Source organism: Mycobacterium riyadhense, from assembly GCF_963853645.1.
In the GTDB taxonomy this organism is placed as follows: Bacteria; Actinomycetota; Actinomycetes; order Mycobacteriales; family Mycobacteriaceae; genus Mycobacterium; species Mycobacterium riyadhense.
On record NZ_OY970456.1, the window covers coordinates 5,746,842 to 5,804,512 of the forward strand.

35 protein-coding genes, 1 tRNA gene and 3 pseudogenes (2 of these 39 cut by a window edge) are annotated in these 57,671 nt (G+C 69.1%); 16 read left to right on the top strand and 23 right to left on the bottom strand.

The features are described from left to right. Both AADZ78_RS25280 and AADZ78_RS25285 read left to right on the top strand, forming a co-directional pair. Window positions 1–766 carry the end of a PPE family protein gene (locus AADZ78_RS25280; protein ID WP_085250812.1) on the top strand. The gene continues 9,107 nt to the left of window position 1, outside the view, so 766 of the gene's 9,873 nt are visible here — the last part of the coding sequence; the start codon falls outside the window, past its left edge; it ends in the stop codon at window positions 764–766. Between the two features lie 157 nt (window positions 767–923). Continuing rightward, window positions 924–5,795: a PE family protein gene (locus AADZ78_RS25285; protein WP_085250811.1), complete on the top strand. Its 4,872-nt coding sequence runs from the start codon at window positions 924–926 to the stop codon at window positions 5,793–5,795. 122 nt (window positions 5,796–5,917) lie between these two features. Here AADZ78_RS25285 and AADZ78_RS25290 read toward each other — a convergent pair whose 3' ends face one another. Beyond that, a complete protein-coding gene (locus tag AADZ78_RS25290; protein WP_085250810.1) occupies window positions 5,918–10,348 on the bottom strand; it encodes a protein kinase domain-containing protein in 4,431 nt (1,476 codons plus the stop codon). 387 nt (window positions 10,349–10,735) lie between these two features. On the opposite strand from AADZ78_RS25290, the gene AADZ78_RS25295 reads away from it, so the two are divergent. The 3 genes and pseudogenes from AADZ78_RS25295 to AADZ78_RS25305 all read left to right on the top strand — a co-directional run bounded on the left by AADZ78_RS25295 (window position 10,736) and on the right by AADZ78_RS25305 (window position 16,813). Next, window positions 10,736–13,981 carry an MFS transporter gene (locus tag AADZ78_RS25295; RefSeq protein WP_372510547.1) on the top strand — a complete coding sequence of 1,082 codons (3,246 nt, stop codon included), beginning with the start codon at window positions 10,736–10,738 and terminating at the stop codon, window positions 13,979–13,981. 13 nt (window positions 13,982–13,994) lie between these two features. After that, window positions 13,995–15,077, top strand: a pseudogene (locus tag AADZ78_RS25300) (fatty acid desaturase family protein); the annotation flags it as partial. An 860-nt stretch (window positions 15,078–15,937) separates the two neighbouring features. Continuing rightward, window positions 15,938–16,813 carry a phytanoyl-CoA dioxygenase family protein gene (locus AADZ78_RS25305; RefSeq protein ID WP_085252369.1) on the top strand — a complete coding sequence of 292 codons (876 nt, stop codon included), beginning with the start codon at window positions 15,938–15,940 and terminating at the stop codon, window positions 16,811–16,813. Window position 16,814: 1 nt separating this feature from the next. On the opposite strand, the gene AADZ78_RS25310 is transcribed toward AADZ78_RS25305, so the two are convergent. Further along, a complete protein-coding gene (locus AADZ78_RS25310) occupies window positions 16,815–17,759 on the bottom strand; it encodes an NAD-dependent epimerase/dehydratase family protein (protein ID WP_085252370.1) in 945 nt (314 codons plus the stop codon). On the opposite strand from AADZ78_RS25310, the gene AADZ78_RS25315 reads away from it, so the two are divergent. Both AADZ78_RS25315 and AADZ78_RS25320 read left to right on the top strand, forming a co-directional pair. Further along, window positions 17,725–19,533: a hypothetical protein gene (locus tag AADZ78_RS25315; protein WP_085252371.1), complete on the top strand. Its 1,809-nt coding sequence runs from the start codon at window positions 17,725–17,727 to the stop codon at window positions 19,531–19,533. The two genes, AADZ78_RS25310 and AADZ78_RS25315, sit on opposite strands and share 35 nt — an antisense overlap. 170 nt (window positions 19,534–19,703) lie before the next feature. Then, the gene (locus AADZ78_RS25320; RefSeq protein ID WP_204800543.1) at window positions 19,704–21,092 is read left to right on the top strand and encodes a PE family protein; all 1,389 of its coding nucleotides are present in this window, start codon (window positions 19,704–19,706) and stop codon (window positions 21,090–21,092) included. A gap of 11 nt (window positions 21,093–21,103) precedes the next feature. On the opposite strand, the gene AADZ78_RS25325 is transcribed toward AADZ78_RS25320, so the two are convergent. Both AADZ78_RS25325 and AADZ78_RS25330 read right to left on the bottom strand, forming a co-directional pair. Beyond that, window positions 21,104–21,176 (bottom strand) — tRNA-Thr (locus tag AADZ78_RS25325). Between the two features lie 67 nt (window positions 21,177–21,243). Continuing rightward, window positions 21,244–22,449 carry a DNA polymerase III subunit delta' gene (locus tag AADZ78_RS25330; protein WP_139828920.1) on the bottom strand — a complete coding sequence of 402 codons (1,206 nt, stop codon included), beginning with the start codon at window positions 22,447–22,449 and terminating at the stop codon, window positions 21,244–21,246. A gap of 156 nt (window positions 22,450–22,605) precedes the next feature. Here AADZ78_RS25330 and AADZ78_RS25335 point away from each other — a divergent pair, with 156 nt between their 5' ends. After that, complete coding sequence (locus tag AADZ78_RS25335) at window positions 22,606–24,216, top strand: adenylate/guanylate cyclase domain-containing protein (RefSeq protein ID WP_085252096.1); 1,611 nt, start codon at window positions 22,606–22,608, stop codon at window positions 24,214–24,216. A 15-nt stretch (window positions 24,217–24,231) separates the two neighbouring features. Here the strand turns inward: AADZ78_RS25335 and AADZ78_RS25340 are convergent, their stop codons facing one another. From AADZ78_RS25340 to cspA, 5 genes are all read right to left on the bottom strand, one after another. Then, complete coding sequence (locus tag AADZ78_RS25340) at window positions 24,232–24,897, bottom strand: nitroreductase (RefSeq protein ID WP_085252098.1); 666 nt, start codon at window positions 24,895–24,897, stop codon at window positions 24,232–24,234. Window positions 24,898–24,958: 61 nt separating this feature from the next. Next, entirely contained in the window at window positions 24,959–25,444 is a 486-nt protein-coding gene (locus AADZ78_RS25345; protein WP_085252095.1) for a MarR family winged helix-turn-helix transcriptional regulator, read from the bottom strand. Between the two features lie 16 nt (window positions 25,445–25,460). Beyond that, window positions 25,461–28,253 (bottom strand): type I DNA topoisomerase, encoded by a 2,793-nt coding sequence (gene topA, locus AADZ78_RS25350; RefSeq protein ID WP_085252094.1) that lies wholly within the window; start codon window positions 28,251–28,253, stop codon window positions 25,461–25,463. Between the two features lie 202 nt (window positions 28,254–28,455). Next, window positions 28,456–29,034, bottom strand: a complete 579-nt coding sequence (locus AADZ78_RS25355; protein ID WP_085252093.1) for a hypothetical protein — start codon at window positions 29,032–29,034, stop codon at window positions 28,456–28,458. 87 nt (window positions 29,035–29,121) lie between these two features. Further along, window positions 29,122–29,325: a cold shock protein CspA gene (gene cspA / locus AADZ78_RS25360; protein ID WP_036363014.1), complete on the bottom strand. Its 204-nt coding sequence runs from the start codon at window positions 29,323–29,325 to the stop codon at window positions 29,122–29,124. A 248-nt stretch (window positions 29,326–29,573) separates the two neighbouring features. Here cspA and AADZ78_RS25365 point away from each other — a divergent pair, with 248 nt between their 5' ends. The 6 genes from AADZ78_RS25365 (at window position 29,574) to AADZ78_RS25390 (ending at window position 42,033) form a co-directional block, all read left to right on the top strand. Continuing rightward, window positions 29,574–31,904 carry a DEAD/DEAH box helicase gene (locus tag AADZ78_RS25365; RefSeq protein WP_085252092.1) on the top strand — a complete coding sequence of 777 codons (2,331 nt, stop codon included), beginning with the start codon at window positions 29,574–29,576 and terminating at the stop codon, window positions 31,902–31,904. Between the two features lie 285 nt (window positions 31,905–32,189). Continuing rightward, window positions 32,190–34,784: a PE family protein gene (locus AADZ78_RS25370; RefSeq protein ID WP_204801436.1), complete on the top strand. Its 2,595-nt coding sequence runs from the start codon at window positions 32,190–32,192 to the stop codon at window positions 34,782–34,784. A gap of 288 nt (window positions 34,785–35,072) precedes the next feature. Further along, a complete protein-coding gene (locus AADZ78_RS25375) occupies window positions 35,073–37,631 on the top strand; it encodes a PE family protein (RefSeq protein ID WP_204903300.1) in 2,559 nt (852 codons plus the stop codon). Window positions 37,632–37,720: 89 nt separating this feature from the next. Next, a complete protein-coding gene (locus tag AADZ78_RS25380; protein WP_085250061.1) occupies window positions 37,721–38,761 on the top strand; it encodes a PAS domain-containing protein in 1,041 nt (346 codons plus the stop codon). 73 nt (window positions 38,762–38,834) lie between these two features. Next, window positions 38,835–40,190 (top strand): PE family protein, encoded by a 1,356-nt coding sequence (locus tag AADZ78_RS25385; RefSeq protein ID WP_139828642.1) that lies wholly within the window; start codon window positions 38,835–38,837, stop codon window positions 40,188–40,190. Between the two features lie 199 nt (window positions 40,191–40,389). After that, window positions 40,390–42,033, top strand: a complete 1,644-nt coding sequence (locus AADZ78_RS25390) for a PE family protein (RefSeq protein WP_204903299.1) — start codon at window positions 40,390–40,392, stop codon at window positions 42,031–42,033. Between the two features lie 320 nt (window positions 42,034–42,353). Here the strand turns inward: AADZ78_RS25390 and AADZ78_RS25395 are convergent, their stop codons facing one another. The 7 genes and pseudogenes from AADZ78_RS25395 to ssd form a co-directional block, all read right to left on the bottom strand. Beyond that, window positions 42,354–42,665 carry an Rv3654c family TadE-like protein gene (locus tag AADZ78_RS25395; RefSeq protein WP_239655018.1) on the bottom strand — a complete coding sequence of 104 codons (312 nt, stop codon included), beginning with the start codon at window positions 42,663–42,665 and terminating at the stop codon, window positions 42,354–42,356. After that, a pseudogene (locus AADZ78_RS25400) lies at window positions 42,620–42,927 on the bottom strand (TadE family type IV pilus minor pilin); the annotation flags it as partial. The pseudogene AADZ78_RS25400 and the gene AADZ78_RS25395, both read right to left, overlap by 46 nt. Before the next feature lie 74 nt (window positions 42,928–43,001). Beyond that, entirely contained in the window at window positions 43,002–43,193 is a 192-nt protein-coding gene (locus tag AADZ78_RS25405; protein WP_139828874.1) for a DUF4244 domain-containing protein, read from the bottom strand. Between the two features lie 33 nt (window positions 43,194–43,226). Beyond that, window positions 43,227–43,814: a type II secretion system F family protein gene (locus AADZ78_RS25410; RefSeq protein ID WP_204079026.1), complete on the bottom strand. Its 588-nt coding sequence runs from the start codon at window positions 43,812–43,814 to the stop codon at window positions 43,227–43,229. Beyond that, the gene (locus tag AADZ78_RS25415; RefSeq protein ID WP_085251812.1) at window positions 43,811–44,608 is read right to left on the bottom strand and encodes a type II secretion system F family protein; all 798 of its coding nucleotides are present in this window, start codon (window positions 44,606–44,608) and stop codon (window positions 43,811–43,813) included. Before AADZ78_RS25415 ends, AADZ78_RS25410 begins: the two co-directional genes overlap by 4 nt. After that, entirely contained in the window at window positions 44,605–45,771 is a 1,167-nt protein-coding gene (locus AADZ78_RS25420; RefSeq protein ID WP_085251811.1) for a TadA family conjugal transfer-associated ATPase, read from the bottom strand. Before AADZ78_RS25420 ends, AADZ78_RS25415 begins: the two co-directional genes overlap by 4 nt. Further along, entirely contained in the window at window positions 45,768–46,799 is a 1,032-nt protein-coding gene (gene ssd / locus AADZ78_RS25425; protein ID WP_085251810.1) for a septum site-determining protein Ssd, read from the bottom strand. The genes AADZ78_RS25420 and ssd overlap by 4 nt, the downstream gene beginning before the upstream one ends. 508 nt (window positions 46,800–47,307) lie before the next feature. Between ssd and AADZ78_RS25430 the strand changes: the two genes are divergently transcribed. After that, window positions 47,308–48,165 (top strand): HAD-IB family hydrolase, encoded by an 858-nt coding sequence (locus tag AADZ78_RS25430; RefSeq protein WP_085251809.1) that lies wholly within the window; start codon window positions 47,308–47,310, stop codon window positions 48,163–48,165. 473 nt (window positions 48,166–48,638) lie between these two features. Here the strand turns inward: AADZ78_RS25430 and AADZ78_RS25435 are convergent, their stop codons facing one another. The 7 genes and pseudogenes from AADZ78_RS25435 to AADZ78_RS25465 all read right to left on the bottom strand — a co-directional run bounded on the left by AADZ78_RS25435 (window position 48,639) and on the right by AADZ78_RS25465 (window position 56,370). Further along, window positions 48,639–49,406 (bottom strand): oxidoreductase, encoded by a 768-nt coding sequence (locus AADZ78_RS25435; RefSeq protein WP_085251808.1) that lies wholly within the window; start codon window positions 49,404–49,406, stop codon window positions 48,639–48,641. Window positions 49,407–49,443: 37 nt separating this feature from the next. Continuing rightward, window positions 49,444–50,823, bottom strand: coding sequence for an IS607 family element RNA-guided endonuclease TnpB (gene tnpB, locus AADZ78_RS25440; protein WP_085251807.1), 1,380 nt, complete (start codon window positions 50,821–50,823; stop codon window positions 49,444–49,446). Between the two features lies 1 nt (window position 50,824). Next, window positions 50,825–51,061, bottom strand: a pseudogene (locus AADZ78_RS25445) (IS607 family transposase); the annotation flags it as partial. 184 nt (window positions 51,062–51,245) lie between these two features. Continuing rightward, on the bottom strand, window positions 51,246–52,961 hold the full coding sequence (locus AADZ78_RS25450; RefSeq protein ID WP_085251805.1) for a dipeptide ABC transporter ATP-binding protein: 1,716 nt from the start codon (window positions 52,959–52,961) through the stop codon (window positions 51,246–51,248). Then, window positions 52,958–53,821 carry an ABC transporter permease gene (locus tag AADZ78_RS25455; protein ID WP_085251804.1) on the bottom strand — a complete coding sequence of 288 codons (864 nt, stop codon included), beginning with the start codon at window positions 53,819–53,821 and terminating at the stop codon, window positions 52,958–52,960. The genes AADZ78_RS25450 and AADZ78_RS25455 overlap by 4 nt, the downstream gene beginning before the upstream one ends. Beyond that, window positions 53,814–54,740 (bottom strand): ABC transporter permease, encoded by a 927-nt coding sequence (locus tag AADZ78_RS25460; RefSeq protein WP_085251803.1) that lies wholly within the window; start codon window positions 54,738–54,740, stop codon window positions 53,814–53,816. Before AADZ78_RS25460 ends, AADZ78_RS25455 begins: the two co-directional genes overlap by 8 nt. 1 nt (window position 54,741) lies before the next feature. After that, a complete protein-coding gene (locus AADZ78_RS25465) occupies window positions 54,742–56,370 on the bottom strand; it encodes a peptide ABC transporter substrate-binding protein (RefSeq protein WP_085251802.1) in 1,629 nt (542 codons plus the stop codon). A 51-nt stretch (window positions 56,371–56,421) separates the two neighbouring features. Between AADZ78_RS25465 and acs the strand changes: the two genes are divergently transcribed. Next, window positions 56,422–57,671, top strand: the 5' portion of a protein-coding gene (gene acs / locus AADZ78_RS25470) for an acetate--CoA ligase (protein ID WP_085251801.1). Its footprint extends 697 nt past the window's final position; the window shows 1,250 of its 1,947 coding nt (coding positions 1–1,250); its start codon is at window positions 56,422–56,424; its stop codon lies off the right edge, out of view.

Below are 57,671 nucleotides of genomic sequence, written 5' to 3' on the forward strand. Positions count from 1 at the left end.
CTTCTTCATTTCTGGCAATTACAGCAACGGCGCCTTCTGGCGAGGCGACTACCAGGGCCTAGGCGGTTTCTCTTACCAGACCACCATTCCGGAGATCCCGTGGAGCTACGCCGTCGATGGCAATATCGAAATACCGATTCGCGGCGCTATCAATGCCGTCACCCAGGAAATGTTCACCGTTGAAGAATTCGACATACCAATCAGTTTGGAAGTCTTCATCTGCACCTTGTTCGATCCCTTTACCGGAAACTGCCTAATGGGCTTCACAGAGACACAACTGATAACCACCCAACACATCGGCCCATTCACAGGCGATCTGAACGTCCTTAACCCCGAAACCCCGATAGACATGGTTTTCTCGAACCCCATCGACATGGTCGGCGCCGGCACAGTGGGCCCCTTCAGCTTCGGCTTCGGGTGGCAGCAAACCCCAGGGTTCTTCAATTCGACCAATTCCCCGTCGTCCGGCTTCTTCAACTCCGGAGCCGGCGGCGCATCAGGCTTCTTCCACGACGCCGCGGGCCCGGTATCGGGCTTAGGAAACGCGTTCGCCCAGAACTCGGGCTTCTTCAACGTCGCTGGCCTGGGGAATTCCGGATTCGAAAACTTCGGCAACCTGCAATCGGGCTTTGCGAACTTGGGCAACTCCCTCTCGGGCATTTACAACGCGAGCCTGCTGGACCTGTTGATGCAAGCCTACGTTTCCGGTTTCGGCAACATTGGCTCGCGGCTGTCCGGCTTCCTCAACAACGGGGTGGGCTCATGACCCGGGTGCCGAATTGCATGTCAGCTGCGACCAGCGCATTTCATGACTTCCGAAAGACCGCCGAAGACTGCCCCGGCAGTATCAACGCATTTGAGTCCGCGCGACGGTCGGTCGGAATAACCTACAAGAACCCTACGAGCAGGCAGTAGGAGTGCAAATGTCGTATGTCTACGCCGTACCCGAGATGATCAACGCGGCGACAGCGGATTTGGCGGGCATCGGCTCGGCGGTCAGCGCGGCTAATGCGGCAGCCGCATTCTCCACGACGGCGGTGGTGGCGGCAGGCAGCGACGAGGTGTCGGCCGCTATTGCGGCGGTGTTCGGGTCACACGCTCAGGAGTATCAGGCGCTCAGCGCGCAACTGGGCCGGTTTCATGACCAGTTTGTGCGCAACCTGCGGGTCGGTGTGAGCGCGTATGGGGCCGCCGAGGCGACCAACGCGGCCGCCGCGGCGGAGCAGCAGCTTCTCGATTTGGTCAACGCGCCGTCGCTCGCCCTGACCGGGCGCATCCTGATCGGCGACGGCGCCAACGGGACCTCGCCGGGTCAGGCCGGTGGCAACGGCGGATGGCTTTGGGGTAATGGCGGCAACGGCGCGCCGGGGGCAGCGGGCCAGGCGGGCGGTCGCGGTGGTGACGCCGGGCTGCTGTGGGGCAGCGGCGGAGCGGGTGGGGCCGGTGGGCGCGGCATTTTGGCTGGCCAGGCCGGTGGGGCCGGCGGCGCCGGTGGCAACGCCTGGCTGTTCGGCAACGGCGGTGCCGGCGGGTCCGGCGGGATCGGCCAGAACGGCCAGGCAGCGTTCATGCAGGGTGCCGGTGGTGCCGGTGGTGCGGGTGGTTCCGGCGGCATGGGCGGGCTCTTGGGCGGGGTCGGTGGGCACGGCGGTCATGGCGCGGCCGGAGGTGCCGGCGCCCACGGCGTCGGCAGTGCCGGTGGTGCCGGTGGTGCCGGAGGGGCCGGTGGTGCCGGCGGCGACAACTGGCTGGTCGGCCCGGGGGGTGCCGGCCGGATCGGCGACGGCGGCAATGGCGGCGCCGGCGGCGACGGCGGCGACGGCGGCGACAACGCACTTACCGGCGGCGACGGTTTCGCGGGCGGAGCCGGCGGCGCCGGCGGTGCGGGCGGCAACAGCGCCGGCGGAACCAATGGCAGCGGCGGCGACGGCGGCGACGGCGGCCGCGGCGGCGGCGGCGGTACCGGCACCAACACCATCGCCGGCGGCACCGGCGGTGCCGGCGGCAACGGCGGGACAGCCGGTCTAGCCGGCGCCGGCGGCACCGGCGGCAGTGCCGGCGACGGCGGCAATGGCGGTGATGGCGGCACTGGCGGGAACGGCTTCTTCGGCGTCGCCGGCGACGGCGGTGTCGGCGGCACGGGCGGCAGTGGCACACATGGCGGCAGCGGCGGCAACGGCGGCAACGGCGGCGGTAGCAGCGCCGCCGATATCGGCGGCGACGGCGGCCGCGGGGGCGGCGGTGGCACCGGCAGCATCGCCGGCGGCAACGGCGGCAACGGCGGTGACGGCGGCGTTGGCGACGACATCAGCGGCGAGGGCGGCACCGGCGGCAACGGCGGCGCTGGTACCGGCGCCTCTGGCATAGGCGGCCGCGGCGGTGACGGCGGCACCGGCGGCGACGGCGATTCAGGCACCGGCAGCATCCCCGGCGGCACCGGGGGTACGGGTGGCACCGGCGGTGAGGGCGGTTCAGGCACGATTGCCGGCGGTGCCGGCGGTACCGGCGGCACCGGCGGCACCGGCGGCACCGGCGTTGCCGTCGACGGCGGTGGCCACGGCGGCAATGGCGGCACCGGCGGCAAAGGAGGCACCGGTGGCAGCAGCACCTCCGGCACCGGCGGTGCTGGCGGTGCCGGCGGCACCGGCGGAATCAACGGCGAGGGCCCTGCCACCAGCGGCAGGAGCGGTGACGGCGGCACCGGGGGCACCGGAGGCGACGGCGCCACCGCCGGCGGCACCGGTGGCACCGGCGGCAAGGGCGGTGCGGCCACTGGCACTGGTACAGCCGGCACCGGCGGCACCGGCGGCACCGGGGGTGCCAGCGCCGGCGGCGCGGGCGGCACCGGCGGGGGCGGCGGTGACGGCGGCACCGGCGGGACCGGCCACAGTGGCGGCGCCGGCGGCGACGGCGGCACCGGAGGCACCGGCGCCATCGGCGGCAAAGGCGGCACCGGCGGCACCGGCGGCAACGGCGGAGGCAACGGCGGAACCGGCGGCACCGGCGGCAAAGGCGGAGTCGGCGGCATCGGCACCGCCGGCATCGGCGGCGACGGCGGAACCGGCGGCAGCGGCGGTACCGGCGGCAACGGCGGCACGGCCAACGCCGGCGGCACCGGCGGTGTCGGCGGCGCCGGCGGTGCCGGCGGCGCCGGTCTCATCGGCAACGGCGCCGATGGTCGCGGCGGCAACGGCGGCGATGGCGGCAACGGCGGCAGCAGCAAAAGCGGCGGCCGAGGCGGCGACGGCGGCATCAGCGTCGGCGGCATCGGCGGCGACGGCGGAGCCGGCGGCCGAGGCGGCGACGGCGCGGCCGGTGGCACCGCCGGCGGGGCGGGCGGCCGAGGCGGCAGTGGCGGGGCCGGCGGCACCCAGGGCGGCACCGGAGGCCACGGCGGCCGAGGCGGCAACGGCTTCAGCTTCGGAGGCTCCGGCAACGGCGGCCGAGGCGGCGACGGCGGGGCCGGCGGCGACGGTGGCATCAGCACCGCCGGCATCGGCGGGGCCGGCGGTGACGCCGGTAACGGCGGCAACGGCGGCAACGGTGGGGCCGGCGGCGGTTTCGGCGGCGACGCCGGCAACGGCGGCAACGGCGGCAACGGCGGGGCCGGCCCCGCCGCGGGCGGAGTCGGAGGCAACGGCGGCAACGGCGGCAACACCGGCCTTAGCCCCGTCGGCAGCATCGGCGCTAAGGCCGGCAATGGCGGGAACGGCGGCACCGGCGGCATCAGCACAGCCGGCATCGGCGGCGCAGGCGGCACTGGCGGCACCGGCGGCCTCGGCGGCACTGGCGGCACTGGCGGCCTAGGCGGCAACGGCGGCGACGGCGGCAACGGCACCACCGGCGGCGCTGGCGGCAACGGTGGCCTCGGTGGCCAAGGACGCAGCCAGCACCTATTCAACATCATTCCCGGCCACGGCGGCGCCGGCGGCAACGGCGGCAACGGCGGCAACGGCATCAGCGGTGCCGGCGGTGCCGGCGGTAACGGGGGTGATGGCGGCAACAGCGGAACCAACATCCTTGGCGATCCAGACGGCCGCAGTGGCAACGGCGGCAACGGCGGCACCGGCGGCACCGGCGCCAGCGCCGGTGGCGCCGGCGGCGACGGCGGCGACGGCGGCACCGGCAGAGGCGGCCTTGGCAACGGCGCTGGCGGCGACGGCGGTGACGGTGGCAAAGGCACCGGCGCCGACAGCATCGGCGGCGCGGGCGGCAACGGCGGCAAAGGCGGCAACGCCGGCGGCGTTGTAGCCAGCCCCGCCGGCCACGGTGGTGCCGGCGGCAACGGCGGCGACGGCACCAGCAGGGGTGGCGCCGGTGGCGCTGGCGGCGACGGCGGCAGTGGCGGCAGCAACCGTTTCGGCCCCATCGGATTCGGCGACGGCGGCGACGGCGGCAATGGCGGCAACGGCGGGCATGGCGGCAACGGTGTTGTTGCCGGCGCCGGCGGCAACGGCGGCAATGCCGGCAACGGCGGCAACGCCGGCGGCACCGGTGGCAATGGCGGCAACGGCGGCAATGCCGGCAACGGCGGCAACGCGGGCAACGGCGATGCCGGCGGCGGTGGCCACGGCGGCCATGGCGGCCACGGCGGCAATGCCGGTGACGACGGTGGCCACGGCGGCCACGGCGGCAACGGCGGCAATGGCGGCACCGGCACCACCGGCGGCAGCGGCGGCAAGGCTGGCGACGGCGGCAACGGCGGCGACAACGACGCGGGCCACGGCGGCGACGGCGGCGACGGCGGCACCGGCGGCAACGGCGGCGCCGGCACCACCGCCGACGGCCACGGCGGCGCTGGCGGCAACGGCGGCAACGGCGGCGACGACAACGACCCCGCACTCGGCGGCCTCGGCGGTCGCGGCGGCCACGGCGGCGGCGGCGGCAACGGGGACGTCGGCGGCGACGGCGGCGACGGCGGCAACGGCGGCGGCGGCGGCAACGGTGCCGGCGGTGTCGGCGGCACCGGCGGCACTGGCGGTACCGGCATCACCGTCGGTGGGGCTGGCGGCGACGGCGGAGTCGGCGGCGACGGCGGCCACGGCGGTGCCTCGGGCGACGGCGGTGACGGTGGCGCCGGCATCGGCGTGGCCGGCGTCGGCGGCCGCGGCGGCCACGGTGGCGCCGGCAACGGCGGCCCCGGCAACGACGGCACCGGTGGTGCCGCCGGCGACGGCGGCGACGGCGGCGACGGCACCATTACCGGCGGCGACGGTGGCAATGGGGGCGCTGGCGCCAACGGCATCGGAGGCGGCTTCGACAACGGGTTCGGCAGGGCCGGTGGGAACGGCGGGAATGGCGGCAGCGGCGGTAAGTTCGGCGGCGCCGGCGGCAACGGCGGCGACGGCGGTCACGCCGCAGACGGCACCGTGGCCGGCAGCGTCTTCACCGGCTTCACCGGTGATGCCGGCGGAGCCGGCGGCCGCGGCGGCAATGGTGGCGCTGGTACCGGCGTTGATGGTGTCGGCGGCGCTGGCGGTGCCGGCGGCAACGGCGGCGACGGCGGTGACCCACCCGCTGGCTTCCTCGGCGGCGGCGGCTTCCCGGGCGGAGTCGGCGGCGCTGGCGGCCGCGGCGGCGACGGCGGCGACGGCACCAGCGTCGGCGGTAGTGGCGGCACCGGCGGCACCGGCGGCACTGGCGGCACCGGCGGCCCTGCGACCGGCGGCGGCCCCGGCGGCCCGGGCGTCAGCGGCGACGTCGGCACCACCGGCAATCCTCCCGCTGGCACCAACGGGGGTAAGGGTGGCGCTGGCGGCGCCGGTGGTGCCGGCGGTCCCGGCGGTACCCTGTGACCACGCCAATGATGGTGTACAAACACATCGCCACCCGACTTGGACCTGGAGGTCGCGCGCCGGGTCAGCCAGATGGCGGGAGTGGCGAGCGTGTTCGTGCGTCCGCCGTGCATCCGACTGGGCTATGCCCAGCGCACCTCATGGACTCGCTGCGGCTCCCGCAGCCCCTTGAGCTGCTCCTCCCACGCGTTGCCGAACTGGAACTCATGGCTGCCGGCGACTAGCTCGCGCAACAGCGCCGAAACGAGGATCTGGTTGCCGCCCGCTTTCGCCGCGATCCGCGCCGCCAGAGTCACGTTGCGCCCGATGAAGTCCTCCCGCTCGCGGATCACTTCTCCGGTGTGCATTCCGATCCGGACCCGCAACAGCTGGCAATCGGAGCGATCGCGGTATGCCGCAAAGTCGCGCTGGATCTCGATGGCGCAGCGGATCGCGCTGCGCGCGCTGGAGAATGCGACCATGAATCCGTCACCCTGCGACTTGACCTCGAAGCCGCGGTGCTTCGCCACCTGACGGCGTATGACCGCGTTGTGGCGGTGCAGGACCCTTAGCCAGCACTCGTCGCCGAGTTCCTCGATCAGCGCCGTGGATCCTTCGATGTCGGAGAACATGATCGTGACCGTTCCGTCAGGCGCCGCCATCGTGCGAAGGTCGGGACGGTCCAGCTGGACCGACTGGGCGATACTTTCCAGAGCCGTCCAGCCCATTGTGAACCCCTGCTCCGGATCCTCTGGGCTCAGCCGCACCAATCGTTCGGCCTCGACGGACATACCGAATTGCCGTGCGAGCGCAAGCCCCTGGTCGATCAGGCCCGTCACCTTCTCCTGATCGTGCGGCATAGAGCTGCCGAGCAGCGTGCGAGCGTATTCGTAGCAAATCCGCGGGGTCAGGTAGATGTAGCCGATCTCGGAGTTACGGGCCAGCGCCAGCTCAAAGTGGCGCGCGGCGTCGGCGGGCCGAGCGGCAGCCGCGGCCGCGAAGCCGAGAAACGCGTGGTTCGAGCCCAAGCAGCCGGCCCCGGCCAGAAGCAGCGTGCACCGATCCGCATAGGGCGCCAGCAGCTCGTACAGCCTGCTCGCCGCTGCGCGGTCCTCGATCCTAAGCGATGCGATCGCAAACAAGCAGACCGATGTCAGCCACTCGGCGTTGTGACACAGCGAATCGAAGCGATCGGTGGCGAACTCCCCGAATATGGCGCGGGCCTCATCGAGCTGGCCGATCTCGGTGAGCAGCCACACGTACGCCGCGGACCATACCTGACCGTAGCGCTCGGCAGCCTCGCGGGCGGCGTTGCGCATTTGTTCCAAGCCGCCGCCCGGCCACCCGGTCAGGCATGAGTGCGCGCCGAACACCACTCCGGCCAGCTCCGGTGGGGCCCGCCTGCCGATCGACAACGCCGTCTGCGCCAGACGCTCGGCCTCCTGACAGTTCAGCTGCATCAACGCGCGCATGGTGCGGAATACCGCCACCTGCCACCCGTACCGTGGCTGGCGCAGTTGGCCCGCCAACCGGTCACACGCCGCGATGTCCGTGTCGACCGCGCCAAACTCACCAAGCTGCCCGAGCGCGACCAGCCGCAGGTGGTGACCGCCAAACTCGGCGTCCCGGTCACCGACGGTCCGGGCGAGCCGCACGATCTCCGCGCCCGCCGCGAGTGCCTCGTCGAGGCCGTCGGGACCCAACGTCGCCCACTGGCGGCTGTGCATCGCCAACAGCAGGATCCGGGTGTCACCGAGGCGCTCAGCCATATCGACGGCGCGCGCGCTAAACCGGTCGGCGTCGGCCAGCGCGCCCTGGCAGCCGAGTTCGACCGCCAGCCGGGCCAGCACCCGCACTCGCAACACGCAGTCTCGCTCCGGCATCGCCTCGAGTCCCCCATGCAACATCGCCAATAGCCGCTCATCGGCACGGTAGGGGATCGGGAATCCGCTTGGGCCGCCGCCGTATCCAAGCGCGGCGCGCGCGAAGTGTTCGTTCAGCGCCAGCTCTTGCGCGATCCACGCCGCCTGGCCAAACGTCTCACGCGCATCCTCGGCGTTGCCGGCCCGCCACCGGGCGTCCCCGAGCGCGAGCAGCAGGTCGCACCGCCGCTGCGGCGCCTCGGGAAGCATGTCCAGCAGCCCGAGCGACGTCTGGTAAAGGCACACCGCGTCCTCGTAGGCATATTTCTCCGCTGCCCGTTCGCCCGCCCGCCTGGCGTAGTCAGCCGCCTTCTGGAGGTCACCCATGGGAGCCGCCTTCGCGAAGTGGTAGGCGATCTGCGACAGATGGGACGGGAGCCGCTTCTCATAGAGCCGCTCCAGCGCCTCGCCAACGGTCATGTGTAGCTCGGAGCGACGCGGCGCGGGCAGATCGTCGTACAGCGCGTCGCGAGTCGCGCCGTGCGCGAAAGCGTAGCGGCCCGGCCCGCCGGGAACCTGCCGCACGATCGCCCCGTCGAGCGCCGCCTGGATCCGGGTCAGTACGGTGCCCGCTTCGAGTTCGCTGACGCGCGTCAGGATCCGCAGATCGAACTCACGGCCGATCACCGCGGCCGTCGCCAGCAGCTCAAGCGTCTCGGGCCGCAGCTTGGCCAGCCGATGGGAGACAACCTCGTGGACACTGCGGGGGATCCCGAGTTCCCCGCCATCGCGCATGTGGGTGACCCACCGGCCGTCGCGGCGCTTCAACACTCCGGTATCGATCAGGTGGCGAATGATCTCTGAGGTGAAGTACGGGTTGCCTTCGGCTTCCCGGCAGACGGCGTCTGCCAGCGTATGAGCGTCTCGCTGCTCGAGTGGCTGCGCCAGCACGGCCTCGATCATCGCCTTGACATGCTGGTCGGCGAGTCCCCCCAGCCTGACGTGCGCATAACCCCGCTCCCTGCTCAGCGAGGTGAGCACCTCTTTCAGGTAATGATCGCCGGCGAGTTCGTCGTCACGATAGGTCCCCAGCAGGAACATCCGCGAACGGCCCAGCTCGCGCGCGATGAACTCCAGCAGCATCAGCGAGGGACGGTCGGCCTGCTGAAGGTCTTCGAGGAAGATCGCCAGCGGCCGGCGCTCGGACGCGCCGATCAATAGTCTCGCGACCGAGTCGAACAGCCGGAATCGGGCCTGCTCTGCGTCAAGCGGCGGCGGTTCGGGGATCGGCGGTATCCGCTCGCGCACCTCGGAGACGATCTGTGCGATCTCATACGCGGCCGAACCTAGGTCACAGGCCAGCATCTCGGTGTTGTGATCGTGCGCGTAGGCGCGGATCACCTGGACCCACGGCCAGTAGGCCGGTGCGCCCGCGCCGGCATAACAGCGACCCCACAAAACTTGGGCACCGCGAAGGGTGGCATATGCCGCGACCTCCGAGGCAAGCCGCGTCTTGCCGACCCCCGTCTCACCACTCACCAGCAGCAAGCGCCCGCGGTGGCCGATCGCCTCATCAATCGCGGAGCGCAGTTCCTGCGTCTCTAGCTCTCTCCCGAGGAACGTGGTGTCCGTCATCCGGTCCAGCGCCGCCGTCTCATGGCTTGCGGTATCGGCACCCGAGCTCGCGGCGGCGATCAGCTCAAGCGTGTCGTGGACCTCGGCAGCGCTTTGCGGGCGGGCCGACGGCGACTTCGACAGCATCTTTAGCAACAACTGGTCGAGCGTCGCGGGAACACCGGAGCGACGCCGGCTCGGCGCGACTGGAGTGGTTGAAACGTGCTGGGAGATGACTGCGGCGGCCGTCTCGCCCACGAACGGTGGCACCCCGCACAGCAGTTCGTAAAGCAGGGCACCGAGCGAATAGATGTCCGAACGCGCGTCCGAACCACGGCCGAGGCCCTGCTCGGGCGCCATGTAGGCGACTGTTCCGACCACCGCCCCCTCGGCCGTCAACTGCGTGCCGCCGGGCGCAGCCGCCAGCCCGAAATCGCCGATCTTGACGGTACCGTCGGGGGCCAGCCACACGTTCTGCGGCTTGATGTCACGATGCACCACACCATGTCCGTGCGCGTGAGCTAGTCCGCCGGCAATGTCCGCCCCGATCCGGATCACCTGGTCCGCAGCGAGCCGGTGGTCCGCTGCCTCCGAGAGCAAGCCATGCAGGTCACCGCCGGACATGTACTGGCTGATCAGAAATAGCTGTCCCGCCTCGTCGCCGAAGTCGTACACGTTGACGACGTTGGGGTGCTCCCCGAGCTTCGCCATCGCCTTGGCCTCCCGGCGCGCGCGGCGAATGGCCGTATCGTCCGACCTTGCCGCCTTGAATACCGCGGCGGCCACCTGGCGCTGCAGACGTGTGTCGGTGGCAAGGTAGACCCGCTTGCCAGCGCCCTCGCCGAGTAGCCGATCAAGCTGATAGCGCCCCTCCGCAAGGGTCGCTGGAATCGGCGCGCCGGATCGAGCAGGCCCCGTCTGGGTGCGCAGCTCGATGCCGCAGTCGTTACAAAAGCGCTGCGATGTCGGATTGCCCACACCACAACCCGGGCAGATGACCTCCGTCTTCAGCAGGGCTCCACAGCTGCCGCAGAACTTTGCCTGGGACCGGTTCGTGGCCCCGCACGTGCCGCATTCGGCACTCACAGCCGTGGTCATCGGCCGGCTACGCCGATGCTATTCCCGCGAAGTCCGGCCCCGGTTGGACCGGTGAGACCCGGACCGCCCGGCTTGAACACGCACCTTATAGACGGCGTCACATCGCCTCGGCTCTCAATCGATAACGCTTCGCCTCGGTCTCCACGATCGACTCTTGCTGGGAGCGTTTCGGCAATTGTTAGCAAGTCATGAAATCCGCAGGTGCAGCGGCTGCAGCCGGAGCGCGCCGCCCGATAACGAGGCCACCGTTTCCGACCAGCACATTTCACGATTACTCCACGCCTGCCGAAGGCCCCGGCCACAGTGTTGGCCGCGTCAACAACTTGCTCGCGCACACGAAAGACTTCGTCGAGCGCGCGATCTTGATCCAGCCGGAAAGGGGTAGTTGTGACGTTAACGGATCTGGCGTCGTTCCCGCCCGGGATCAATCCGGCGCGGCCTGTCGGTGCTGTCTCTACCGACGCTGTTGTAGCCGACCGACGCCACCACAAGGCACACAGGTGCCCCGCACCGCTCACTCGACGTCGCCAGCCCACATCCATCGCGGTGCTGCTGGTCGCGGCGTTCGGCGCATTTCTTGCATTTCTGGATTCCACGATCGTCAACATTGCCTTCCCGGCCATCCAGAAGTACTTCCACAGCCAAGACATCAGCAGCCTGTCGTGGGTGCTCAACGGCTACAACATCGCGTTCGCGGCCTTCCTGGTGGCGGGGGGCCGGTTCGCCGACCTGCTCGGGCGCAAGCGGATGTTCATCTACGGAGTCGTGTTGTTCACGGTCGCGTCCGCTCTATGTGCGGTCGCCGACAGCGTCGAATGGCTGATTGCATACCGGGTCCTGCAGGGCATCGGAGCAGCGGTGCTGGTGCCAGCGTCACTGGCGCTGGTCGTCGAGGGCTTCGATGCCGCGCGCCGCGCGCATGGGGTAGGCCTGTGGGGTTCGGCGGCGGCGATCGCGTCGGGCCTGGGCCCGCCGATCGGCGGTGCCCTCGTGGAGGCATCGAGCTGGCGATGGGTGTTCCTGGTGAACCTACCGCTGGGCATTGTCGCCGTGGTCGTCGCGCGACGGGGCCTGGTCGAGAGCCGCGCGTCAGGTCGGCGCCGCGTGCCGGATTTGCGGGGGGCCGCGCTGCTCGCGAGTTCGCTCGGGCTTGTGACGCTCGCGTTGGTCAAGGGGCCGGACTGGGGTTGGGCAAGCTCGGCGACAATCGGCGCGACCGTCGCCGGGGCCGTCGCGATGGCGGGGTTTGTGCTGAGCTCGCGACACCACCGGGCGCCGCTGATCGACCCCGCGTTTCTACGCATCCGGTCATTCGTGGCCGGCAACGCCCTGACGGTAGTCGCGAGCGCCGGCTTCTACGGGTATCTGCTCACCCACGTCCTATTCCTGCACTACATCTGGGGTTACCCGCTGCTGCGAGCGGGTCTCGCGATCGCCCCCGCGGCGCTCGTCGCGGCCGTCGTCGCCGCGGTGCTCGGCCGCGTCGCCGACCGGCATGGTTACCGCATGATCGTCGTCGTCGGCGCCCTGATCTGGGCCGGCAGCCTGCTGTGGTATCTCGAGCGTGTCGGTTCCACACCCAACTTCCTGGGCGAGTGGCTGCCCGGCCAGCTGTTGCAGGGCGTCGGAGTCGGCGCGACGTTGCCGCTGCTCGGCAGCGCCGCCCTCGCCGGACTGAGCGCGGGCGGCAGCTACGCGACGGCGTCGGCGGTGGTCAGCAGCGCCCGGCAGGTCGGCTCCGTGATCGGCATCGCGCTGTTGGTGGTCGTGATCGGCACGCCGGCGCGAGGCGCCGCCGAAGAGGCGCTGCGGCGGGGCTGGGCGCTGGCCGCGCTGTGCTTTGTGGTGGTCGCACTCGGAGCGATGTTCCTGGGCCGCGCCCGCCACGTCGCCGCGGATGACGCTGGCCGGGAGGCCACACGGCAACCGAATCCGCCGGCGCGGCGGCCGACCCCCCGCCGGGTGTCCGCGGCAGCCGACCAACGGCCGGCAACCTCCCCCGAGGTCGACCCGCTGGCGAACCTGCCGCTGTTTGCCGGGCTGGACGCGGTCGCCCTGGTCGAACTGCGGAACAGCGCCGAGCACGTCGAGCTGGAGGCTGGCTCGTACCTATTCCGTGCGGGCGAGCCGGCCGATGCGCTCTACGTGGTGCGTAGCGGGCGCCTGCAGGTGCTACGGGACGACGTCGTGGTCACGGAGTTGGGTCGCGGCGAGGTCGTCGGCGAACTCGGATTGCTCATCGCCGCGCCGCGTTCGGCCTCGGTTCGGGCCGTGCGCGACTCCACGCTGGTGCGACTCACCAAGTCCCAATTCGACAAGATCGCCGACGCCGGCGTGCTCGGCGCGTTAGTGCAGGTCCTGGCCACCCGGCTGCACCAGACCGCGCCGGCGAACGTCCCGCGCCGGACGCCCGAAGTGGTCGTCGCGGTGGTCGGGGTAGACCACTACGCGCCCGTCTCATTGGTGGCACGCGAACTGGTCACCGCGCTCTCGTCCCGGCTCAAGGTCGTGGATCCCGGCCGCGTCGACCGCGACGGATTGGAACGCGCCGAGCGGGCCGCGGACAAGGTGGTGCTGCACGCGGCGGTCGAGGATGCAGATTGGCGGGACTTCTGCTTACGCGTCGCCGATCGCCTCGTGCTGGTCACGGGTGATCCGGCACCGCCATCGGGGTTGCTACCCACCCGAGCGACGGGGGCCGATCTCGTCCTAGCAGCACGACACGTGGGCCGGGAGCACCGGCGCGCGTGGGAGGAACTGATCACCCCGCGGTCGATGCATGAGGTGCACCCCGGACAGGTTGCCGCCGGCCTGCGGCCACTCGCGGCGCGCCTCGCGGGCCGGTCGGTTGGACTGGTCCTCGGTGGTGGGGCGGCCCGGGCCTTCGCCCACCTTGGGGTGCTGGAGGAACTCGAGTCCGCTGGGATCGTGGTCGACCGGTTCGCGGGCACCAGTATGGGCGCGATCATCGCGGCGTTCGCTGCCACGGGCATGGACGCGGCCGCGGTCGACGCGAACGTCTACGAGTACAGCGTGCGCAACAACCCGACCGGCGACTACACGCTGCCGACCAAGGGGCTGATACGCGGACGACGCACCCACGCCGGCCTGCACAGCTCGTTTGGGGAACTGCTCGTGGAGGAGCTGCCGAAGCAATTCCGCTGCGTCAGCGTCGACCTGATGGCCAAGCGCCCGGTCGTGCACCGCCGCGGCCTGCTCGCCGACGTTGTCGCCTGTTCTGTGCGGCTGCCGGGCCTGTACGCACCGATCGCCTACGGCGGGTCGCTGCACGTCGACGGTGGCGTGTTGGACAACCTGCCGGTAGCTTCGCTGTCCGGGGAGGAGGGTCCGTTGATTGCCGTCGGCATCGGCGCCCGTCGTTCGCCACGCCCCGCGTCTGCTCCGAAACACGCACGCACCGCCCACGTTCCGGGCATTGTCGACACCCTCGTTCGCACCATGACAATCGGCAGCGCGATGACGCAGTCCGCGGTGCTGGCACAGGCCGACGTCGCGATTCAGCCCGACACGAGCGACATCGGGTTACTGGAGTGGCACCAGATCGATCGCGCACGTGAGGCGGGTCGGGTCGCCGCGCGTGAGGCCTTGCCGCAGATCATGGCGCTGGTGTAGCGGTGGGCCGGCGATGGCGATCTCAGATGTGTCGGTGTTGGCCGGTCTGACCGAGGCAGACGTTGCGGCGCTGGCAGTCGAATTGGACGCGATCCGCACCGAGATTGAGGACTGCCGTGGTGAGCGCGATGCGCGCTACATCTACCGCACCATCGCCGTCCAGCGTGGCCTTGAGGTCGGCGGGCGTGTGGTCCTGGCGGCCAGTTGCCGGCGCTGGGCGTGGTGGGCCGGGGCGCTGACCCTCGGGGTGGCCAAGATCGTCGAGAACATGGAGATCGGTCATAACGTCATGCACGGGCAGTGGGATTGGATGAACGATCCCGAGATCCACTCGTCGTCGTGGGAATGGGACATGGCGGGCACCGCCAAACGGTGGCGGTTCACCCACAACTTTCAGCACCACAAGTACACCAACGTGCTGGGTATGGACACCGACGTCGGTTACGGGTTTCTGCGCGTCACCCGCGATCAGCCCTGGCGCACCCACCACCTGGCCAACCTGCTGTTCAACACCATGCTCACCCTCGGCTTCGAGTGGGGAGTCGCGTTGCAGCACCTGGGTCTAGAGCTGCGCACGCTATTCAACGCTCGCGCCGATCGCGCCGCGGCGACGGCGGAGTTGCGCGCGCGGTTGGCCAAGGCGGGCCGCCAGCTGGCCAAGGACTACCTCGCGGCCCCGGCGCTGACCTCGCTGTCGCCGTGGGCGAGCTTCACCGCCACCGCCACCGCGACCATGCTGGCCAACGTCATCCGCAACATCTGGATCTACTCTGTAGTGCTTTGCGGTCATTTTCCCGACGGCGCCGAAACGTTCACCCATCACGACCTGGACAACGAGACCACGGGGCGCTGGTACCTGCGACAGATCCTGGGCAGCGCCAATATCGATGCCGGGCCGCTGCTGGCGTTTATGACCGGCAACCTGTCGTATCAGATCGAGCACCACCTCTACCCCGACCTGCCCAGCAACCGGCTCGCCCAGATCGCGACGCGCGTGCGCCAAATCTGCGACAAATACCACCTGCCCTACACCAGCGGACCCCTCCTGACCCAGGTCGCCAAGGCGTGGCGCACCATCGCCACCCTGTCGCTACCCGCGAGGTAGCAAGTCAGCCAGGGCGCGTTGCCGGCATCAAACCGCGTCGACGTGCAGGACGTCATGCACAGTCGCGCCCTGACGCCCTGTCTTGGCTCAAATTGGTGCGCACCATAAATCGGGCACATCGCAGCGTCACAACAGTCACATGTGTCGCTGCGCCCGGCGACGACACCCGATGCGCCCGGCTTGCAGCGACAACCGCCTGAGCTGCGGTGTTGCGCCCACGTTGGTGGTGGCCGTGCGGGTCCCGAGGTGGGCGTTGACCTGCAGAAACCGCGTTGTCGCTCTTAGGTGGGCAGCGCTACCATAGCCTCCGGCGCGGGCCAGAGTTGCGGATGTGACTACAGAGCAATACAGACAGCCAGAGCACAACCTCGCGCCAAATTTTGAGTCCTGGTGCGCGCCACCGCAGTTCGGAGTAGCCCCGGCTCGCTATCGTCGCGTCCAGGTGCGCTTGAGTGGCCGGCCCACCAGGAAGACTCCAGCGGCGCGCCGCAGGTCTGGGTTTACTGCACAATTTCGACGCGTCCCGAAGAAAACTCACAGGTAAGCGGGCTCCAGCGATGCCGAGCTGCGAACCATGAGCCAAGTCGGGTATCAGATCGAGCACCACCTCTACCCCGACCTGCCCAGCAACCGGCTCGCCTGACCCAGGCCGCCAAGGCGTGGCGCACCATCGCCACCCTGTCGCTACCCAACGCAACTTCGGACTAGCGTTTGCCCTGATTGGCGGCTTACAGTTGGCGCCGTACCCGCTTCGGCCCAGCAGGAGGCATGATGTTCGATCCTGACGACGTCACCACGTCAGACGACGACCGCGACGAGGGCGAGCCGGAAAAGGATTTGCTCCCAGCCTGATGACTCAGGACTCATCGGTCGAGCGCCACGTCGGCGAGATCGGCGAGTTCGGCTACACCGTCGTTGAGGATGTCCTCGACGCGGCTTCAGTCGCTGCGTATCTGGCCGATACACGTCGGCTGGAGCGAGAGTTGCCGACGGTCATCGCCAACTCCACCACGGTCGTGAAGGGGCTGTCGTGGCCCGGGCTTGTCCCGGTGAGCCGTGCCGACCACGACTGGGTGCGCATCGACAACTTGCTGCTGCACGGGACGCATTACGAGGCGCTTCCGGTGCACCCGAAGTTACTGCCGGTGGTCGAGGGCGTGCTCGGCCACGACTGTCTGCTGTCGTGGTGCATGACGAGCAACCAGCTGCCGGGCGCGGTCGCCCAGCGATTGCATTGCGACGACGAGATGTATCCGCTGCCGCGGCCGCATCAGCCGCTGTTGTGCAACGCTTTGATTGCGTTGTGCGACTTCACCGCGGACAACGGCGCAACACAAGTGGTACCCGGTTCACATCGTTGGGCCGAGAAGCCATCGCCACCGTACCCGGAGGGCAAACCCATCGAGATCAAGGCCGGCGATGCACTGGTCTGGAACGGCAGCCTCTGGCATACCGCTGCGGCTAACCGCACGGATGCGCCGCGGCCGGCGTTGACCATCAACTTCTGCGCGGGATTCGTGCGTCAGCAGGTCAACCAGCAGCTCAGCATTCCGCGAGAGTTGGTGCGCCGCTTCGAACCCCGCTTGCAGGAGCTGATCGGCTACGGGCTGTTCGCGGGCAAGATGGGTCGTATCGACTGGCGACCGCCGGCTGACTACCTCGACGGCGACAGACACCCCTTCCTCGACGCGGTTGCGGACCGACTGGAGCGCCCCGTCGCGCTATAGATCAGTCGGTGTGCTTATGGCGGAAGTAGTCGACGGTGCGGCGCACGCCGTCGGCCAGCCCGACTTTCGGCCGCCAGCCCAAGACCTCTTCGGCCAGGCTGATGTCTAGGCAGGACCGCTTCAGGTCACCCAGCCGCGGCGGATGAAACTCCGGCTCGTCGGGTCCGCCGACGGCCGCCGCCACCGCCGAATGCAGTTGTCGGTCTGAGGTTTCCATCCCGGTGCCGATGTTAAAGCGCTGCCCGCCGCCCGCATCGCCGGATGCCCTGACGAACGCATCGACGACGTCGTCGACGAACACGTAGTCGCGGGTGTTGGTGCCATCCCCGAATACCCTGGTGGGTTTGCCGGAGAGCAGCGCCTGAGCGAAGATCGCCACCACGCCCGCCTCGCCGTGCGGATCCTGGCGGGGGCCGTAGACGTTGGCCGGCGCGATGTGCGAGCAGTCCAGGCCGTACAAGTGCCGAAAGGTGTTCAGATAGATCTCTCCGGCGACCTTGCCCGCGGCATACGGCGACGCCGGGTCGGTGGGAACCGTCTCGGGCGTTGGGTACTGCGGCGGGACGCCGTAAATGGATCCGCCCGACGAGGTATGGATGACCTTGCGCACCTGCGTGCGCCGGGCTGCTTCGGCCAGCCGCACGGTTCCGATGACGTTGACCGACGCGTCGAACTGCGGGTCGGCCACCGAATTCCGCACGTCGATCTGGGCTGCCAGGTGAAACACCACCTCCGGCCGGTGCTCGTCGAGGATGGCTTCCAAATCGGCGGTGACAATGTCGGCGTCGACGAAGACATGCGCGGGGTTGTCGGCCAGATGCTCGAGGTTGACTGCCTTACCGGTCGCGAAATTATCCAGCCCCACCACCGTGTGGCCGTCGGCCAGGAGACGGTCGACTAGCGTCGACCCGATGAAACCGGCTGCCCCGGTGACCAGTGCGCGCACCGGCCCACCATACCGGCGGGTCGTACTGGGCGCCGCGGCGCTCATCACCATGCAGCTGAGCATTCGCGCGGTGCTGGCGTTCGGCGGCTATTTCTACTGGGACGATCTGATTCTCATCGGGAGGGCCGGCACCCAGAGCCTGCTGTCGCCGTCGTACCTGTTCGACGACCACGACGGACACGTGATGCCGGGCGCGTTCCTGATCGCCGGGGCGATTATCCGGCAAGCGCCGCTGGTGTGGACCGGACCGGCGATCAGCCTGGTGGTGCTGCAGCTGCTGGCCTCGTTGGCGCTGTTGCGGGCCCTGTATGTGATCTTGGGTTGGCGCCCGGTGCTACTGATCCCGCTGACGTTCGCGCTGTTCACACCGCTGGCGGTGCCCGGATTCGCCTGGTGGGCGGCCGCGCTGAATTCGTTGCCGATGCTGGCGGCGCTGGCCTGGGTGTGTGGCGATGCTGTGCTGCTGGTGCGCACCGGCCGTCAGCGATACGCGGCAACCGGGGTGCTCGTCTATTTCGGCGGCCTGCTGTTCTTCGAGAAAGCCGCGGTGATTCCCTTCGTTGCGTTCGCGGTGGCTGCGTTGCTGTGTCACGTGCGCGGCGAGCCGGCGGTGTTGCACACGGTGTGGCGCGGCGGTGTGCGCCTATGGGTGGCGTCGCTGGCGCTGACCGTCGGGTGGGTGGCGCTGTACCTGGCCGTGGTGAACCAGCGGCGCTGGAGTTCGGACCTGACGATGACCTGGGATCTGCTGTGCCGTTCGATCACCCACGGCATCGTGCCGGGTCTGGCCGGTGGGCCATGGCATTGGGACCGGTGGGCGCCGGCGTCCCCGTGGGCCACTCCCCCACCCCTGGTGATGGTGCTCGGCTGGTTGGTATTGGTTGGGGTGCTTGGTTTGTCACTGATGCGCAAACAGCGCATCGGCCTGGTGTGGCTGACGGCGGCGGGCTATATGGTCGCCTGCCAGGTGCCGATTTATCTGATGCGATCGTCGCGATTCACCGCGCTCGAATTGGCCCAGACGCTGCGATACTTTCCCGATCTCGTGGTGGTGCTGGCGCTGCTTGCCGCCGTGGCGTTCACCGCCCCCAACCGGCGCTACGGCGCACGTTGGCTGGACGCCTCGCGGCCCCGCACTGTGATCACATGCGTTGTGACCCTGCTGTTTTTGGCCAGCAGCCTGTTTTCGACGGCGACGTTTCTGACTAGCTGGCGCGACAACCCCGCCGAGCCCTACTTGAAGAATGCCCGTGCCAGTTTGGCTGCCGCGCAGTCGAATACACCGCTGCTAGATCAGGAAGTCGATCCGCTAGTGCTGCAACGAGTCGCGTGGCCGGAGAATCTTGCCAGCCACATGTTCGCTCTGCTAGATCGTCGACCCGAATTCACCTCCGGTACAACGCAATTGCGAATGTTTAACAGCTCGGGTCGGCTGGTCGACGCGAAGGTGACTTGGGTCCGGACGATTGTTGCCGGCCCGACGGCGCAATGCGGTTACTTCGTGCAGCCGGACCAGCCGGCCCGGTTGAGCCTGGATGGCCCGCTGCTGCCCGCCGACTGGACCGTCGAGTTGAATTACTTGGCCAATAGCGACGGTTCGCTAACGCTGTCGCTGGCCGACGGCCCCGAACGCAAGGTTGCCCTGCACCCGGGTCTCAACCGGGTCTTTGTCAGGCTGCCCGGCGCAGGAGATGCGATCACGGTGCGAGTCAACACCACGGCGCTGGCGGTGTGTATCGCCGCTGGGCCGGTGGGGTTTCTGGCGCCGGTGTGAGGCCGCGCGGGAGAGCCGGCGAATTGTTTGATGCGGCGGTCTTGTGCGAAGGCGGGGTTGGTATATGCCGTCGTCAAAACCGACACCCCTTTCACCAGTCGAAGATATGATTCGTACCCCGCGGTCGTGTCAATAAAGACCAGGCCAGCTGGGCCGTCAAAGGGGTATAGATGACCTTTCTGATAGCAACACCGGACGTAATGGCGTCGGCTGCAACAGATTTGGCGAGCATTGGTTCAACAATAAGCGGGGCCAACCTTGCGGCGGCCGTGCCAACCACCAACATGCTGGCCACCGCCGGGGACGAGGTGTCAGCCGCTGTCGCGGAGCTGTTCACCTCCTACGCCCGGGCGTATCAGGCCCTCGGCATCCAAGCAGAGGCGTTTCATCAGCAGTTCGTGCGGGCCCTCGATGCGAGTGTGGGGTCGTATGCCAGCGCCGAGGCTGCCAACGCCTCGCCTTTGCAGGAACTCCTTGATGTGATCAACGCGCCCGCACTCGCCCTAACCGGACGCCCACTAGTTGGCAACGGCGCCAACGGCGCACCGGGAACCGGGCAAGACGGCGCTCCCGGCGGGTGGTTGATCGGCAGTGGCGGTGCCGGCGGGACCGGCGGCTTCGGCCACCCAACTGGCGGTAACGGTGGGGCAGCCGGGTTGTTCGGCAACGGTGGGGCCGGCGGAGCTGGCGCAGCCTCACTATCCGGCACCGGCGGCGCCGGCGGGGCCGGCGGCGCAGGCGGATTATTCGGCGCCGGCGGGGCCGGGGGCGCCGGCGGGTTTTCACAGATGGGCGACGGTGGCGCAGGTGGCGCCGGCGGTACCGGCTGGCTGTTCGGCGCCGGCGGCACGGGTGGCGCCGGCGGCACCGGCGGTCAAGGCGGGGGCGCAGGCGGCGCGGGCGGAGACAGCGGACTGTTTGGCGTGGGCGGCGTCGGCGGCGCCGGGGGGCCCGGAGGGGCCGGCAGCGGGGGCGGCGGCGGCAACGGCGGCAACGCCACCTCTATCGGTATCGGCGGGGCCGGCGGAGCAGGCGGGGCCGCGACCGGTGGCGGTAACAGCGGCAATGGCGGGGCCGGCGGGAATGGCGGGTTTTTCGGCGCCGGCGGGGCCGGCGGCACCGGCGGATCGGGCCTCGCGGGCGGGCAAGGCGGCGCCGGTGGCATTGGCGGCATGCTCATCGGTTCCGGCGGCGACGGCGGCGCCGGCGGCATCGGCACCGATTTCGGCGGAAACGGCGGATACGGAGCGAACGCCGGCATCCTCTTTGGTTCGGGCGGCGACGGCGGCGCCGGCGGGTTTGGCAATACCAGCGGGACCGGAGGCGGTGGGTTCGGCGGCGAAGCCGGACTGATCGGCAACGGCGGTAACGGCGGGGCCGGAGGCGGAACGGCGGCGGCCGTCACAGGCGCCAACGGCGGCAGTGGCGGCAACGCCAAGCTGATCGGCAACGGCGGTAACGGTGGCAACGCTGGGTCCGGCTCACCCGCGGGCACCCCGGGCAGCGGCGGTGCAGGCGGGTTGCTGCTGGGCGCGAACGGAGTGAGCGGGTTGATGTAACCGCGCAACGGAGCCGCCTGGGGGAATCGAACCCCCGACCTATTCATTACGAGTGAATCGCTCTACCGACTGAGCTAAGGCGGCTTTGCCTGTGGCGCCCTCGCGCCGGGCGGCACGAGTCTACGGCAGTCGAGCCGCCCCACCCAAGTGACTACCGCAGTTCCTGGCCGATAGCGGCGACCATGGCGTCGACGGCGAACTTCGGTTTGACGTTGATCGCCAGCGCTTCGCGGCACTCCAGCACGGCCTCAATACAGCGCAGCAGCCGCTCGGGTGCGGCATGCGCGGCCAGGGCGGCGACCCGGTCGGCCAGGTCCGGATGGTTGGCCCGCACTTGACCCGCGTTCGCCGAGACCACCAAGGCATCCCGGAAGTAGGTGGCCAGGTCGATCAGTGCGCGATCTAGCGCATCCCGCGAGGCCCGGGTCTGCCGAGACTTTTGCCGGCGCTCGAGATCCTTGATCGCGCCAGTGGCACCGCGCAACGTGCCGGCGGTGCCCTTGCCGGTGCCACCTGCCCCAAGAGCCGTCCGCAATTCTTCGGTCTCGGCCTCGGCGCGATCCGCGGTCAGCACCACCGCCTCGGCTTCGGCGGCAGCGACCAACTCCTCAGCAGCGGCGTATGCGCGCGACGGCGTCGCCGCGTCGCGCACCAGGCCCAACGCCCGCTCGCGCCGCGCCCGCGCCTCCGAGTCGGTGGCCAGCCGGCGCGCCCGGCCTACGTGACCACCGCTGACCGATGCCGCCCAGTTCGCCGTCTCGGCGGTCAGCCCGTCGTTGTCGATCAGCACCTGGGCGATCGCGGCCGTCGACGGCGTCACGAGCGCGACATGACGGCATCGGGATCGCAGCGTGATCGCGATGTCTTCGGGATCCACCGACGGTGCGCACAACAGGAACACCGTCGACGACGGCGGTTCCTCGACAACCTTCAGCAGGGCGTTGGCAGCGCCTTCGGTCAACCGATCGGCATCCTCGATGACCACGATCTGACACCGCCCGGTCGTCGGCCGGCGCGACGCGATCTGCACGATGGCCCGCATCTCGTCCACGCCGATAGACAGCCCTTCGGGAATCACTCGACGCACGTCGGCGTGGGTGCCCGCCATCGTCGTCGTGCAGGCCCGGCAGCGCCCGCACCCGGGTTCGGAATCTCCGGTGCATTGCAGCGCGGCCGCGAAGCACAATGCCGCAACCGAGCGCCCGGAACCGGGCGGACCGGTGATGAGCCACGCATGTGTCATAGTCCCGCCACCCGGCGAGCTGTGTCCTGAATCACCGCGGGCCGCTCTGGCGGCCGCGAGCAGCGCGGCTTTGACCGCGTCCTGGCCTACCAGCCGCGTAAACACCCCGGACATCATCGGCAACAGTAGTTGCCGTCACCGACAGATACCGATCAGCATCCGTTTCGCGACAATTCCGTGATCTTTCCCCCAGCTTTCGTCCAGTTTCGCGGACTTGCCGAGGCGCTCAAGAGTTTCCGGCGAGTCACTGCCTCCCGATACGGTGGGCGTATGGCAACCACGGCGGCACTGCCCGGGCGAATCAATGCGTTCGTCCGGTGGGTAGTGCGTACGCCGTGGCCGGTGTTCTCGCTGAGCATGCTGCAGGCCGACATCATCGGGGGCCTCTTCGTCCTCGGCTTCCTGCGCTATGGTCTGCCGCCCCACGACCGCATCGAACTGCAGGATCTGCCAAGCCTCAATCTGACGATCTTCCTTACCGCAGTCGTCCTCTTGTTCTTCGCGGGATTCGCGTGGAACTTGAAGCTGCTGATGCCAGTATTCCGGTGGCAGCGCCGCGACAATCTGCTGGCCGAGGTCGATCCGTCCGCCACCGAACTAGCCCGCAGCCGCGCGCTGCGGATGCCGTTCTACCGCACATTGATCAGCGTGGCGTCGTGGGCCGTCGGCAGTGTGGTGTTTATCGTCGCCAGCTGGTCGGTGGCCCGCTACGCCGCGCCCGTCGTGGCGGTCGCCACCGCCCTGGGCGCCACGGCCACCGCGATCATCGGCTACCTGCAGTCTGAGCGCGTCTTACGGCCCGTTGCTGTAGCCGCACTGCGCAGCGGTGTGCCGGAAAACGTGCAGGCGCCCGGCGTCATCTTGCGGCTGATGCTGGCGTGGATGCTGTCCACCGCCGTGCCACTGCTGGCGATCGTGCTGGCCGTGGGATCCGACAAGGTGTCGTTGATACATGCAACGCCGGAGTCGCTGTTCAATCCCATCCTGTTGCTGGCCCTGGCGGCGTTGGGCATCGGGTCCGTCAGCACCCTGCTAGTGGCCATGTCGATCGCCGACCCATTGCGCCAGCTGCGCTGGGCGCTGAGCGAGGTGCAGCGCGGCAACTACAACGCACACATGCAGATCTACGATGCCAGCGAATTGGGCCTGCTCCAGGCCGGCTTCAACGACATGGTGCGCGACCTGTCCGAACGGCAGCGACTGCGTGACCTGTTCGGTCGCTACGTCGGCGAAGACGTGGCCCGGCGGGCTATCGAACGAGGCACGGAATTGGGCGGCCAAGAGCGCGACGTGGCGGTGCTGTTCGTCGATCTGGTCGGCTCCACTCAGTTGGCCGCGACTCGACCGCCCGCCGAGGTCGTCAGCCTGCTCAACGAGTTCTTCCGGGTGGTCGTGGACACCGTCGGCCGGCACGGCGGGTTCGTCAATAAATTCCAGGGCGACGCGGCGCTGGCGATCTTCGGCGCACCGATCGAACACCCCGATGCGTCCGGTGGCGCCTTGGCCGCCGCACGTGAGCTGCACGACGAGCTTCTCCCGGTGCTGGGCTCGGCGGAATTCGGCATCGGCGTGTCGGCCGGGCGCGCCATCGCCGGCCACATCGGCGCCCAGGCCCGCTTCGAGTACACCGTCATCGGCGACCCAGTCAATGAGGCCGCCCGGCTCACCGAGCTGGCAAAGCTCGAGGAAGGCCACGTGCTGGCATCGGCGATCGCGGTCAGCGGTGCCCTCGACGCCGAGGCGTTGTGCTGGGATGTCGGCGAGGTCGTCGAGCTCCGCGGGCGCGCCGCACCCACCCAGCTAGCCCGCCCGCTGAATCTGGCCGCGCCCGAGGACGTTTCCGGCGCACCTGAGGAGGTCGCTACCGAGGCCAGCCGCTGACCACGCTGGCATGCACTACGCGTCGACGAACTTGACGGTCTCGTCCAGCGGCGCCCGGCCCGTGCGGTCGCTTTTGATCGTGACGTCTTCGTACCCGATCGACACGCCGCAAAAGAGGATGAGATTGTCTGGGGGCGTGAGGACTTCCGCGACGGTAGTCCGATACACCGACCACGCCATCTGCGGGCAGCTGTGCAACCCTTCCGCGCGGAGCAGCAGCATGACGGTTTGCAGATACATGCCGACGTCGGCCCATTGGGCCGGACCCAAGTCGCGGTCGATGTAGCAGAACAGCGCGGCGGGTGCGCCAAAGCAGTCCCAGTTCGCGACAGCGGCCCGCTGGCGTGCCTCCACATCCTCGCGCGAAATCCCAAGAGCACCATAGCGCTGCTCACCAAAGGCAGAGCGGCGCTCGCGGTACGGAGACTTCAGCGCGGGTGGGTACATCTCGTACTCCCGCTCGTCCCACGCGTCGCCCGTCGTCACGCGCTCGCCGGCACGCTTCTTGATCTCGGCCAGCGGCGCGCCAGTCACCACATAGCAATGCCAGGGCTGGATGTTCGACCCAGACGGCGCCCAAGCCGCGGCGGCAAGCACTCGCTGCAGCACTTCTCTCGGTACCGGCCGGTCGGTGAAACCGCGGACCGCCCGCCGGCTCGTGACCGCCTCGTATGCGTCCATTGCCGCCACCTCGCTACGTCCGGTAATCGTTACGTAGCTAATAGTATCATTCAATACCATTTCATTCAACACTATTTGCGTCTTCGGGGCCGGTCAATCGGTGGAGGAGCGCCGCCAACTGCTCGGGCTCACCGGGCCCCAAGGACTCGACCAGCCGCCCGGCCAGCGGCTCCGCCGCGACATGCGCCGCGTCGAAGACCTCGAGACCTTCGGGCGTGATTTCCACCGCCCGCACCCGACGGTCGCCCGGAACGGATTTGCGCACGGCCAGCCCCCGACGCTCCAGGTCGTCCACGACCCGCATGATCGCGGCCTTGTCCGAGCCCGTGGCCTCCACCAGGTCCTGCTGCCGGGTGGCGCCGCTTTCGACCAACACGATCAGGACGGCGAAATGTCGCAACTCAATGCCAAGGGGCCGAAGCGCTTCCGACATGACCGTCGCCGCGTGCCAGTGCGCCCGCCGCAGCAGCAACCCGAGAGCAAAAGGCGAGGCGTCCCCGGCGCGACCCGTGGCACGCGCCACATTTCGAGGAACGTCGCCGGACATGCGGCGACGGTATCAGCTAGCTACGCTTGGCGGTCTTCTTCGCCGGTGCCTTGCGGGCGGTCTTCTTGGCGGGCCGCTTCGCCGGACCGCGGGCCCGTCGATCCGCGAGCAACTCCGAGGCGCGCTCGTCGGTAATCGACAACACATCGTCTCCCTTGCGCAAGCTGGCGTTGGTCTCACCGTCGGTGACGTACGGCCCGAAGCGGCCATCCTTGATGAGCATCGGTCTGCCCGACGCCGGATCAATTCCCAACTCACGCAGCGGCGGAGCCGAAGCGCTTTGTCGGCCAGAACGCTTCGGCTCGGCGTAGATTCGCAGCGCTTCCTCGAGCGTGATCGTAAACATCTGTTCTTCGGTGGCCAGCGAACGAGAATCGCTGCCGCGCTTCAGATATGGGCCATAGCGCCCGTTCTGCGCGGTGATCTCTTCACCGCTAGCCGGATCAATCCCAACTACCCGGGGCAGCGACAGCAGCCTCAGCGCGTCCTCAAGTGTGACCGTCTGTAGGTCCATGGTGCGGAGCAGCGATCCACTTCTCGGTTTCGGACCGGTGGGCTTTTTGCCCTTCTTGGCCGGCTCGGCGCCACCCTCCTCGGGCGGCGGCTCGGGCAGGATTTCGGTCACGTATGGCCCGTAACGGCCGTCCTTGGCGACGATCTCGTGACCGGTCGCTGGGTCTACACCCAGCAACCGCCCCTCTTGCGGTGTGGCGAAAAGCTCTTCGGCCACATCCAATGTCAACTCGTCAGGGGTGAGTGAGTCGTTGAGATTCGCCCGTTGCGGTGTCGGCTCGCCATTATCGCCGATTACCGTCCGCTCCAAGTATGGCCCGTTCTTGCCCACGCGAACATACACGGGCCGTCCTTCGGCATCGTCAAACAGCTTGATGGAGTTGACTTCTCGCGCATCGATGCCTTCGAGATTGACACCGACCAGTTTCTTCAAGCCGCCGGAGCGGGCCACCGAGTCGGGCACACCATGGTCGCCACCGAAGTAAAAGTTGTTGAGCCAGTTGGTGCGTTGCTCGTTGCCGGAGGCGATAGCGTCGAGTTCGTCTTCCATCGCCGCGGTGAAGTCGTAGTCGACGAGCCTGCCGAAATGCTGTTCCAGCAAACCGGTTACGGCGAATGCCACCCAGGACGGCACCAGGGCGCTGCCCCGCTTGTGCACGTAGCCACGGTCCTGGATGGTCTTGATGATCGATGAGTAGGTCGACGGGCGGCCAATGCCCAGCTCCTCGAGCGCCTTGACCAATGACGCCTCGGTGTAGCGGGCCGGCGGGTTGGTGGCGTGCCCGTCCGGGGTCAATTCGATGGCGTCTAGTCGCTGACCAGGGGTCAGGTGGGGCAACCGCCGCTCGGCATCGTCGGCCTCGCCGCCGGCCAGCTCGTCCACGGTTTCGACGTAGGCCTTGAGGAAACCCGGGAAGGTCAGAGTACGCCCGGATGCCGAGAAGACAACGTGTTGCTCGCCGGCTCGGCCGTCGATCCGCAGGCTCAGCGTGGTGCCGCGCGCGTCGGCCATCTGCGAGGCCACCGTGCGCTGCCACACCAGCTCATAGAGCCGGAATTCGTCGCCGTTGAGCTCGCGCCGCACCGCGTCGGGGGTGGCGAAGGTCTCGCCGGCGGGGCGGATGGCCTCGTGCGCCTCCTGAGCGTTCTTCACCTTGCGCGTGTACTGGCGCGGCGACGGGGCGACGTACTCGTCGCCGTACAGCTGACGCGCCTGGGTGCGCGCGGCATTGATCGCCGACTCCGACAGCGTGGTCGAGTCGGTACGCATGTAGGTGATGTAGCCGTTCTCGTACAGTCGCTGGGCGATGCTCATCGTCCGCTCGGCAGAGAACCGCAGTTTGCGGCCGGCTTCCTGCTGCAGCGTCGACGTCATGAACGGCGGATACGGACGCCGGGTATAGGGCTTTTCCTCGGCCGACGCCACGCTTAGCTGCGCGCCTTGCAGGGCCGTGGCCAGCCTGGTCGCGCTGGCCTCGTTCAGGACGACGACTTCATCCGTCTTTCGCAGTGTGCCCAGCGAGTCGAAGTCGCGGCCGGTGGCCACGCGCTGGCCGTCCACATTGGTTAGCCGGGCGGTGAAGGTGGGCGGCTGGGCCTTCGGATCGGACCCGCTGGCGTCCAGCTTGGCCAGGATGTCCCAGTAGGTCGCGCTCCGGAAGGCCATGCGGTCGCGTTCGCGCTGCACGATGATGCGGGTGGCCACCGACTGCACCCGGCCGGCCGACAGCTTGGGCGCGACCTTCTTCCACAGCACCGGGCTGACCTCGTAGCCATACAGCCGGTCCAGGATGCGGCGGGTCTCTTGCGCGTCAACCAGGTCGATGTCCAGGTCGCGGGGGTTTTGGGCGGCCTCAAGGATGGCCGGCTCGGTGATCTCGTGGAACACCATCCGCTTGACCGGGATGTGCGGCTTCAGAGTTTCCATCAGATGCCAGGCAATGGCTTCACCCTCGCGGTCGCCATCTGTGGCCAGATAGAGCTCATCGACGTCTTTGAGCAGGCCTTTCAACTCGCTGACGGTGCTCTTCTTCTCGGGGCTGATGATGTAGAGCGGTTCGAAATCGGCGTCGACGTTGACCCCCAGCCGCGCCCAGGGCTCGGACTTGAACTTCGCGGGTACGTCGGCCGCGGCCCGTGGCAGATCGCGGATATGCCCCCGCGAGGACTCGACGATATAGCCGGACCCCAGGTAACCAGCTAATTTGCGTGCCTTGGTGGGCGACTCGACAATCACAAGTCGCCGGCCGCTCCCATTTTTGCTGCTACTCGCCCGCCTAGGGCCCCCGTCAGCCAACTGCGCCTACGCTCCATCTCTAGTGCCGGCCCCCTGAACCGCCCCGCAGGAAGAATGACAGGTCGGCTCCCGAAATTCCGGCGAAATTCAGATACGCCGCCGTACCCTTCGCCCACGGGCACCTGACAATTTCGCACCCGAGGGTGGGCCCATGCAAACCGACTGCAAACCGGCTCACCCGAAAACGGCCTGAAACCGACCGCTACACCCTGGGCCACTGGGCCAACGCCTCAGCGCTGGCGGGCGGTTCCCCCACGTTCTCTACCAGGCGCGATAGCCTGCGACGACCGCTGATCCGAAGCGCGGGCCGGCCGCCGCGGGTACCGATCAAGGTGGGCGCGATTCCGACCCGCATCAGAGCCGACGCAAGCGGCGAATGCGTGTCCGATGCGTGTGGATCCAGACCCAGCAGATAACGGTCGGCCTCGGGGCTGCCGGCAGCCAGCGTCCAGGCCCGCAGCTCCCGCGGCCCCGGCAACCACCGCACCGGCACCGTCTTGACCGCACCGCGTGTCCAGTCGGCCGCGATGCTGCACAACAGCGGGTCCGGGGCCGTCCGCACCAGGGGGTGGTCCTCGTCGGTGCGGGTGATCTCGGACACCAGACCAGCCTCGTGGATCATCTCGGCTAGGGCCGTGGCGCGCCAGAGCTCATCCACGACCACCGACAGCCGAGCGCCGGTACCAACCATCACGATCTGGCCGGAGGCCGCCAGCACCCCGGAAAGGTCCGCGACCGCGGGCGGCACCGAGTCCGCGGCGAAGAAGGAAAGCTGGCTCACCCAACCGACAGTAAGCCAACCTGACGAGCAGACGTAAAAGCCCCCGATTCGTGTCGAATCGGGGGCTTTTACGTCTGCTCGCGCAGGTTAGACGGAGCGAACTCCGGTGGCCTGGGGGCCCTTAGGGCTGTGGCCGATCTCGAACTCGACCTTCTGGTTCTCTTCAAGGGTGCGGAAGCCCGTTCCCTGGATCTCCGTGTAGTGGACAAATACATCCGCGGAACCGTCCTCGGGGGCGATGAAGCCGAAGCCCTTCTCCGCGTTGAACCACTTCACAGTTCCCTGTGGCATCTCTCGATCTTTCCTTTTCTTCTGGGTGCGGGGCACCGCGTTTCGGTGCCCCGGGCCCGTTGCCACCGCCATGCCTCGCGGAGTCGCCGGAATTTCACCCGACAGATAACCTCGCAGGAACCGCGGCCGCAACGTCGATCCTGCGAAAGTTTGACACGAACACAGAAGCTACGACCGCCAATTAGTCAATCATGTTCGTCGCGTCGGCAACAGCCTATTGCCGTGACGAGTACTTGAGGGGTTTTCAAATGGCGAGTTTCGGCAGCGAACTGCTGGCCGCCGCGCTCGCCGGTGCCGGGCCGGGCGAGCATCCACTGCGCCATGTGGCCGAACTGCCCCCTCGCAATGGCCGGCCACACGGCTGGCCCGAGTGGGCCGAGCCCGACGTCGTTCGCGCGTTTGCCGAACGCGGGATCCGCGCCCCGTGGTCACACCAATCTGAGGCCGCCACGCTGGCTCACACCGGCCGCCATGTGGTTGTGAGCACCGGCACGGCGTCGGGAAAGTCTTTGGCCTATCAACTTCCGGTGCTCAACACGCTGGCGACGGATCCGCTGGCGCGGGTGCTGTATCTGTCGCCGACAAAGGCGCTCGGTCACGACCAGTTACGCGCGGCCTATGCGCTGACTTCCGCCGTCCCGCGGCTGGCCGACGTCGCGCCAACGGCCTACGACGGTGACAGCCCCGATGAAGTGCGCCGCTTTGCGCGCGAACGCTCCCGCTGGCTGTTCTCCAACCCCGACATGATCCACTTGTCGATATTGCGCAACCACGCGCGCTGGGCTGTGCTATTGCGCAATCTTCGCTTCCTTGTTGTCGACGAATGCCATTACTACCGAGGGGTTTTCGGCTCTAACGTAGCGATGGTGCTGCGCCGGTTGTTGCGGCTGTGCGCTCGCTACTCGGCATATCCGACGGTGATCTTCGCCAGTGCGACGACGGCGTCGCCCGGCGCGACGGCCGCTGAGCTCATCGGTCAGCCGGTTACGGAGGTCACCGACGACGGCTCACCCCAGGGGGCTCGCACCGTGGCGTTGTGGGAACCCGCGCTACGGGCCGACCTGACCGGTGAGAACGGCGCTCCGGTACGACGGTCCGCGGGTGCCGAGGCCGCGCGAGTGATGGCCGACCTGATTGCGGAAGGCGCCCAGACGCTGACGTTCGTACGGTCGCGGCGCGCCGCGGAGCTGACCGCGCTGGGCGCCCAAGCACGGCTGGACGACGTCGCCCCGGAACTGGCACGCACGGTGGCGTCGTATCGGGCCGGCTATCTGGCCGAGGACCGCACCGCGCTGGAGCACGCCCTGGCCGAGGGCCGGCTGCGCGGTCTGGCGACCACCAACGCCCTGGAGTTGGGCGTCGACATCGCCGGGCTGGACGCGGTGGTGCTCGCCGGCTTTCCGGGAACGGTCGCCTCGTTCTGGCAGCAGGCCGGCCGATCGGGCCGACGCGGACAGGGCGCGCTGGTGGTGTTGATCGCCCGCGACGATCCCCTGGACACATATCTGGTCCATCACCCCGCGGCACTGCTCGACAAGCCGGTCGAGCGCGTCGTCATCGATCCAGCCAACCCATACCTTCTCGGCCCCCAACTTCTTTGCGCCGCAACCGAATTACCACTCGATGAGGTAGAGGTGCGGTCGTGGGACGCGATAGAGGTGGCCGAGGGTCTGGTTGACGACGGGCTGCTGCGGCAACGGTCTGGCAAGTACTTTCCGGCGCCCGGCGTGGAACCACATGCCGCAGTGGACATTCGCGGCTCGGCGGGCGGCCAGATCGTCATCGTGGAAGCCGATACCGGACGCCTGTTGGGCAGCGTCGGAGTGGGCCAGGCAGCGGCGTCCGCCCACCCGGGCGCGGTGTACCTACACCAGGGCGACAGCTACGTCGTCGACACGCTGGATTTCGAGGAGGGTATCGCTTTCGTTCACGCCGAGGATCCCGGCTACGCGACGTTCGCGCGGGAAATCACTGACATCGCGGTCACCGGAACCGGCGAACGCGTGGCCTTCGGCCCTGTCACCCTGGGTTTGGTTCCGGTGACCGTCAACCATCAAGTAATCGGCTACCTACGCCGTCGGCTCAGCGGCGAAGTGATCGACTTCATCGAGCTGGACATGCCCGAGCAGGTGTTGCCCACCAACGCGGTCATGTACACCATCACTCCGGACACATTGAGCCGCAACGGTATTGACGCGCCACGAATTCCCGGCTCCTTGCACGCCGCCGAACATGCGGCCATCGGATTGCTGCCCTTGGTGGCCAGCTGCGACCGCGGCGACATCGGCGGCTTGTCCACCGCTATCGGGCCCGACGGGCTGCCCAGCGTCTTTGTCTACGACGGCTATCCGGGTGGCGCGGGATTCGCCGAGCGCGGCTTTCGTCAGGCACGCACGTGGTTGGGCGCCACGGCCGCGGCCATCGAGGCGTGCGAATGCCCGAGCGGATGCCCCTCATGTGTGCAATCCCCCAAGTGCGGCAACGGCAACGACCCGCTGGACAAGGCCGGGGCGGTGCGGGTGCTAAGGCTGGTGCTCGCGGAGTTGGGTGGCGAGTCGCGCGGAGTAACCGGCGGATAGCACTGGTTCGTCGCCTGTCGCAGGGCTTTAGCACAACGGTTATGCCACAACAACATTGGCGGCAATGCCGGCCACGTCAGCGATCGGGCCGAACGGGCTTTGCGCCGACACGAATCAGAATTTCTCGTCGGGGTCACCTTCCTGCACCGCCTCCCCCAATAGGGGGAGAAAATTTCATACCCCTAATCGGCCATTTGTAGGAGGGACGCACTGCCATCGCCAGGCGAAAGTGATCGGTGGAGCACCGGCTCACTAACGAAATCCACTCGAACCAAGGGGATCTCGATGTCGTTCGTGTTGGTTAGCCCAGAGGCACTGGCGGCTGCGGCAGCTGATGCAGCGGGCATCGGTTCGTCATTGCGTTCGGCAACCGCGGCGGCAGCGGCCCCGACGACGACAGTCTTGGCCGCAGGCGCCGATGAGGTGTCGGCGGCGGTGGCATCACTCTTTGCCGGGCACGGACAGGCCTATCAGCGCTTGAGCGCTCAGATGGCCACATATCACGACCAGTTTGTGCAGGCCCTGACCGCGGGCGCAGGAGCCTATGCCAGCGCGGAGGCAGCCAACGTCTCCCCGTTGCAGAGCCTGCTCGGTGCGCTCAACGCGCCCTTCCTGACGTATACCGGACGCCCGCTGATCGGCAACGGCGCCAACGCGGCCCCCGGCAGCGGTCTCAACGGCGCGCCCGGCGGGTGGCTGCTCGGCGACGGCGGGGCCGGCGGGTCGGGCGCGCCCGGTACGGGCCAAAACGGTGGGGCCGGCGGGGCGGCCGGACTGTTGGGCGCCGGTGGTGCCGGCGGGGCCGGTGGCAGCTCGTCGAGCGGCAACGCTGGGGCCGGCGGCACGGGTGGCGCCGGCGGATGGTTGTGGGGCAACGCCGGGGCCGGCGGGGCCGGTGGAGTCGCAACGGGCGGCGGGGGGAACGGCGGGGCCGGCGGGACGGGCGGGGCCGGCGGGCTGTTGGGCGCCGGCGGGGCCGGCGGGGCCGGCGGGGCCAGTGGTGCCGGAGCAGGCGGGGTCGGCGGGACGGGCGGGACCGGCGGGCTGCTCGGCGGGCTGGTCGGCGCCGGCGGTGGTAACGGTGGGGCCGGAGGGTACGGCGCCAGCGGCGGGGCCGCCGGCGGCGACGGCGGCCATGGCGGGCTGATCGCCGGCGGCGGGGCCGGAGGGACAGGTGGACTCAACGGCGGGGACGGCGGGGCCGGCGGCGACGGCGGCCTGCTGGCCGGCCACGGCGGCGCGGGCGGGGACGGCGGGGCCGGCCTCAATGGTGCCGGTGGCAACGGTGGGACCGGCGGCAACGCCGGGCTGCTGTTCTCAAGCGGCGGGGCCGGCGGTGCCGGTGGATTCGGCGATTTCGGCAGCGGCGGCGCCGGCGGGGCCGGCGGCAATGCCGGCTTGCTCGGTTTCGGCGGGATCGGTGGAGCCGGCGGCCACGCCGGCCCCCTTATCGGAGACGGCGGGACCGGCGGCGCCGGCGGCAGGGGCGGCCTGCTCGTGGGCAACGGTGGTGCCGGTGGTGCCGGCGGGGAGGGTCCCGACGGCGCGGGCGGGGCTGGCGGCGTCGGCGGCAACGCCGTGCTCATCGGCAACGGCGGCAACGCCGGCATCGGCGGAACCGGCGTCGTACCGGGCAGCACCGGCGTGGGCGGTACCAGCGGGCTGCTGTTGGGGCTCGACGGCTTCAACGCTCCGGCCAGCACCTCGCCGCTACACACCGCGCAGCAACAAGCCCTCAACGCGATCAACGCACCCATCCAGGCACTGAGCGGGCGCCCCCTGATCGGCAACGGCACGCCAGGAGCCGCGGGCAGCGCGGCCAACGGCGGCGCCGGCGGGTGGTTGCTTGGCGACGGCGGGGCCGGCGGGTCCGCAGCGACCGGCACGGGCCAACATGGCGGGACCGGCGGGGCTGCTGGGCTGTTGGGCGCCGGCGGCACGGGCGGCGCCGGCGCGAGCACACCAGCCGGCACGGGCGGGGCAGGCGGGGCCGGCGGGGCCGGCGGATGGTTGTCCGGCGACGGCGGCAACGGCGGGGTCGGCGGGGTCAGCTTCTCCGGAAACGGCGGGCTCGGTGGGGTCGGCGGAGCCGGCGGGTTGTTGGGCGCCGGCGGGATCGGTGGGATTGGCGGCGCCAGCACTGCGGGCAATGGCGGAGGCGGCGGGGCCGGCGGAACCGGCGGACTGCTCGGACAGCTCGCCGGCGGCGGGGGTGCCGGCGGTGTCGGCGGGTTCGGCATCAACTCCGGTGGGGCCGGTGGGGCGGGCGGCGATGCGGGCCCGCTCGGCGGCTCCGGCGGCGACGGCGGAAACGGTGGCTACGGGAGCAACGAGGCCGGCGGGGCCGGCGGCGCCGGGGGCAATGCCGGCCTGCTGTTCGGCAGCGGCGGGACAGGTGGGGCCGGTGGATTTACCCACGGAGCCGTTGTCGGCTCCAGCGGTGTCGGCGGGGACGGCGGTGACGGCGGCGCCGGCGGGCGGCTGTTGGGTATCGGCGGGGCCGGCGGGACCGGCGGCGGCACCTTCTCCGGCATGGCCGGGGCCGGGGCCGGCGGGACCGGCGGCAACGGCAACGGCCTGATCGGGTTCGGCGGCGCCGGCGGTGCTGGCGGAGCCGCCTTTACCAACGGGGGTGCCGGCGGGGCAGGAGGCACCGGCGGGCAGCTGTTGGGCAACGGCGGCGCCGGTGGCGCCGGCGGGCAAGGCCACCTCGGCGCTTCCGGCAACGGTGGGGCCGGCGGGGCCGGCGGCAACGCCGTCCTCATCGGCGATGGCGGCAACGGCGGCAACGGCGGCGCCGGCGGTGTCGGTGGTGCCGCCGGCGGCGGCGGAACCGGCGGGCTGCTGCTTGGCCTGAACGGGATCGACGGGTTGGCATAGCCGGGCGGCTCACGCGTCAGTTCCAGAACAGCGGCGCCGCGGCGCACGTACTGTCCCGCGGACCATGCGCGGTTGCCGACGACCTGCCAGCTCTTGCGGCGCGCTCACCGGCGCGCTACGTAATCCGGCGGACCCCCTTTACGCGAACACGGATCTTCCTCGCGGCGACACGGAGCGGGCTGAATCGTAGATCCCGCAAGAAACCCGAGATGTCTTGGCTCAAAAGCGATACGGTCGTTGAAGCCGAGTACACACCAACCCGGTTCTTGATCCGTCGGGAGGTGTCACATGTCGTTTGTGTTCACGATGCCAGAGCTGCTGGGGACAGCTGCCATGGATTTAGCCGGTCTCGGCTCGACACTGAGCACGGCCAACGCGGTCGCGGCCGCCACCACCACGGAGATCCTGGCCGCGGCCGAGGACGAAGTGTCGGTGGCAATCGCGGCGTTGTTTTCCGGGCACGCTCAGGGCTATCAGGCGGCCAGTGCGCAGGCTGCGGTGTTTCATACCGAGTTTGTTCAGGCCCTGACCGCCGGTGCGAGCGCCTATTCCAGCGCCGAGGCCGCCCAGCAGGCGCTCCTCAACACGGTCAATGCGCCCATCCAGGCACTGACCGGGCGCCCGCTGATCGGCAACGGCGCCAACGGCGCCCCGGGCACCGGGCAAAACGGCGCCCCCGGGGGGTGGCTGCTCGGCGACGGCGGGGCCGGCGGCTCGGGCGGGCCGGGCCAAAACGGCGGTAACGGTGGGGCCGCCGGGCTGTTAGGCACCGGCGGGGCCGGCGGGGCCGGCGGCAGCGCGACGAGCGGCAACGGCGGTGCCGGCGGAACCGGCGGCATGGGTGGGTTGCTGTCCGGCAACGGCGGCGTCGGCGGCGCCGGCGGAAGCGCGTGGGGCGTTGCAGGGAACAGCGGAGTCGGCGGGGCGGGCGGAATTGGCGGGACCGGCGGCCTGCTGGGTGCCGGCGGAAACGGCGGGGCGGGCGGATTCAGCCAAGCCGGCACCGGCGGGGCGGGCGGAACGGGCGGGGCCGGCGGGCTGCTCAGCGGGCTAGTCGGCGCCGGCGGCGGCAACGGCGGGGGCGGCGGAGCTGGCAGCGACGGCGGCGGTAACGGCGGGGCGGGCGGCAGTGCCGGCCGGGTCGCCGGGACCGGCGGCACCGGTGGCGACGGCGGATTCAGTGCAGGCGCCAACGCATCGACCGGTGGGGCGGGCGGCAATGCCGGCCTGCTGTTCGGCAACGGCGGAGCCGGCGGGAACGGTGGATTCAGCCAAACTGGCCTTGGCGGGGCCGGCGGGAGCGGTGGGAACGCTGGCCTGCTGTTCTCCAGTGGCGGCGCCGGCGGAGCTGGCGGTTTCGGTGGCACTGGCGGAGGTGCTGGCGGCGGCGGGGGCACCGCCAGCCTGATCGGTAACGGCGGGATCGGCGGGGCAGGCGGAGTGGCCCTCACCGGCTCCGGCGGGATCGGCGGGGCAGGCGGCACGGCTGGCCTGCTCTTGGGCAATGGGGGCGCCGGCGGGGAGGGCGGATTTGGCATCGGTGGCAACGGTGGGGGCGGCGGTGCTGGCGGCAGCGGCGTTCTGATCGGCAACGGCGGCAACGGTGGCGGCGGCGGCAACGGCCCGACAGCTGGTAGCACCGGGGCCGGCGGCACCAGCGGGTTGCTGTTGGGTCTGGACGGATTCAATGCTCCGACCAGCACGTCGCCACTGCACACGCTGCAGCAGGATGTGCTCAAGGCAATCAATGCGCCAATCCAGGCGGTTAGCGGGCGCCCGCTGATCGGTAACGGTGCCCCCGGGGCCGTAGGGACCGGGCAAGACGGCGCCCCCGGTGGTTGGTTGCTCGGCGACGGCGGGGCCGGCGGCTCCGGCGCGACCGGCCAAAACGGTGGAGTCGGCGGTTCCGCCGGGTTGTGGGGCGCCGGCGGAGCCGGCGGTATTGGCGGGGTCTCGTCGTTGACGAGTAGCGCCGGGGCTGGTGGGGCAGGCGGGGCCGGCGGGTGGTTCTCGGGTAACGGCGGAGAAGGCGGCGCCGGCGGAGTCGGATTGGGCACCAGCCTCCCCGGGGCCGGAGGTGCCGGCGGGACCGGCGGGCTGCTGGGCGCCGGCGGGAACGGCGGGGCCGGCGGATTCGCCGAATCCGGCGTCGCGGGTGCCGGCGGGGCCGGCGGGACCGGCGGTCTGCTCGGCGGACTCGTCGCTGCCGGCGGCGGTAACGGCGGGGCCGGCGGGGTTGGCTTCGAAGACGGGGGTGCGGGCGGGGCCGGCGGCAGCGGTGGCCTGCTCGGCGGGCCTGGTGGCGCAGGCGGAACCGGGGGTGCCGGTGGAGTAGACCCAGGCGGTCAGGGCGGGGCCGGCGGGACTGGCGGCAACGCCGGCCTGCTGTTCGGCAGCGGCGGCTCAGGCGGAACCGGTGGATTCAGCGATCTCGGCGCCGGCGGGGCCGGCGGCAACGGCGGCGCCGCCGGGCTGCTGATCTCCAGCGGTGGCGCGGGCGGGGTCGGCGGAGAGGGCGACACGGCCGGCGGTGTCGGAGGGATCGGCGGCAGCGCCGCCCTGCTTGGCTGCGGCGGAATCGGCGGAGCGGGTGGATTCAGCGAAGCCGGCACTGCGGGGTCCGGCGGAACCGGCGGCAGGGCCGGCTTGCTGGTGGGCAATGGCGGTGCCGGCGGCGCCGGCGGCCAGAGCACAATGATCGGCGGCGATGGCGGCAACGGCGGCAACGCCGTTCTGATCGGCAACGGCGGCAACGGCGGCAACGGCGGCGCGACGCCCGGTAACGGCGGCGCCGGGGGAAGCGCCGGACAACTGTTGGGTGCAGACGGGATCAACGGGTTGGCATAGCGGCCCCGGATATGCCTTTCCCGCAACGTGATTCCCGATAACCACCACCAGTGTGGGTGCTGCATACTCGAGATCAGTAAACTGCCGGCATGAGCCACGACTGGCTGCTCGTGGAGACACTAGGTGACGAACCGGCCGTGGTAGCCCAGGGGCGCAAGCTCAAGAACCTCGTCCCGATCACTACGTTCCTGAAGCGCAGTCCCTATCTCGCCGCGGTCCAAACAGCGATCGCCGAGTCGCTGCAGACCGGCCAGAGCCTGACCAGCATCACCCCCAAGCGAGATCGCGTGATCCGCACCGAACCGGTGGTGATGTCCGACGGCCGAATGCACGGAGTACACGTGTGGACCGGCCCTGCCGATGCGGAGCCGCCCGAGCGGCCGATGCCAGGGCCGCTCAAGTGGGATCTGACTCTCGGCGTGGCCACCGATACGCGGGAGTCGCTGGCCAACAGCGGCAAGAATCCCGAAGTTGAGGTCACGTATGGCAGAGCCTTCGCCGAAGACCTGCCGACGCGCGAACTCAACCCTAACGAAACCAAGGTACTTGCCTGGGCAATCAAACCCGAGCCAGGCCAAACACTATGCAGCACTTGGGATCTCACCGATTGGCAGGGCATCCCAATCCGAATAGGGTTTACCGCGCGCAGTGCGCTGGAACCCGGACCAGACGGCCGCGACCACCTGGTTGCGCGGGCGATGAACTGGCGTGCCGAACTCAAGGGCCCAGCGGCAGAAGTCGACGATCTGGCCCAGCGGATCCTCAACGGACTGGCGCAGGCCGGGGTCCACCGGGCGCTGGTTGACCTCAACAACTGGACTCTGCTGAAGTGGCTCGACGAGCCCTGCTCCTTCTACGACTGGCGGGTCAACGAGCCCGACAGGCCGCGCGTACATCCCGACGATGCGCACGTGATGGCAACCATGACAAGGGAATTCGCCGACGGGGCAACCAGCCGGGTGCTGCGGCTACCCGGCAACGACACCGACTGGGTGCCAGTGCATGTCACCGTCAATCGGGTTGAACTGGAACCAGGTACACACGCCGGGCTGATCTCAGTGCGGCTGCCCACCGAAGGCGAGCTCGCCGACGCTGGATTACCGAAGGGGCCAGCGGACACGTCCGCATAGCGCGAAATCGACTCTCGCGCTATGCCGACCGCGATACCGTGTGTCTGGCGTCGATCCCTAAGGGAGGTGCCAGATGTCGTTTGTGATCGCAGCTCCAGAGGCGCTGGCAACGGCCGCCGTAGAGTTGTCAGGTCCGGCTTCGGCGCTTAACGCGGTCAACGCAGCCGCAGCCACCTCGACCACCACGTTGGCCGCTGCGGGCGCGGACGAGGTATCAACAGCCGTCGCGGCGGTATTCGGCTCGCACGCCCAGGCCTATCAGGCGCTCAGCGGCCAAGCGATGGGGTTTCATGACCGGTTCGTGCGGGCATTGACCGCGGGTGCGGGCAGCTATGCCGGCGCCGAGGCCGCCAACCTGCTCGACATCATCAACGCCCAAACCCGGGTGTTGTTAGGTCGCCCGCTCATCGGCAACGGCGCCAATGGGCCATCAGGTACTGGCACGGACGGCGAACCCGGCGGAATCCTGATCGGCAACGGCGGCGCCGGCGGGTCCGGCGCACCCGGCGAAAAGGGCGGTAACGGCGGGGCGGCTGGCCTGTTCGGAGCCGGCGGCGCCGGTGGTACCGGAGGAGCCGACGTGGTTGGCGGGCCTGGCGGGGCGGGCGGCACCGGCGGCGCAGGCGGGTTGTTCGGCAACGGCGGCGCCGGCGGCACCGGCGTCACCGAGGGCGGCGCAGGGGGCGCCGGCGGCGTCGGTGGCAACGGTGGGCTGTTCGGCGCCGGGGGCGCCGGGGGAACCGGTGGGCTTGGCGTAGAGACCGTCGGCGGGACCGGCGGCGCCGGCGGTCACGGTGGCATTCTCTCCGGCGCGGGGGGCGCGGGTGGCGCCGGCGGCTCCGGCCACGTCACCGGTGGCCTCGGCGGGGCCGGCGGGGATGCCGGTCTGCTGTTCGGTGAGGGCGGCGCCGGCGGCGCGGGCGGGACCGGCGGCACCGACGGTGGGGCCGGCGGGGTAGGTGGCCATGGCGCCACGCTTTTCGGTGCCGGCGGTAATGGCGGTGACGGCGGCAACGGCCAACCCGGCGTCGGCGGAGCCGCGGGGACCGGCGGCACCGGTGGGCTATTCGGCTCCGGCGGTGCGGGCGGCAACGGCGGGGCGGGCCGCGACGTGGGCGGTGCCGGCGGCGCAGGTGGCAATGCCGGCTTGTTCTTCGGTACCAGCGGTCGCGGCGGCGACGGCGGCGCCAGCGGCACCAACGGCGGGGCGGGTGGCGCCGGTGGTAACGCCGGCGCGTTCTACGGCGACGGCGGGACCGGCGGCAGGGGCGGATCCGGCGGTTTCGCCGCCGTCGGAGCCGCCGGAGCCGGCGGCGCCGGCGGCAAGGCCGCGCTGATCGGCAACGGCGGCGACGGCGGGGCCGGCGGCGATGCGGACTTTCCGGGCAGCGCCGGCAGCGATGGCGGCACCGCGGCAACGCCTGGCTGATCGGCAACGGCGGCAACGGCGGCAACCGCGGCACCAGCCCACTGGGTACCGGCAACCCCGGCGTCGGCGGCACCGGCGGCCTGTTACTCGGTCAAAGCGGTTTGAACGGGTCGCTGTAGCCAATCCGGCGGAAATCCCGAAACGTGTTGCCCGGGCCGCGCTACCGTGTGCTCCTGACGATCGGTAGGGAAGGTGCCACGTGTCGTTTCTTATCGCGGCGCCGGAGCTGCTGGCGGCCGCTGCCGTGGATCTGGCGAGTATCAATCGGGCGCTCACCGCGGCGAACGCTGCCGCGGCAGCCCCGACCGCCGGATTGCTCGCCGCTGCCGAGGACGAGGTCTCGATCGCTGTCGCGGCACTATTCGGGTCGAACGCCCGGGCGTATCAAGCATTCAGCGCGCAAGCGACGGCGTTTCATGATCGGTTCGCGCAGACCTTGTCCGCGGCTGCGGTCGCCTACGCGGGCACCGACGCCGCCGACGTGCTCAACCTGATCAACGCTCCCGCCGAGGCGCTGTGGGGGCGCCCATTGATCGGCAACGGCACCAATGGGGCGCCGGGGACCGGTGAGAACGGCGGGGCCGGCGGGATATTGATCGGCAACGGCGGGGCGGGCGGTTCCGGCGGACCCGGCCAAAGGGGCGGTAACGGCGGCTCCGCCGGACTGTTCGGCGCCGGCGGGGCCGGCGGCGTCGGCGGATTCGGGATGCCGGGTGGGCCCGGCGGGCCGGGCGGGGATGGCGGCGCGGGCGGGCTGTTCGGCAATGGCGGTAGCGGTGGCACCGGCGGCGGCTCGTTGGACGGAAACGGCGGGGCCGGTGGAACCGGCGGGGCCAGCGGGTTGTTCGGCTCCGGCGGCAAAGGCGGCGTCGGCGGGGTCAGCGCCCACCAAGTCGGCGGCAATGGTGGGGCCGGCGGGTCCGGTGGGCTGATCGGCGCCGGCGGCGCCGGCGGTGACGGCGGGCAGGCCGACGACACCGTCGGCGGAGCCGGCGGGGCGGGCGGCAAGGGCGGTGTGCTCTACGGTTCGGGCGGCCTCGGCGGTACCGGCGGCAACGGCGGCCAAGACGGCGGTATTGGCGGGGCCGGCGGGACCGGCGGACTGTTTGGCGACGGCGGGTTCGGCGGCGAGGGTGGAACCGGTCTGACCGCCGACGGCGGCGTCGGCGGGACCGGCGGCGCCGGTGGGCTTTTCGGCGATGGCGGCACCGGCGGGGACGGCGGCACCGGTGGCGCCAACGGCGGAGCTGGCGGCACCGGCGGCCGCAGCGGCCTGCTTTACGGCGCCGGTGGTGCCGGCGGCGACGGCGGCAACGGCCAGCCCGCCAACGGCGGAGCCGGCGGAGCGGGCGGGGCCAGCGGGCTGTTCGGCGACGGCGGTCACGGCGGCGATGTCGGGGTGGGCCACCTGGCTGGCGGCCTCGGCGGAGCGGGCGGAGCCGGCGGCATGCTCGCCGGCTCCGGCGGGGACGGCGGTGACGGCGGCGTCGCCGGTAAGGACGGCGGCGCGGGTGGCGCCGGCGGCGACGCGGGAATCGTGTTGGGCAACGGCGGCGCCGGTGGATCCGGCGGCTGGGGAGGGTTCAGCGCGGCGGGTATCGGTGGAGCCGGCGGGGTTGGCGGCAATGCCGGTTTGATCGGCAACGGCGGCAATGGCGGCGCCGGCGGGCTCGCCAACGCCCCGGGCAGCATCGGCGGCAATGGGGGCGCCGGGGGCGACGCCTGGCTGATCGGTAATGGCGGTAACGGCGGTAATTCCGGAGCTACGGCTGGAAGCAGCGCCGGCGCTGGCGGTGCCGGCGGTCGACTGATCGGCGAGGACGGCGCCGATGGGTCAACGTAGTCCGGCCAACGTGGATTGTCGGCACAAGCAACGAAATTGAGCTGACCGGCCGCGGGTATGACCGACACGCTAATCGTGCATTCTCCCACCGCGCTAGACCGGATGCCGCACGAGGTGGCTGCTCCCGTCGCACACGCCTACTGCGATTCGCTGACGCAGGTGTTCTTCTGCGCCGGACTGATCGCCGTGGTCGGTGCGCCCTGGCGCTGCTTCTGCGAAACGTCGAACAATCTTGAAACTCAGGGCGGTCACCCCGGCCGCGATAGCGTGTGTAGCAGACCGTTTGGTGGTTAACACCTGCAGGGAGGTGCCGTAACCCGCTACGCCGCATCCACCGGCCCCGCCCGCGCGGCAGCCCGCGCAGCGCCCGCGAAAGCTACAGCCACCTCCACCGTGATCACGACGTCCAGGTCGTCCACCCCACATTGGATCTCGGCGGCGCGCATCTCTCGGGCCACGGCCGTCGCGCGGCCGCACGCCGTCGCGGCCCCAGACGGTAACCGGGCGGCGGCGGCCAGCGCGGCCAGGTCGGCGGCGGCCTGCGCGCGGTGGCGTGCCACCACGACCGCGCCCAAATAGGCGCCGGCACCGGCGATGGACAGCAACACCGCGACCATCGCCGCCGCGAGCATGGTGACCGAGCCACGATCACCGTGGCTCGGCCGCCGAGACCGCCTTAGCTGCAATAGCCAAGGTGGGCAACAGGTTTGACCGTGCGGTGACCGTGGCGACAAAGAATTCGCCGTCCCGGCGCACCTGTACCTGCGCTCCGCCCGGCGCGATGCGCCGGGCGACGTCCGCCGAACGGGCGTCACCGCGCGCGGCCAGCCGGGCGGCCTCTCGCGCCGCATCGACACAGCGCACCTGCATCGAGACCGCGGTGATCCCGGCCATGCACAACACCAGCACCACCACCAGCGTGGCGATTGCCAGAGCCGCCTCAACGGTGCTCGAGCCGGCACTCGAAACTAAACCTTGGTGGAAAGCGCGCGACCGATGATGTGGTTCAACGCCGAGACGATGGAATCGCCGGTGACGACGGTGTAAAGAATCGCACCGAAGGCCGCTGCGGCGATCGTCCCAATGGCGTACTCGACGGTGGACATCCCCGACTCGTCGGTCGCCAGCAGCGTCATACGGGCCACGAATGTGCGAAACATGTTGATCACCAATACTTCCTCTCTTTTGTGGTCTCATAACAGCCCTGGCTGCAAGACCTGACCGGCCAGCCCTGCCACCACAGGCACGATGCCCAGGCAGAAGAACGCCGGCAAGAAGCACAGCCCTAACGGACCTGCGATAAGCACGCCGGCGCGCTCGGCGGCCGCGGCTGCCGCATGCGCGGCGTCGTTACGAGACTGCGCTGCCAGTTCGATGACGCCGTCGGCCAGCGCCGCGCCCGACGACGCCGACCGCCGCGCCAGTCGCAGAAATGCATCGGCCTGCGAGTCAACCAAGCCGGCCGGCGCATCCGGCGGAGTCGACCACGCTATGCCGGGATCGGCCCCTAGCGCTAGCAGGTCGGCAGCCCGGGATAAGACCCGGGCCAGCCGCGGCGGCGCGGACCTGGCGGTCGCGGCCGCAGCGGTCGACACCGCCATACCCGCTGCCAGGCACACCGCGAGCACGTCCAGGCTAGAGGCAACGCCCAACGGATCGCGGCCGTGCGCCTGCGACCGCCTCTGATGCCCGCGCAACGACAGGCCGGCGCGCGCCCGGACCACCGACGGACCCGCACCGACCCACAACGCCAGGGCCAGCAGCACGGCCGCGGCACTCACGACGGGACCCGATCGGTTATCCGGTCCGACCACAGCAGCCCGCCGCAGGCCAGTGCCAGTCCGACCACCAACAGCCAGCCCCCGGCGTGCCCACTCAACAGGAAACTCAGCGGCTGCGCCCCAATCAGTTGTCCAAGCAGTATCCCGAGCAGCGGTAAGCCGGCCAGGATGACCGCGGTGGCGCGGGCGCCCGCCATCCCCGACGCCACCTTTGCCGAAAATCGTTGCCGCTCGGCGATATCGCGTTGCGCAGCCCGCATCAGGGCAGCTATCGCGAGACCGTGGTCATGGGCCAGCTGCCAGCACACCGCGAGCCGTTCCCAGTGCGCGGGAAGGGCCGACGATCGGGCGGCGGCGCGTAGCCCGGCCGACACGTCGGCACCCAATCGTGCGCGCGCCGCGACCGCGCGCAACGCGGCCGCAACGGGGCCATCGGTCTCGTCGGCGGCAATGGCGAACGCGCGCACTGGATGAGCGCCGACGCGCAGTTCGCCGACCAGTACATCAAGGGCGGATTCCAGCGCCCGCCCCTCGGCCGTCCTGCGTCTGCTACGGCGGCAACGCCGGTAACGCAGGCCCGCGGTAGCACCGACCACCATGGCAGCCAGGACCGTCGTCAACGGCAACACCAAGACGGCGCCAATCCAAACGCACGCACCAAGACAGGCAACCCACCTCGAGTCGGGCAACGGCTGCGGACGACGAACGGCCGGCGTGAGCCGCCGGCGCGGTGACGAAGGCAAGACCAGCAGTGCCACCGACAACATCGGCGCGGCAAGTAGCGGAGCATTCATGCCGGTATCCGGGTGTGCAGCAGCTGCTTCAGATCCTCGGCGTGGTCGGTCATCCCGTGGTCCGCATGCCATGCGGTGACCGCTTCGACCCGGCCACTATCGGCTTGACGCAGCACAGCGATCTCGGCGAGCCGGCGCCGGCCGGCCCGGTCACGCGCGACGTGCAGCAGCACCTGGACCGCCGCGGCCAGCTGACTGTGCAACGCCGCGCGGTCAAGGCCACCGAGTGCGCCCAACGCCTCCAACCGGGCCGGAACCTCCGCCGGGTTGTTGGCATGCACGGTGCCCGCGCCGCCGTCGTGGCCGGTGTTCAGGGCCGCGAGCAGGTCCACGACTTCGGCTCCCCGGACCTCGCCGACCACGATGCGGTCCGGCCGCATCCGCAGCGCCTGCCGGACAAGTTGGCGCACGGTCACCTCACCGGCGCCTTCGACGTTGGCGCACCGCGCAATTAGCTTGACCAAATGTGGGTGCCGAGGTGCCAACTCGGCGGCATCCTCGACGCACACCATCCGCTCGGTGGGTGAAACGGCGCCCAACATCGCAGCCAGCAAGGTTGTCTTTCCCGCACCCGTACCGCCACATACCAGGAAGGCCAGCCGAGCGGCGATGATGGCGACGACCAGCTCGGCGGCCTGGGGTGCGATCGCGCCCGCCGCCGTGAGTGCCGCGAGATCCTGGGTGGCCGGCCGCAACACTCGCAACGACAAGCAGGTGCCCTCGGCGGCCACCGGAGGCAAGACGGCGTGCAGGCGCACCGCAAAACCTCCGGAGCCGATCCCGGTCAGCTGCCCGTCCACCCATGGTTGCGCGTCGTCGAGTCGGCGGCCCGCGGCCAGGGCCAGCCGTTGGGCCAACCGCCGCACCGCTGACTCGTCGGCAAACCGAATCTGGCTGCGTCGCAAACCGTTTCCATCGTCAACCCACACCGCATCGGGTGCGGTGACCAGGACGTCCGTGGTGCCGTCCGCGCACAACAACGGTTCCAGGATGCCGGCACCGGTCAGTTCGGTCTGCAGCATTCGCAGGTTGGCCAACACCTCGGTGTCACCGAGGATCCCGCCGGACTCGGCCCGGATCGCCGCGGCCACAACATTGGGCCGCAGCGGCGCGGATTCGGCAGCCAGCCGCTCGCGGACTCGGTCGATCAGTGAGCCGGTCATGCTGCCCTGCCGGCCAGCACGCCAAGTACCCGGCGGGAAGCTGCCGCCAACGCGGATCGCCGTCGCAATCGCAGACCACCGTGCTCCAGCTGCTCGGCGAGCCGTGGCTGGGCGCGCATCGACGCCAGCAGCGGTACCCCGGTGATCTCGGCCACCTCGGCCGCCCGCAAGCCCCCCGGTGCTGGTCCCCGCACGACCAGCCCGAGGTTGGGATTGATCGCCGTCAACACCGGAGCGATCGTCGCGCCGGCCGCGCACGCCCGCACGTGACAGGGGCTAACCAGGACAACAAGATCGGCGCAGTCCAGCGCGGCTTGGGTGGCATCGGTCAGCCGACGCGGAAGATCGCACACCACAGTGACGCCCCCGCGGCGGCCGGCGTCAACGACCGCGTCCACCGGACCGGCGTCGAGTTCGTAACCGCGCCGAGTGCCCGACAACAAGCTGATCCTTCGATGGCGCGGCAGCGCCTCACGCACGGCCGACCAATTCAGCCGTCCGCCCTGTAGCGCCAGGTCAGGCCAACGCAGGCCGGGCGTTGTTTCGCCACCCACCAGCAGATCGATGCCGCCGCCCCACGGATCGAGATCCACCAGCAACGCGTCGGCGGCGGCCTGTGCCAGTGCGACCGCGAACAGCGAGGCCCCGGCTCCGCCACAACCTCCGATGACCGCGACTACCTGGCCATGCGGCCGGTCGTCGCGTACCGACTCGGCGGCTTCGGCGAGCGCACCAGTTAGCTCCTGCTCTTGCCCCGGCAACGTCAGTACGTGCTGTGCGCCAACCGCAACGGCGGCGGCCCAGGTCGCCGTCCCGGCGTCGGTGCCAGTCAGCACGCTGACCTGGGTGCGCCTCGGTAGCGCAAGCTGCCCACACCGCTCCGCGGCCGCTTGGTCGAGCACCACGGCCGTAGCGGCGGACCACGTCTTCCTGCTCACCGGATCCCTGCCGCCGGCATGAACAACCCGGATACCGACGGCCGCGGCGACCCGGTCCAACTCGTCACGCAACTCCGAATCGGTCAGCATTGCCAACACGCCGGAGCGCGCGCGCTCGGTGCGACTAGTGCCCGGAGGGTCAGAAACGGTGGTCACCCGTCTAGCGTGCGGGGTAGCGAGGTGGGACGACAGTCCCAAAGGGCGAATTGTGGAGAGAGACGCATCTGTGCACAATTGCTAGCGCCGTTACTTCGACAGCGCAAAAACAACAGGAGTCCCGCAACACACCGCGAGCCCCACTAAGCACCTGCGGCACGGGGATTATTTACCCCACCAAAGGGACGACCCCCGCCAGGGGGGGAGGAGGCGAGGGTCGTCGTGTATCAGCCCCGGGGGGTCGGGCTGATACACCCTCGGCTTAGGCCGAGTAATGCTTACTATACACATGACAGTCCGGGCTCACGCAAGTATTGCCATTAAGAAAAACTACAGCTTGAGCCGTGTAAATGTCGCCGACAACGCGACCACATCGATGCCCCAGCGGCCTTTTTGGGAACGAAGTAGCGGCCGCGCCAGACCGCCGACCTATGCTGGGTCAGTGACCGAATCCGACCCGGCCGCGCAGCAGCAAATGTCACCGCAAACACCTGAGGCAGCCATTCCACGTGCCCGGACCGCGGCATTCTTTGACCTGGACAAGACCATCGTCGCCAAGTCCAGCACGCTGGCGTTCAGCAAACCCTTCTTCGCTCAAGGACTACTCAACCGACGTGCCGTGTTGAAATCCAGCTATGCCCAGTTCATCTTTCTGCTCTCCGGCGCTGATCATGACCAGATGGATCGGATGCGCACCCACTTGGCCAACATGTGCACCGGGTGGGACGTGGAGCAGGTGAAGTCGATCGTCAACGAGACACTCCACGACATCGTGACTCCGCACGTGTTCGCCGAAGCCGCGGACCTCATCGCGGGCCACAAGTTGTGCGGCCGTGACGTTGTCGTGGTCTCGGCCTCGGGTGAGGAGATCGTTGGCCCAATCGCCCGCGCTCTGGGCGCCACCCATGCGATGGCAACCCGAATGGTCGTCGAGGACGGCAAGTACACCGGCGAGGTCGCCTTCTACTGCTACGGCGAGGGCAAGGTCCAGGCGATCCGCGAGCTGGCGGCCCGTGAGGGCTACCCCCTGGAACACTGCTACGCCTACTCCGACTCGATCACGGACTTGCCGATGCTCGAGGCCGTCGGCCATCCTTCGGTGGTCAATCCCGATCGCGGGTTGCGACGGGAAGCCACCGAACGGGGTTGGCCCATCTTGTCGTTCTCCCGGCCGGTGTCCCTGCGCGACCGCATTCCGGCACCCTCAGGCGCGGCGATCGCGACCACCGCCGCGGTGGGCATCACTGCGTTGGCCGCCGGAGCCGTCGCCTACGCACTGCTACGCCGTTTCACTTTCTAGCACTGGCGTCCCAACCTTCTCAACGGTCACGACAGCAAACACGCTCGGACGCAATCCGAAGGCATTTCGAGAATATTCACGGCAATTGGGCCTTGCTGTGCATGGGGTCTAGTAGTACAAAGGAACCACGGAAGCCCGGTGAGGCCAAGGTCGATCCGGAAGAGAAGGTTCGTTCTCCCGACCCGGGCACCCAGCACGGTTTCCCGGCACCCACGCGGAGTCATAGCCGCGATAATGGCAGAAGTGTTGCGGGCCTGCGTAATTGCGAAAAACGGATGGCGTCGACAGCCCTTTGGGTGGGGTTGCAGTCGGAAGTATCGCAAACGCGCCGAGGCCACCCACGCAGCCCAGAAATGCACGCTTGGTAACCGAGAACCGTGTTGGCGGGCGGCGATCTGAAATCCTTCGGATCGTCGCCCGCTTTGCATTTCGCCGACGATTATTTTCCGCGAGCCTCAGCTACCGATGCGGCCCTATCCGATCCGAGACTCCGCTATGGCAAGCGCCTCCTGCGCGCCGGCCTGCATCCCACGGCAGCACAACACCAGCCACGCCGCCACACCCTCAGGTGTGCCCTCTGCGAATCGGTGTGCGGCATCACGGTAATCGGCGGCTTGCCGCATCCAACGGATCTCGGGCACACCCAGTCCATGCGGATCCAGACCGGTGGCGATGGTCACCAGTCGCGACACTGCGCGAGCCACCACGCCGTCGGCAGTGCCAAACGGCTTCAGCGTCAACAGTTCTCCGTGTGCAACCGCGGCAACCACTGGTGCCGACGCCTGGGTTCGGGCGGTCACCACCTCCGCGAGCAACTCCAGCCGCGGCCCAATCTCGGCATCGGCGCGCGGCCGCCCCAGCCGATCGTCATCGGCTAGATCGGCAGCCGCCAGCACATGCAGGCGCGCCAGTGCCTGCAGCGGCGCCCGCTGCCATACCCCGACTAACGGGCCACCGCCGCCTTCCAGCGCTTGGGCCACCCGCAGCGCTCCGCCGAACACCGGATCACTGATTCCGCCGTCCCGCACAGCGGTTTCCGACGGGTCGTCCAGTCGCACCGGACCGCCGTCGAGCACCGACGATGCCCGCGCCGCACGCAACGCCGCTTCGGCGGCCGTGGCGGGCCAGCCCCGCAGGTTGGCCTTGTGCCGGTGCGCCCGGCCTAGCGCGTCGCGGGCCCGGTCGCTGGCCTCGGCGACACCGGGAAGGTCCATCAGGGGAGCCAGCGGGTCGGCGGTCACAGGTTGCCAACCGTTGCAAGTGAGTGATCTTTAGTGATCATGCTACTTGCACCCCGTCTCGGGGTTGTTCGAGCGCCTGCCGACGCTCTCCCTTCCGCGCTTCATAGCCACCTGCCGGGCGAGGCCCGGTCTTACGGTCGGCTCCACGCTTGACGGCGGCCCCAACTGGGCCGACGACGCTAGGTGTTTCCTCGTAGCGTGCGAGGTTGATCGCGGCGTTGTCGTCGCGTTGGTGACGAGCTGAACACGCCTCACATGTCCAGTGTTCGTCCCAGCCGATGTCTTGCACATGCCGGCAGGAATGACAGGCTTTCGACGACGGGAACCAGCGCTCGGCGACCACCAGCTGTGACCCGTACCAGCCTGTTTTGTAGGTCAGGTGACGTCGGGGTGTGCCCAGGGCGGCGTCGGAGAGTCCGCGCCGACGAGCGCGGGCCCCCAAGAGGCCTTTCTGCCGCAGCATCCCGGCCGCGTCCAACCCTTCGACAACGATGTGGCTGTGGGTTTGAGCCAATCGTGTTGTCAGACAGTGGAGATGGTGAGTGCGGACGTCGTTCACCCGGCGGTGGAGCCGGGACATCTTTGTGGTGCGCTCCCGATATCTACGGGAGCCTTTCGTGCAGCGCGAGCGCGCCCGCGACACATGCCGCAGCTCGCGCAACGCAGCATCGAGAGGGCGGGGGTTCTCAACGCGTTCAATCACGGTGCCGTCCTCGTTGGCGACAGTCGCCAGGCGCCGCACCCCGACATCAACGCCAACCCGCGAACCGGGTCGCGCGACGCCAGGCTGGTGGGGACGCTGCACCACTACCCGCACACTCGCATCCAGGCGGGTGCCGTTGCGGCGAACCGTGATTGCCAGCACCCGTGCCCGGCCTTTGGCGATGAGGCGTTCGATGAGGCGGGTGTTCTCATGGGTGCGGACGGTCCCGATCACCGGCATCGTCAGGTGTCGGCGGTCGGGCTCGACCCTCATGGCGCCGGTGGTGAAGCAGACCCGATCGGCGTCATGGCCCTTCTTTTTGAACCGCGGGAAGCCGACGCGCTTGCCGGCCCGCGTGCCCGCCCGTGAGGTCTGCCAGTTCCAATAGGCCTCTACCGCCCCCCGGATTCCGTCGGCATACGCCTCCTTCGAACACTCGCTCCACCACGGCTGCCCTGTCTCGGCGTTCACGCACACCTCGTCTTTGACCGTGCTCCAGCGCTTCCGCAGTACCCGAAGCGACGGCTTCGCCGTCCCGATCCCATTGGCGTGCCACGCGTCGATATCGGCTTTCAAGGTGGCGACCGTCCAGTTGTAGGCCTTACGCCGGGCGCCGAAATGCCTTGCCAATGCGCGGGCTTGATAGTCGGTCGGGTCCAGCGTGAACCGGTACGCCTGCACCGTCCAGTCCACCGGAATCTCGAACTTCGCCATCTTAGGCCGCCTCGCGTTCCCCGGCGTCAGTAGCCGCCGCCACCGCCCGCCGAGCACGGTTGGCAGCAGCGGGTTTGCCGTTGAGCCGCGCGCACATCGCAGTCGGGATCTCGGTCATGTCCCGTACCAGGTCGACCCCGGCTGAGTCGACCACGACCAACTCATGGCCCTGGGCGGCGAGTGCGGCTTCTACGTACTCAGAGCCAAACCGGCAGGACCGGTCTCGGTGCTCCACCACGCGCGCAACACCGTTGCGCTCAGCCCACGCCGCCAGATTCATGCCGTTATTCCTACAACACGCCACTGACAACTAACGACCACTCAGACCGCAACAGCTGCCAACCCTATCGGCGATCGCAAACGCGGCGAAGCCGGGTGCTGGGGGCACGTCCCGCTTGCGGGGGACGGGTCGCCGACATTGTCTATCGGGAAGCCGCCGAGGCGCCGGGAATGGCCGCCAGCAACTGTTGGGTGTACTCGTGACGGGGCCGGGTGAACACCTCTTCGGTGGGCGCATGTTCCAGCACCCGGCCGGCGCGCATCACCAGAACATCGTCAGCGATCTGCCGAACCACCGCCAGATCGTGGCTTATGAACAGGTAGGTCAAGCCCAGGCTGGCCTGCAGTTCGGCCAGCAGATCCAAAATCTGCGCCTGAACCAAAACGTCGAGCGCCGAGACCGCCTCGTCACACACCAGCACGTCGGGCCGCAGCGCCAATGCCCGGGCGATCGCGACCCGTTGTCGCTGTCCGCCCGACAGCTCGCGGGGCAGCCTGCCCAGCGCCGACGTCGGTAGCCCAACTTGCTCGACGAGCTCACGCACCGCTTGCCGGCGCTGGTTGCGGTCACCGACCCGGTGGATGCGCAACGGCTCCTCGATGGCGCGAAATACCGAGTACATGGGATCCAGGCTGCTGTAGGGGTTCTGGAACACCGGCTGCATGCGACGGCGGAAGGCCAACATCTCATCCCGGTCCAGCTTGTCGATCTGGTTGCTGTCGAAAACGACTGTGCCCGAAGTCGGTTGCAGCAGACCAAGAACCATTCGCGCGAGCGTGGACTTCCCCGAACCCGACTCCCCCACGATGGCCAGGGTGCTCGCTCGTCGCAGCCGAAACGACACCCGGTCGACGGCACGAAACTCCACCCGTCGCCATGGCGCGCCGCGAGACTCGCGGTAGATCTTGGTCAGCTCGGAAACGACCAGAATGTCGTCGTGCCCGCCCGCGTGCTCGGCAGCCTGGGCCGCCACCCGCGACCGGATTTGAGCCGCTCGCTTGTCACGAGCGGTGAACGACGGCGCCGCGGCTACCAGTCGGCGGGTGTACTCATGCCGGGGATCACGCAGGATCGCTCGCGCCGCACCGGATTCCACAACTACTCCGCGGTGGATGACCACCACGGCTTCGGCGCGTTCGGCGGCCAGCGCCAAATCGTGAGTGATCAGCAGCAACGCGGTGCCCAATTCATCGGTGAGCCGCTGCAAATGATCGAGAACCTGACGCTGCACCGTCACGTCCAGCGCCGACGTCGGCTCATCGGCGATCAGCAGCCGCGGCCTGCCCGCCAACCCGATCGCGATCAAGGCCCGCTGACACATGCCGCCTGACAACTGGTGTGGATAGCGGCCCGATTGCTTCGCCGGATCCGCCATACCGGCCTCGGCCAATAACTGTACGGCCCTTCGCCGCGCATCACGGCTATCGGTGCCCCACGGTCGCGACCCGCTACACCCGGCTTCGCCGCGCTTGCGATCGCTCCTGTTGGCCCGCAACGCTTCCCGGATTTGAAAGCCGACCGTCCATACCGGGTTGAGGTTGGTCATCGGATCCTGCGGCACATACCCGATCTCACGGCCTCTGATAGACCGGAGGACACGCTGGTCGGCCTTCCGATCAGCTGAAGCTATGTCACGCCCGTCGAAAGTGATGCGGCCGGCCGTAATTCGTCCGCCGGGTGACAGCAAGCCCAGGATCGCGGCGGCCGTGGTCGACTTCCCCGATCCCGATTCGCCCACCACGGCCACGGTCTGACCACGGCCCACGGTCAGATCTACTCCGCGAACCACGGGCTCATTAGAGCCGAACCTGACTTCTAAGCCCTCCACTGACAACAGTGGCAACGCAGCGCGGCTCATGCTCGCCACGCCCGTGAAGCCGGATCCAGCGCATCCCGCAGCGCGTCACCCATCATCATGAAAGCCAGCACCGTAATTGCCAGCGCCCCAGCGGGATAGAACAGTATCGTCGACCCCGCACGCAGCCGGGTCTGCGCCACATTGATGTCGCCGCCCCAGGACACCACTGACGTCGGCAGCCCGACTCCGAGGTAGGACAACGTCGCTTCGGTGACGATAAAGATACCCAGGGCAATGGTGGCGACCGCGACCACCGGCCCCAGGGCGTTGGGCACCACGTGCCGCAGCAGTATCCGAAACCCGTTCAACCCCAACGCCTTAGCCGCTAGAACATAATCACTGGCCCGCACCTCCAGCACCGAACTGCGGGCGATCCTGGCCACTTGCGGCCATCCGAACAAGGCCAAAATGGCGATCACCGTCCACACCGTGCGGTGATGCAAGACCTGCATGAGCACGATCGCGGCCAACAACAACGGTAATCCGAAAAACACATCGGCAATGCGCGAAATCAGGGCGTCGACCCAGCCGCCGTAGAACCCGGCCAATGCGCCCAGCGCCCCTCCGACGACGAAAGCGACCAGCGTGGCTCCCAACCCAACCGTGATCGAGGCCCGCGCACCATAGACGGTGCGCGCGTAGATGTCGTGGCCCTGCAGGTCGGTCCCGAACCAATGCGCCGCCGACGGCGCCAGCATGCTCTGGCTGGGATCTGCATAGGTTGGATCGGCTGCGGTGAACGTCGCCGGAAACGCCGCAACCACGAGAATGAACAGAATCATCACGGCGGCGACGACAAACTTGGGCCGTCGGCGCAGTCCGCGCCAAGTCTCGCCCCAAAAACCGCTGTGCTCAGCCATATCGGATCCGCGGGTCCAGGGCCGCGTACAGCAGGTCCACCAACAGATTGGTGATCAGATAAATCAACACCAGCACCGTCACGATCGACACCACCGTCGGCGCCTCCTGTCGGGTGACCGCCTGATACAGCACCCCGCCGACGCCGTGGATGTTGAAGATGCCTTCGGTCACAATGGCTCCGCCCATCAGCGCCCCGAGATCAGCGCCCAAGAACGTCACCACCGGGATCAGCGAGTTTCGCAAAATGTGCACCGTCACCACCCGCGGCCGAGACAACCCCTTGGCGGTGGCGGTGCGGACGTAATCGGCGTGCGCGTTGGCGGCCACTGCCGAGCGAGTCAACCGCACCACGTACGCGAATGACACCGCGCCCAAAACGATCCCGGGCAGCAACAGTCGGGCGAAGGTCGCTCGTCCACCCACTGTCACCGGCGCGAGTCCCAACCAAACTCCGAAGACGAATTGCGCCAAAAATCCCAGCACGAAGATGGGGATCGCGATGATGATGAGTCCGGTGACCAACACGGTGGCATCAAAGACGCCGCGCGTGCGCAGGCCGGCGATCACGCCGAAGCCGATCCCCAGCACCGACTCCACCGCAAGTGCGATCAGCGCGAGCCTGATGGTGACCGGAAATGCATGTGCTAGAACGGCACTGACCGGCAGCCCGGAATAGGCACGACCCAGGTCGCCGTGCAGTAGGCCGCCAAGATAGCGCAGGTACTGCAGCAGGAACGGATCGTCGAGGTGGTACCGGGCACGCAGCTGGGCGGCGACCGCGGGGCTCAGCGGCCGGTCGCCTGCGAGCGCGGCAATCGGGTCTCCGGGCAGCAGAAAGACCATGCCATAGATCAGCAGCGTGGCTCCGAAGAATACCGGCACCATCACGGCGACCCGGCGAACCACGTACCAAATCATCTCAGCCCTTGACGATGTTCTCGTAGTCGGGCAGTCCGTTCCAGGTGACCGTGACGTTGCTGACCTCGGCCGACCAACCCACTACGCTGACGTAGTCCCACAGCGGCACGACTGGCATGTCGTGCAACAGGATTCGCTGCGCGACGTTGGCCAGCGCATCGGCCTCCCGCAGATTGGGCGCGGCCTCGGCGGCAGCCAGCGCCGCGTCGAACTCACGACTGGAGTAGCCGACGTCGTTGGATCCCGCTCCGGTGGTATACAGCGGGGCGAGGAATTCGATCATCGACGGGTAGTCGCCCTGCCATCCGGAGCGGAATGCGGTGTCGATGGTGCGGTTGGTGATCTGAGTGCGTAAGCCCGCGAAGGTCGGCTGCGGCGCTCCGGCCGCGTCGATTCCCAAGACGTTCTTGATGCTGTTGGCCACCGCATCCACCCACTCCTGATGACCGCTGTCAGCGTTGTAGGCGATCGCGTACCGGCCGCTCCATGGCGAAATGGCATTGGCTTGCGCCCAAAGTTGGCGGGCCCGTTCGGGATTGAAGTCCAATGCGTCGTTGCCTGGTAGCCTGGGGTCGAATCCGGGCAACGAGCGGGCGGTGAAATCGCGTGCGGGACTGCGGGTGCCGGCGAATATCTGCTGGCAGATCTGCGGGCGGTTGATGGCAGCCGACAGCGCCAACCGGCGCAGCCGGCCCTCCTCGCCACCGAAATGCGGCAGCCGCAGCGGGGTGTCGAGTGACTGGTTCATCGCTGCGGGCCCGCTGGTGGCGTTGTCGCCCAGGTCGCGCCGGTAGATCGTCAGCGCACTCGATGGAATCGTGTCCAGCACATCGAGATTGCCGGATAGCAGGTCGGAATACGCGGTATCCAGGTTGGCGTAGAACTCGAACCGCAGGCCCTTGTTGTGGGGTTTCCGATTGCCGTGGTACTCGGGGTTGGGCACCAGGTCAATATTGACGTTGTGCTCCCAGGCTGGCCCATCGGCGCCATCGTCGAGCTGGTAAGGCCCGTTGCCAATGGGGTGACGGCCAAACGCCGCCATGTCCCGAAACGCCGCGTCCGGCAGCGGATAGAACGCGGTGAAGCCCAGGCGCAACGTGAAGTCGATGGTCGGCGCCTTAAGCCGCACGGTGAACTCGAGATCATTGATCACCTGGAGTCCGGACATGGTGGTCCGCTTTCCGTTGGGCGGGTCGGCAACCTCGGCAACGTCTTCATATCCCGCGATCGGACTGAAGAAGTGCTGCTGCAGTTGAGCATTGGAGCTCAGCGCCCCGTAATTCCACGCGTCAACGAACGAATGGGCCGTCACGGCCGAGCCGTCGGTGAACTTCCAGCCCGGTTTGAGGGTGATTCGGTAGTTGAGGTTGTCGACGGTCTCGATCGACTGGGCAACCTCCAGGGACGGTTTGCCGGCGGCATCGTAGGACATCAGGCCGGCGAACAGGCGATCGATGATCCGAGCGCCGTTGCTGTCGTTGGTGCCGGTCGGGATCAACGGGTTGGGCGGTTCGCCGCCGTTGACGACCACCGCATCCGGGCTCAGCACACCGCCGCCGCAACCGACGACCGGTGCGACCGCCAGCAGTCCGACGGTGATGGCGGCCAGCGTGGCCCAGATCCGGCGCATGAAAGCGACCCTAGAGCCTCTCATCGCCTCGCACCGCTAGGCTCTCAACACGTGACCGACGACACTACCGAAAGCCCGTCGGCCTATCCTCCGCCGGAGCACTTCGTCGAGCAGGCGAACGCTCGCGCCGAGTTGTATCGCGAAGCCGCGGAAGACTGGCTGGCTTTCTGGGCCAAGCAGGCCAACCGGCTGTCCTGGGCCACACCGTTCACCGAGGTGCTGGACTGGTCAGACGCGCCGTTCGCCAAGTGGTTCGTCGGCGGCAAGCTCAACGTCGCATACAACTGCGTCGATCGCCACGTCGAGGCCGGCCACGGCGATCGGGTCGCCATCCACTGGGAAGGCGAGCCCACAGGCCACCGCCGCACGCTGACCTATGCCGATCTGCGGGCACAGGTGTGCAAAGCGGCCAACGCGCTGACCGACCTGGGTCTGGTCGCCGGTGACCGCGTCGCGATCTACCTGCCGTTGATCCCCGAGGCCGTGATCGCGATGCTGGCCTGCGCGCGGCTGGGAATCATGCACAGTGTCGTCTTCGGGGGCTTCGCGGCGCACGCGCTGCAGACACGTATCGCCGACGCCCAAGCCAAACTCCTGATCACCAGCGACGGACAATTCCGCCGCGGCAAGCCGGTTCCGCTGAAGGATGCCGCCGACGAGGCGGTCTCTGCCCCAGACAGCCCGATCGAGCACGTTCTGGTGGTGCGGCGCACCGGAATTGACGTGTCCTGGAACGACGCCCGCGACCTGTGGTGGCACGATGTCGTCGACCCGGCCGCACCCGAACACACCCCCGAACCGTTCGACGCCGAACACCCGTTATTCCTGCTCTACACATCGGGAACGACCGGCAAGCCCAAGGGCATCGTGCACACCAGCGGCGGCTATCTCACCCAGTGCTGCTATACGGTCCACACCATTTTCGACGTCAAACCCGACAGCGACGTGTTCTGGTGCACTGCCGATATCGGCTGGGTCACCGGGCACACCTACGGCGTCTACGGCCCGCTGGCCAACGGGATCACCGAGGTGCTCTATGAGGGCACACCCAACACCCCCGATGAACACCGGCATTTCCAGATCATCGAAAGGTACGGCGTCACAATCTATTACACGGCCCCCACCCTCATTCGTACCTTTATGAAGTGGGGCCGTGAGATTCCCGACGCGCACGACCTGTCCAGCCTGCGGCTGTTGGGGTCGGTGGGCGAGCCGATCAACCCGGAGGCGTGGCGCTGGTACCGCGAAGTCATTGGCGCGGACCGTGTTCCGGTGGTCGACACCTGGTGGCAGACCGAGAC

Coding starts and splice junctions, on each gene's coding strand:
- AADZ78_RS25285 (WP_085250811.1), top strand. CDS start 924: ATGTCGTATGTCTACGCCGTACCCGAGATGATCAACGCGGCGACAGCG.
- AADZ78_RS25290 (WP_085250810.1), bottom strand. CDS start 10,348: ATGACCACGGCTGTGAGTGCCGAATGCGGCACGTGCGGGGCCACGAAC.
- AADZ78_RS25305 (WP_085252369.1), top strand. CDS start 15,938: ATGACTCAGGACTCATCGGTCGAGCGCCACGTCGGCGAGATCGGCGAG.
- AADZ78_RS25315 (WP_085252371.1), top strand. CDS start 17,725: ATGAAACCGGCTGCCCCGGTGACCAGTGCGCGCACCGGCCCACCATAC.
- AADZ78_RS25320 (WP_204800543.1), top strand. CDS start 19,704: ATGACCTTTCTGATAGCAACACCGGACGTAATGGCGTCGGCTGCAACA.
- AADZ78_RS25330 (WP_139828920.1), bottom strand. CDS start 22,449: ATGTCCGGGGTGTTTACGCGGCTGGTAGGCCAGGACGCGGTCAAAGCC.
- AADZ78_RS25335 (WP_085252096.1), top strand. CDS start 22,606: ATGGCAACCACGGCGGCACTGCCCGGGCGAATCAATGCGTTCGTCCGG.
- AADZ78_RS25340 (WP_085252098.1), bottom strand. CDS start 24,897: ATGGACGCATACGAGGCGGTCACGAGCCGGCGGGCGGTCCGCGGTTTC.
- AADZ78_RS25345 (WP_085252095.1), bottom strand. CDS start 25,444: ATGTCCGGCGACGTTCCTCGAAATGTGGCGCGTGCCACGGGTCGCGCC.
- cspA (WP_036363014.1), bottom strand. CDS start 29,325: ATGCCACAGGGAACTGTGAAGTGGTTCAACGCGGAGAAGGGCTTCGGC.
- AADZ78_RS25365 (WP_085252092.1), top strand. CDS start 29,574: ATGGCGAGTTTCGGCAGCGAACTGCTGGCCGCCGCGCTCGCCGGTGCC.
- AADZ78_RS25370 (WP_204801436.1), top strand. CDS start 32,190: ATGTCGTTCGTGTTGGTTAGCCCAGAGGCACTGGCGGCTGCGGCAGCT.
- AADZ78_RS25375 (WP_204903300.1), top strand. CDS start 35,073: ATGTCGTTTGTGTTCACGATGCCAGAGCTGCTGGGGACAGCTGCCATG.
- AADZ78_RS25380 (WP_085250061.1), top strand. CDS start 37,721: ATGAGCCACGACTGGCTGCTCGTGGAGACACTAGGTGACGAACCGGCC.
- AADZ78_RS25385 (WP_139828642.1), top strand. CDS start 38,835: ATGTCGTTTGTGATCGCAGCTCCAGAGGCGCTGGCAACGGCCGCCGTA.
- AADZ78_RS25395 (WP_239655018.1), bottom strand. CDS start 42,665: ATGCTCGCGGCGGCGATGGTCGCGGTGTTGCTGTCCATCGCCGGTGCC.
- AADZ78_RS25405 (WP_139828874.1), bottom strand. CDS start 43,193: ATGTTTCGCACATTCGTGGCCCGTATGACGCTGCTGGCGACCGACGAG.
- AADZ78_RS25415 (WP_085251812.1), bottom strand. CDS start 44,608: ATGAATGCTCCGCTACTTGCCGCGCCGATGTTGTCGGTGGCACTGCTG.
- AADZ78_RS25420 (WP_085251811.1), bottom strand. CDS start 45,771: ATGACCGGCTCACTGATCGACCGAGTCCGCGAGCGGCTGGCTGCCGAA.
- ssd (WP_085251810.1), bottom strand. CDS start 46,799: ATGCTGACCGATTCGGAGTTGCGTGACGAGTTGGACCGGGTCGCCGCG.
- tnpB (WP_085251807.1), bottom strand. CDS start 50,823: ATGGCGAAGTTCGAGATTCCGGTGGACTGGACGGTGCAGGCGTACCGG.
- AADZ78_RS25450 (WP_085251805.1), bottom strand. CDS start 52,961: ATGAGCCGCGCTGCGTTGCCACTGTTGTCAGTGGAGGGCTTAGAAGTC.
- AADZ78_RS25455 (WP_085251804.1), bottom strand. CDS start 53,821: ATGGCTGAGCACAGCGGTTTTTGGGGCGAGACTTGGCGCGGACTGCGC.
- AADZ78_RS25460 (WP_085251803.1), bottom strand. CDS start 54,740: ATGATTTGGTACGTGGTTCGCCGGGTCGCCGTGATGGTGCCGGTATTC.
- AADZ78_RS25465 (WP_085251802.1), bottom strand. CDS start 56,370: ATGCGCCGGATCTGGGCCACGCTGGCCGCCATCACCGTCGGACTGCTG.